General features: G+C 69.4%; 43 protein-coding genes (2 of these 43 running past the window's edge). 24 read left to right on the forward strand and 19 right to left on the reverse strand.

Going from position 1 to position 57671, the window contains the following annotated elements:
- Positions 1-22, forward strand: partial view of a decarboxylating NADP(+)-dependent phosphogluconate dehydrogenase gene (gnd, locus tag AC07PU_RS08730; RefSeq protein ID WP_208507688.1) — the end only. It extends 1403 nt beyond the left edge of the window; the window shows 22 of its 1425 coding nt (coding positions 1404-1425); the start codon falls outside the window, past its left edge; it ends in the stop codon at positions 20-22.
- Positions 23-88: 66 nt separating this feature from the next.
- Here the strand turns inward: gnd and AC07PU_RS08735 are convergent, their stop codons facing one another.
- From AC07PU_RS08735 to AC07PU_RS08755, 5 genes are all read right to left on the reverse strand, one after another.
- Positions 89-2038: a prealbumin-like fold domain-containing protein gene (locus AC07PU_RS08735; protein ID WP_495316759.1), complete on the reverse strand. Its 1950-nt coding sequence runs from the start codon at positions 2036-2038 to the stop codon at positions 89-91.
- Positions 2039-2132: 94 nt separating this feature from the next.
- Positions 2133-4739, reverse strand: a complete 2607-nt coding sequence (locus tag AC07PU_RS08740; protein ID WP_495316761.1) for a prealbumin-like fold domain-containing protein — start codon at positions 4737-4739, stop codon at positions 2133-2135.
- A gap of 49 nt (positions 4740-4788) precedes the next feature.
- Positions 4789-12057: a hypothetical protein gene (locus AC07PU_RS08745; protein WP_495316762.1), complete on the reverse strand. Its 7269-nt coding sequence runs from the start codon at positions 12055-12057 to the stop codon at positions 4789-4791.
- A 181-nt stretch (positions 12058-12238) separates the two neighbouring features.
- A complete protein-coding gene (locus AC07PU_RS08750) occupies positions 12239-15193 on the reverse strand; it encodes a hypothetical protein (protein ID WP_296778367.1) in 2955 nt (984 codons plus the stop codon).
- Between the two features lie 155 nt (positions 15194-15348).
- A complete protein-coding gene (locus AC07PU_RS08755; protein WP_495316764.1) occupies positions 15349-15948 on the reverse strand; it encodes a hypothetical protein in 600 nt (199 codons plus the stop codon).
- 394 nt (positions 15949-16342) lie between these two features.
- Between AC07PU_RS08755 and AC07PU_RS08760 the strand changes: the two genes are divergently transcribed.
- Positions 16343-16906 (forward strand): GNAT family N-acetyltransferase, encoded by a 564-nt coding sequence (locus AC07PU_RS08760; protein WP_495316766.1) that lies wholly within the window; start codon positions 16343-16345, stop codon positions 16904-16906.
- Positions 16907-16913: 7 nt separating this feature from the next.
- On the opposite strand, the gene AC07PU_RS08765 is transcribed toward AC07PU_RS08760, so the two are convergent.
- The gene (locus tag AC07PU_RS08765) at positions 16914-17354 is read right to left on the reverse strand and encodes a DUF2000 domain-containing protein (RefSeq protein ID WP_495316768.1); all 441 of its coding nucleotides are present in this window, start codon (positions 17352-17354) and stop codon (positions 16914-16916) included.
- 275 nt (positions 17355-17629) lie between these two features.
- Here AC07PU_RS08765 and AC07PU_RS08770 point away from each other — a divergent pair, with 275 nt between their 5' ends.
- The 3 genes from AC07PU_RS08770 to AC07PU_RS08780 all read left to right on the forward strand — a co-directional run bounded on the left by AC07PU_RS08770 (position 17630) and on the right by AC07PU_RS08780 (position 23732).
- Complete coding sequence (locus AC07PU_RS08770; protein ID WP_495316770.1) at positions 17630-20833, forward strand: efflux RND transporter permease subunit; 3204 nt, start codon at positions 17630-17632, stop codon at positions 20831-20833.
- A 119-nt stretch (positions 20834-20952) separates the two neighbouring features.
- The gene (locus AC07PU_RS08775) at positions 20953-22236 is read left to right on the forward strand and encodes an efflux RND transporter periplasmic adaptor subunit (protein WP_495316772.1); all 1284 of its coding nucleotides are present in this window, start codon (positions 20953-20955) and stop codon (positions 22234-22236) included.
- A 2-nt stretch (positions 22237-22238) separates the two neighbouring features.
- Positions 22239-23732 (forward strand): efflux transporter outer membrane subunit, encoded by a 1494-nt coding sequence (locus AC07PU_RS08780; protein ID WP_495317257.1) that lies wholly within the window; start codon positions 22239-22241, stop codon positions 23730-23732.
- Here AC07PU_RS08780 and AC07PU_RS08785 read toward each other — a convergent pair.
- Positions 23683-24780: a PA0069 family radical SAM protein gene (locus AC07PU_RS08785; RefSeq protein ID WP_093343187.1), complete on the reverse strand. Its 1098-nt coding sequence runs from the start codon at positions 24778-24780 to the stop codon at positions 23683-23685. The genes AC07PU_RS08780 and AC07PU_RS08785 overlap by 50 nt on opposite strands.
- A gap of 123 nt (positions 24781-24903) precedes the next feature.
- Here AC07PU_RS08785 and AC07PU_RS08790 point away from each other — a divergent pair, with 123 nt between their 5' ends.
- The 6 genes from AC07PU_RS08790 (at position 24904) to AC07PU_RS08815 (ending at position 29070) form a co-directional block, all read left to right on the forward strand.
- On the forward strand, positions 24904-25491 hold the full coding sequence (locus AC07PU_RS08790) for a GbsR/MarR family transcriptional regulator (protein WP_057592450.1): 588 nt from the start codon (positions 24904-24906) through the stop codon (positions 25489-25491).
- Positions 25492-25554: 63 nt separating this feature from the next.
- Entirely contained in the window at positions 25555-25986 is a 432-nt protein-coding gene (locus AC07PU_RS08795; protein ID WP_495316775.1) for a thiol-disulfide oxidoreductase DCC family protein, read from the forward strand.
- Positions 25987-26021: 35 nt separating this feature from the next.
- On the forward strand, positions 26022-26954 hold the full coding sequence (locus AC07PU_RS08800; RefSeq protein WP_495316777.1) for an SAM-dependent methyltransferase: 933 nt from the start codon (positions 26022-26024) through the stop codon (positions 26952-26954).
- A gap of 37 nt (positions 26955-26991) precedes the next feature.
- Positions 26992-28059, forward strand: a complete 1068-nt coding sequence (locus tag AC07PU_RS08805) for an SRPBCC family protein (protein WP_495316779.1) — start codon at positions 26992-26994, stop codon at positions 28057-28059.
- Positions 28056-28694, forward strand: a complete 639-nt coding sequence (locus AC07PU_RS08810) for a DUF4166 domain-containing protein (RefSeq protein ID WP_495316781.1) — start codon at positions 28056-28058, stop codon at positions 28692-28694. Before AC07PU_RS08805 ends, AC07PU_RS08810 begins: the two co-directional genes overlap by 4 nt.
- A gap of 28 nt (positions 28695-28722) precedes the next feature.
- The gene (locus AC07PU_RS08815; RefSeq protein ID WP_093343195.1) at positions 28723-29070 is read left to right on the forward strand and encodes a DOPA 4,5-dioxygenase family protein; all 348 of its coding nucleotides are present in this window, start codon (positions 28723-28725) and stop codon (positions 29068-29070) included.
- Here AC07PU_RS08815 and AC07PU_RS08820 read toward each other — a convergent pair.
- Both AC07PU_RS08820 and AC07PU_RS08825 read right to left on the reverse strand, forming a co-directional pair.
- Positions 29050-30402, reverse strand: coding sequence for a Rieske 2Fe-2S domain-containing protein (locus tag AC07PU_RS08820; protein WP_495316784.1), 1353 nt, complete (start codon positions 30400-30402; stop codon positions 29050-29052). The two genes, AC07PU_RS08815 and AC07PU_RS08820, sit on opposite strands and share 21 nt — an antisense overlap.
- Before the next feature lie 20 nt (positions 30403-30422).
- Positions 30423-31409 carry a tripartite tricarboxylate transporter substrate-binding protein gene (locus AC07PU_RS08825; protein WP_495317259.1) on the reverse strand — a complete coding sequence of 329 codons (987 nt, stop codon included), beginning with the start codon at positions 31407-31409 and terminating at the stop codon, positions 30423-30425.
- A gap of 122 nt (positions 31410-31531) precedes the next feature.
- Between AC07PU_RS08825 and AC07PU_RS08830 the strand changes: the two genes are divergently transcribed.
- Positions 31532-32359: a helix-turn-helix domain-containing protein gene (locus AC07PU_RS08830; RefSeq protein WP_093343200.1), complete on the forward strand. Its 828-nt coding sequence runs from the start codon at positions 31532-31534 to the stop codon at positions 32357-32359.
- A gap of 1 nt (position 32360) precedes the next feature.
- Here the strand turns inward: AC07PU_RS08830 and AC07PU_RS08835 are convergent, their stop codons facing one another.
- Positions 32361-33017 carry a glutathione S-transferase gene (locus tag AC07PU_RS08835; RefSeq protein WP_057592442.1) on the reverse strand — a complete coding sequence of 219 codons (657 nt, stop codon included), beginning with the start codon at positions 33015-33017 and terminating at the stop codon, positions 32361-32363.
- Positions 33018-33148: 131 nt separating this feature from the next.
- Between AC07PU_RS08835 and AC07PU_RS08840 the strand changes: the two genes are divergently transcribed.
- Positions 33149-34369: a polyhydroxyalkanoate depolymerase gene (locus tag AC07PU_RS08840; RefSeq protein WP_431512172.1), complete on the forward strand. Its 1221-nt coding sequence runs from the start codon at positions 33149-33151 to the stop codon at positions 34367-34369.
- A gap of 1 nt (position 34370) precedes the next feature.
- Here AC07PU_RS08840 and AC07PU_RS08845 read toward each other — a convergent pair whose 3' ends face one another.
- From AC07PU_RS08845 to AC07PU_RS08885, 9 genes are all read right to left on the reverse strand, one after another.
- Positions 34371-36077, reverse strand: coding sequence for a Mur ligase (locus tag AC07PU_RS08845; RefSeq protein WP_495316787.1), 1707 nt, complete (start codon positions 36075-36077; stop codon positions 34371-34373).
- Positions 36078-36147: 70 nt separating this feature from the next.
- On the reverse strand, positions 36148-36867 hold the full coding sequence (locus AC07PU_RS08850) for a glycosyltransferase family 2 protein (RefSeq protein ID WP_495316789.1): 720 nt from the start codon (positions 36865-36867) through the stop codon (positions 36148-36150).
- Positions 36868-36870: 3 nt separating this feature from the next.
- A complete protein-coding gene (locus AC07PU_RS08855; RefSeq protein WP_495316791.1) occupies positions 36871-38436 on the reverse strand; it encodes a phosphotransferase in 1566 nt (521 codons plus the stop codon).
- Positions 38433-38804, reverse strand: a complete 372-nt coding sequence (locus AC07PU_RS08860) for an HAD family hydrolase (RefSeq protein ID WP_093343206.1) — start codon at positions 38802-38804, stop codon at positions 38433-38435. The genes AC07PU_RS08855 and AC07PU_RS08860 overlap by 4 nt, the downstream gene beginning before the upstream one ends.
- An 11-nt stretch (positions 38805-38815) precedes the next feature.
- The gene (locus AC07PU_RS08865; protein ID WP_495316793.1) at positions 38816-39976 is read right to left on the reverse strand and encodes a hypothetical protein; all 1161 of its coding nucleotides are present in this window, start codon (positions 39974-39976) and stop codon (positions 38816-38818) included.
- Positions 39943-41736: a hypothetical protein gene (locus AC07PU_RS08870; protein WP_495316794.1), complete on the reverse strand. Its 1794-nt coding sequence runs from the start codon at positions 41734-41736 to the stop codon at positions 39943-39945. Before AC07PU_RS08870 ends, AC07PU_RS08865 begins: the two co-directional genes overlap by 34 nt.
- A 3-nt stretch (positions 41737-41739) precedes the next feature.
- Complete coding sequence (locus AC07PU_RS08875) at positions 41740-42384, reverse strand: aspartyl/asparaginyl beta-hydroxylase domain-containing protein (protein WP_495316796.1); 645 nt, start codon at positions 42382-42384, stop codon at positions 41740-41742.
- Between the two features lie 136 nt (positions 42385-42520).
- Complete coding sequence (locus tag AC07PU_RS08880; RefSeq protein WP_490877089.1) at positions 42521-42880, reverse strand: hypothetical protein; 360 nt, start codon at positions 42878-42880, stop codon at positions 42521-42523.
- An 80-nt stretch (positions 42881-42960) separates the two neighbouring features.
- A complete protein-coding gene (locus AC07PU_RS08885; protein WP_495316798.1) occupies positions 42961-43980 on the reverse strand; it encodes a LysR family transcriptional regulator in 1020 nt (339 codons plus the stop codon).
- Between the two features lie 76 nt (positions 43981-44056).
- Here AC07PU_RS08885 and AC07PU_RS08890 point away from each other — a divergent pair, with 76 nt between their 5' ends.
- The 11 genes from AC07PU_RS08890 to AC07PU_RS08940 all read left to right on the forward strand — a co-directional run.
- Complete coding sequence (locus AC07PU_RS08890; protein WP_495316800.1) at positions 44057-45172, forward strand: adenosine deaminase family protein; 1116 nt, start codon at positions 44057-44059, stop codon at positions 45170-45172.
- Positions 45173-45180: 8 nt separating this feature from the next.
- Positions 45181-46176 (forward strand): Bug family tripartite tricarboxylate transporter substrate binding protein, encoded by a 996-nt coding sequence (locus AC07PU_RS08895; protein ID WP_495316802.1) that lies wholly within the window; start codon positions 45181-45183, stop codon positions 46174-46176.
- Between the two features lie 67 nt (positions 46177-46243).
- A complete protein-coding gene (locus AC07PU_RS08900; RefSeq protein ID WP_495316803.1) occupies positions 46244-47869 on the forward strand; it encodes a phospholipase D family protein in 1626 nt (541 codons plus the stop codon).
- Positions 47870-47913: 44 nt separating this feature from the next.
- A complete protein-coding gene (locus AC07PU_RS08905) occupies positions 47914-48636 on the forward strand; it encodes a helix-turn-helix transcriptional regulator (protein ID WP_495316805.1) in 723 nt (240 codons plus the stop codon).
- A 34-nt stretch (positions 48637-48670) separates the two neighbouring features.
- Positions 48671-49042, forward strand: a complete 372-nt coding sequence (locus AC07PU_RS08910) for a VOC family protein (RefSeq protein WP_490877515.1) — start codon at positions 48671-48673, stop codon at positions 49040-49042.
- 111 nt (positions 49043-49153) lie between these two features.
- On the forward strand, positions 49154-49972 hold the full coding sequence (gene blaOXA, locus AC07PU_RS08915; RefSeq protein WP_495316808.1) for a class D beta-lactamase: 819 nt from the start codon (positions 49154-49156) through the stop codon (positions 49970-49972).
- Entirely contained in the window at positions 49969-51114 is a 1146-nt protein-coding gene (locus AC07PU_RS08920) for an acyltransferase family protein (protein WP_495316810.1), read from the forward strand. Before blaOXA ends, AC07PU_RS08920 begins: the two co-directional genes overlap by 4 nt.
- A 174-nt stretch (positions 51115-51288) precedes the next feature.
- Entirely contained in the window at positions 51289-53568 is a 2280-nt protein-coding gene (locus AC07PU_RS08925; protein ID WP_398496444.1) for an AMP-binding protein, read from the forward strand.
- A 17-nt stretch (positions 53569-53585) separates the two neighbouring features.
- Positions 53586-54563 carry an ABC transporter permease gene (locus AC07PU_RS08930; protein WP_495316812.1) on the forward strand — a complete coding sequence of 326 codons (978 nt, stop codon included), beginning with the start codon at positions 53586-53588 and terminating at the stop codon, positions 54561-54563.
- Between the two features lie 95 nt (positions 54564-54658).
- Positions 54659-55684 (forward strand): sugar ABC transporter substrate-binding protein, encoded by a 1026-nt coding sequence (locus AC07PU_RS08935; protein ID WP_479672017.1) that lies wholly within the window; start codon positions 54659-54661, stop codon positions 55682-55684.
- A 22-nt stretch (positions 55685-55706) separates the two neighbouring features.
- Positions 55707-57671, forward strand: the 5' portion of a protein-coding gene (locus AC07PU_RS08940) for an ABC transporter permease (RefSeq protein ID WP_296798859.1). The gene runs 150 nt beyond the window's last position; only the first 1965 of its 2115 coding nucleotides appear in the window; its start codon is at positions 55707-55709; its stop codon lies beyond the right edge, outside the window.

Consider the following 57671-nt stretch of genomic DNA (forward strand, 5'->3'; position numbering starts at 1 on the left):
GTGGCCGGAAGTCATCGGCTGAAGTCCGCGCCGGCTCGGCGCCGCTCGAGCGCCCGGCCCTTCGGCGCTCGAACGGCACGCGCTCATGTCATGGGTTGACCGTGCAGCTGAACTTGAGGACCGCGCTCTGGTCCTTGGCGAGCGTGCCCAGCAGGATGCCGGCGCCCGTGAGTTGCGCGACCGTGAACGTACCGGGCGGCACGCCATCGCCCGTGATGGTCACGCGGCCGGTGCCGGCGCAGGTCAGGCCGGCGCCGGGCTTGTCCTTGACCAGGGCGCCCGTGACGGGGGTGATCCCCAGGCTCTTCACGGTGATCGTGTATTCCACCGTCTGGCCCGGCTTGACCGACGTCTCCTCCAGGCTCTTGACGATGCTGAGTTCCGCGCCGGCCGTGTTGGTGAAGACGCAGAGGAATTTCGCGCCGGGACGCAACGACACCTCGGTGGCGGGCGGACTCGCCGACGGGGCCGGAATGACGATCGGTTGCCCCCGCGCGAAATTGATCGGCCGGTTCGCGGGATTGCTGCTGTTGGCGGTATCGGTGTCCGTGCAGGTCACGCCCGTCAGCACATAGCCCGGCGCCGGGTCTTCGGTCAGGGTCACGGGATCGCCCAGCTTCGTGACGAAGACGGCCGGCGGTGCCGCGGGCGTCGCCGTGTTGGCGGCCGAGGTCGTGATCGGGGCGGGCTGGGCGTCGAGGTTGTCGGCCGTGAAATTGAAAGGCCCGCCGCCTCCGGGGGCGCCCAGGGTCTTCTTCTGAATCGCCACCGTGGGCAATTTGGAATTGACGTAGGCACAGATGATTTCGCTGTTGCGCAGCTCACTGGCCCGCGGAATCGTGACCGTGCCCGTTGCCATGTCGTACTGGGGACTGAACAAGGTGCCCAGGAGGTTCGCGAGTTGGGTGGGAAAAAGCGAACATTTGATCGACGACAACACCCAGGGCGCCTGGGCGTTTTCGCTGATTTTCAATTCGCCGGGCGTTGGCAAGACGGGTCTCAACACGCGCGCGTGCGTGGCCGTGTCTTTTGTTTTCGTCTCGATGCTGCCGCTTGTCTGCGTGAAATTGGAGTAGTTGAAATCGAATTTCCCGACCCCGCCTCTCGAGGTCTTGACCGGACCCACGATCGGAGGGGTATTCAAGGAAAAGGAGAAAAACACTCGAAGACGCCCGTACCACCGATCCGTCCCAGGTATTGGCGCATAGCTCTTGGCGCCAAATCTAAAGCGTATCGTCGAGATATTCTTGCCAAGAACCCTGACCGATCCGCACGCATCATCCTGGCTGCAATGCGCGTAGGCCCCTCTCCCTCCCACGGTGGCATCGGTGTTGTTTTTGATGAAATTCCCTTCTACAGCGAAATTCCAATTTCCTGAAAGTCTTTGAAGACTTCCTGGAGAAAGCAGCTCCAGAGAGTGGATCTGCAAGGAATGCCATCGAAAATCAGGAGGAGTATCGAGGGGGTAATTGGTCCCACTGATCAATCCCCTCAAGTGAATGATTGGATCGTCGACAGGTCGGTTGAAAGAAATTTCAATCACGGCTACTTCCGGTACTGCCACGACGGATTCCGGAAAAGCGTGCGAGGTCGCCTCTCCCCGAAAAAAGCCGTTGGCCGCGCCAATGCCAGTTCCAGTGGGACTGTTTTGAGACGTAAAGAGGGACTCCGGCCCTTCAAAAGCGAAGTAACCACCCTGGGGGAACGAAAAATTACCCGATACGGTTCGCATCGTCACCGTCAACGGCGTCCTTCCAGTATTGGCATCCTCTCCTTCCAGGATCGCGAAACCGCCGCCCCTCGGATTGTCGTAGTTCAGCATCAAGGGAAGACTCGCCGTTCTTTTGTCGCCGCTGACCGTCGGACTCAAAGTGCCGCCGTACGCATTTTCCATCGCGGATGTATTTTGCTGGGCAAATGCCGCCTGCAATAGAGCGCTCCCCAAAACGGCCACCGCCCCCCGCTTCCAGGAATGGCCGAAGCACTTTCGGATGGAAATCGCCGAAAACCCCTTGCCTGCAAATAATGAAAACGTCATTCGAATCTCGTCGATCAGTCAAAACACGATAGCCAACCGGGCGCGTCGTTGAATTTCGAAACAGTCATTGCTTGTCCCGGCCTCCACCACGGCCTCAATCCACCTTGATCTGGAACATCACCGACCCGCTGCCACCCGGCGCCACGAAGCCGTCGAAGCGCCAGTCGACCGGCCCGGTCTTGCCGGCGGGCTGCGCCTCCGTGCAAGCCACCGCCGGTGCCGGTGCCGCATTGGCCGGCGTGGTCTTCAGGCACCCGGTCAAGGTCGGCGGCGTCTCGCCCACGGTCGCGCTGACGAAGCTGGTATAGGCCGGCGTGGTGTCGTTCACCGCCAGGTTGCGGATCGGCGCATCGCTGTTGTTGGTGTAGGTGATGCGGTACTCGAGCGTTTCGCCCGACTTGGCCCGGTTGTTCACGCCGAACTCCAGCACGCCTTGCGTCACGTTGCGCACCTCCTTCCGGAGTTCCAGCGCCACGCTCGAGAGGGTGGTGATGTCCTGCAAGGTGTAGCGGCCGCTGAGCGCCGGGTTGGCGCCGCGGTAGTCGAAGTCGGCCTGCACCACCACCTTGTTGTTCGCGCCCATCGGCGCGGTCGCGGGAATGAACTGCTTCACGACCACGCACACCTTGCCCTCGAAGATCACTGCCTGGCCCGCGCCCGCCGGCGGGTAGAGCTGCGCCGCGCCCGGTTGCAGGCTGCCGGTGCAGCCCGTGTCGGCGAAGATCTGCGCGCTCCAGCCGCCGATGGCGGGGTTGGCGGTCTCGCTCGCGATGCTGAAGCGCACCTGCCCGGCCGTGCCCGCGGCGAAGGTGTGGCCATAGGTCACGCTGTTGCCGGGCAGCCCGGTCTTGGCCCCGTCGGCCGCGAAGCTGCCGTTGTCGACGTCGCCGAAGTTCAGTTCCTCATGGCCGACGCCGTTCCAGGCGAAGGCGATGCGATCGGGCGTGTCGGTGCGCGTGTAGGTGTAGCGGTCCGCGCCGATGGCCACGGCGGCCCCCGATGGCAGCGCCACACTGCCCACCGAGGCCCCCGTCGACACGCGCGTGCCGGGGCTGTTGACCTGCTCCACGCACATCGCGGCGCCCTTCGGCGTGCCGTCGGGCACGGCGAAGCTGTAGTTGCCCGCGGCGTCGGTGATCGTGCGCGCGTGCACGGTGGCCGCGCAGTCGGTCAGGCGCACGCCGATGCCGCGCTGCGGCACTTCGCCGCCGTTGATCACGCCGTCGTTGGCCGCGCCGCCGCCCACGCCGTTGTCGAGGAACACGCGGCCGCTCACGATGGCGCTGGCGTAGCTGTTGGTGAAGGTACAGGTCCACAGTGCGGCGGCGGCCATGTCCGCGCCGGAAAGGGCCACCGTGCCGGTGCCGGTGACGGAGCGGCCCGCCTCGTTCACGCAGACCGAGCGGGTCGTGACGTCGGGCACCGCGGTTTCGGTGATGCCGACGGCGGTGCCGGGCGTGCCCAGATGGTGCGCGGTCTTCGATGGCACGGGCAGGTTCTGCTCGCTCGTGGTCACGCTGTCGGTGTCGTTCGCGATCACGGTGCCCGTGAGCTTGAAGTCGTAGCTGCCGGTGCCGCCGACCGAGGTCTTGACGATGCGCACGCGCGGCCGGACGGTGTGGGTCACCGTGCACATCTTCTCGCGGCTATCGATGTCCCTGACGTCGGCCGCCGGCGATGTCATGGTGTAGACACCGACGGAAGGATTGGCGAGGTTGCTCGCCGGAAGATTCTCGTAGCCCTCGCACGAGAAGGTCTGGACGTAGTTGTCGAGCGAGGTTCCGGTCCCGGCCCCCGCCTTGAACGTCATCGTCGTGCTGACGTCGATGCCCAACCGGGCCGTCTGCCCCTTGTCACCGACGTCCTTCACGAAAGCAGCCCCCATGGTGCTGAAAGTCTGGACATTGACGCCGGAAAAGCTCAGGTCGAATTTCCCCGCATCGAACGGCGTGCCGACGATGCGATTGTTCAACCCGAATGAGGGCCGGTAGTTGTGGATGGAACACTTGAAGTCCGAATTCGGAAAAACGTACTTCTTGTCCAACGTGAACTTGTTTCCTTCGATCTTCCATCGGATGGCGGTATCGAAGGGATTGGTGTTGCCATCGACCCCCGCATTCGCATCCTTGCACCCGCCACCCGGGAGCGTGGATGCATAGACCGGCCAGCCCGGCTGAACGGTCTTCTCCGTGACCACGATATCCGCTCCAGGGATGATTCGCAGCTTCCCTTGCGACCAGTTCTGCGAGCCCGAACCGTCGAGCCTCGGAGTCACCGGAACCGTGATCGTTTCATCGACGGCGCCGCTCACGCCCGAGAAGGAGAAGCTGAAGCTCGGGAAAGGGGCTTCGGCCGCGCTGCCGATGGACTTGCCGAAGGCAAACGTCGGCCCGCCCCCCAGCGGCGTGCTGACCTGAGCGCTCCAGGTACACACGTTCGGGTTCTGGGGATCCGGCGTTTCGCACAATGCGCCGACCGGTGACGTGACCGTCGCGGTGTTGGTGACGACATCCAGCGCGGCCGCGGCGGCCGTCGCGGACGGCTTCGGAGGTGTCTGCTGCGCGAAAGGCTGGGCCACTGCCGCGAGCAGCAGGAGCCCCACGCCGCATCCGATCGCACGGCGCGGCCAGCGGCTCGTGCCTCCGGCGGAGAATCCGGTGCCCCGGATGGCCGAGGCCGCTTCCCGCGTGATGCCGTTCATGGATTGCATGGCCTGGAAACTCTCTCGCTGATCTGGCGTGCCCATCGGCTCACTGCGGTCCATTCGCGCCTCCGGCTGCCGAGCCCGCGGCCGGTGCGGACGCATCGCCGCCCGTCGCCGGGAAGCCCAGCGTGGTCTCGTCGAACTTGAAGCGCAGCCGGATGTAGGCGCCCTTGCTCGTGTATTCGTTGGCCGTGAGGTCGCGGTCGCGCAGGCCCACGAAGTTGTAGCCGGCCGACAGCCACAGGTTCTTGTAGACCTGGTAGCCGAGCTCGAGGCCGAAGGTCTTCTGCAGCCCGCCGCCCTTGCCGTAGAGCAGGCCGGCCTGCACGCCCCAATCCCAGTCCTTGTCGATGTCCTGCGTGTAGCGCACCTGCAGCAGGTGCGCCCAGTACCTGCTCGCGAGCAGGCTGTCGCTGAGGCGGCTGACCTTGCCCGCGTAGCGCGCCATCACGAAGCGGCCTGGCTCGGGGTTGTAGTTGAGGTGGGCCGAGACGATGTCGGCGCTGGTCTTGCCCGGCAGGCTGGCGCCGTTGTCGGCGCCGAACACGCTGCTGCCCTGCAGCGCGCCGGCCGCGTTGCCCGCGCCCACCACGTTCTCCGAGCGGCGCTCGTAGCGCGCCAGCGCGTTCCAGCGGTCGTCGTCGACCGGCCGGTAGGCCACGCCGATCTGGTGGCGCTGCAGGTGGCGTTCGTTGCCCGCGTTGGTGCCCTGCCCTTCGCTGCTGCTCATGATGCTGCGCGCCAGCAGGCTCCACGAAGGATCGAGCTTGTAGCCGAAGCCCGCGCTGAACAGCCGCGTGTTGGCGTCGTCGCCGCGGCGCATCTCGAACACGCCGCTGGTCTTGAGCCGTTCGGTCATGTACTCGATGCCGCTGGTGATGGCGGTCGACTGGCCGAGCCCCCCGGCGTACCCGGTGCCGTTGTTGCCGCTGTTGGCGTAGCCGCCGAGGTTGCGCGTGTGCTCGATGCCGCCGGTCACGCTGACGCGTTCCGTGAGCTTGACGGTGTTGCGCACGCCGATGGCGGCCTGCACGCCGCGGCCGTCGGCACCGTCGGCGAGGCGGTACTCGTTGTACACCCGCCCGCCCTCCATGTAGTTGCTCTCGATGCCGACGATGCCGGTGTTGTTGTTCCGCGCCCCGTCGAGCCCGTAGGGACCGTAGAGCGAGGAGATCAGTTCGTAGCGCCCGTAGACGCGGGTCTTGTCGGTCACGGCGTAGTTGCCGCCGATGGCCAGCACGCGCTTGTCGCTGTGCTGGATGTCCTGCTCGCCCTCGATGAAGAGCTGCGCGTTCGGCGCCCACGGCAGCTGCGTCGACAGCCGCGCGCGCAGGGTGGTCAGGGTCTGGGTGTCGACGCCGTTGGCGGCCACGGCCGCGCCCAGCACGGTCACGCTGTTGGCACCGATGCTGCTGCCCATCTGGCCGTTGTAGGTGGAGATCTGGCCGTAGTCGAAGCCCGAGTTCGAACCGGGCGCGTCGTCGCTCTGGCCATGGCGCAGCCCCACCTCGACCACCGTGTCCTCGCTGAGCTTCTTCTGCGCGCTCAGGGTCAGGCCCTTGCGTTCGTCCGTCTGCGCGGCGTCCTTGCTGTAGAGCGCTTCGGCGCGCACGGCCAGCGTGGGATCGACGCGGTATTCGGCGCGTGCCGACGCCTCGGTGCGGCCCGACGAGGAACTGGCGCCGGGGTTGTCGAAGCCGGTGCTGGTCCTGGTCGCGAGCGCCACCACGGCGAGCTTCTCGTCCTGGTAGCGCGCCTCGATGCGCGCGCCATGGCCGCTGCCCTTCTCGTCGGACTCGGTCTTGACCACTTCGCCCGCCACCGTCATGTTCTCGCCCAGGCGCGCGATGCCCGTGATCGCCTGCAGCTTGCGCTTGTTCCGCGGGTTCTGGTCGGTGCTGACGACCACGCCGACCTGCACGGTCTCGGAGGCCTTGACCTGGATATCGACGCCGGCCACGGTGAACTTCGGGCCGCCCGAATCGACCTCGTAGGTGACGCGGATCGACTGCGGATTGAGGTTCGCGTCGATCGAGGAAATCGTGCGCGTGAACAGGATGCGGCGCGTGAGCGGCTCGACCGTATAGTCGACGAAGCGCGTGACCGCCGTGCGCTGCAGCACGATGTTCGGCTGGTTGCGGTCGCGCACCACGATCTCGACCTGCTCGCTGTTCTCGACGAACTCGCCGTTGGCACCGTTCAGGTAGTACGGCCCCGAGGTGCCGAGCGCGCGGAACTCCTCGACCTGCTGCGTCTGCGCGGTGCGCGAGGCGTAGGAGGTGGCGCGCACGTTCTCGTCCTCGTAGACGTGCTTGAGGCCCGTGAGCGAACGGTTGCTCTGGCTCAGGTTGCGCACCTCGGTGCTGCTGGCGGTGGTGAAGTCGCCGTACAGCAGGTAGGAGCGGTTCCTGTCGATGCGCACGTAGAGCTTCTGCGTGCTCTGCGCGTCGAAGCCCTTGGCCGAGGAGTCGCCGTAGATCGGATAGAACTCGTCGGGCCGGATGTCGCGGAACAGGCGGTCCTTGCGCTGCTTGTCGGAATCGAAGGCCGCGGTCAGCAGGTACTCGCCCTTGATCGCGCCCTTGAAGAAAAAGGCGGAGCGCCCGCCCGCGCGGCGGCCGTTGTGCTCGTCCTTCAGGCCCGTGAGCTCGGCCTCGAAGGCCGCGCCGGCGGGCATCGCGCCCAGCGGCAGCTTGCCGCGTTTGGTCAAGTCGAGCACGCCCTCGACGATGCCCACGCCGATCATCGGGCGCAGCTCGGGCGTCAGCGCGAGGCGCACTTCCTTGACCAGGCTCGCGGCCGTGACGCGGATGCGCGCGTCGCCCGGTTCGCCCGGCGGGAACAGCTTGAACTCGGCCGAGCCGCCATCCATGAAGACCTGGGTGCCGGGCTCGTCGGGGTTCAGGTCCTCGGCGAGCCAGCGGCCGCGGTCGGTCTCGAGCGTGAGCTGGGTGCGCGCGGTGACCGGCACGCCGGCCGCGTCGGCCAGCCGCACCGTGACGACGATGGGCGTGCGCAGGTCGGCCTGGGCCGAGGCCGGCAGGTCGATCGCGATCGCCGAGAGCTTGTCGGGCGCGACCAGCGTGATCTCCCGCGCCTCGCCGCGCACATTGCCGAAGCCGTCGACGGCCTCGAGCCGCAGCGTGTTGGCACCGGGCTTGAGCGTCACGCCGATGTATTCCCAGGCCGCGAGCTGCTTCGACGGCAGTTGCGATTTCTTGCCCACGCGGCGCTCGTCCACCGCGGCGCCGTTCACGCTCAGGCGGAAGCCCGCGCCATCGCCGCCCTTGACGCGCACGTTGATCGAGGTGCCGGCCACCGTGTCGCGGTCCTTGAGGTCGAGGAAGCCGAGCGCGTTGCTCTCGATCTGCGGCAACAGGGTTTCGAGTTCGACCGGGCTCGGCGCGGCCGGTGCCAGCAGGGGCACGTTGCGCGGCTCCAGCATCGCGCCGCCCAGCCCGATCGGGCGCGTGGGCATGGCGCCCGGGCCGGTGGCCGAACCGCTGGTGGGCGCGGAGGGCTGGCCCGAGGTCGGCAGCCCGCCGATCGGCGCGAACAGGCTGCCGGCGGGGACCTGCGAGGGCGCGGCGCCGAGCGGCGCATTGGCGCCGAGCTGGTTGCCGAGCGTGCCGCCCATGGAGCCGCCGGCGCCGCCGACGAAGGTGCTCGGATTGGACGGCGGCGTGGGCAGCGCGATCAGCGGCACGGAGGTGGTCTGCACCGTGCCCGTGCTGCCGCCGGCCAGCGCCTGGCCCGAGGCCGGCAGGCCGCGCAGGTCGCCCACGGGCACCACGCGGCCCTCGGGATCGAGGCGCAGCCTCACCTGGGCCTCGGCCTCGGTGTCGGGCTTGGCCGCGATCGCCGCGCGCCGCGCCGCCACCTCGTCGAGCACCGCCTGGTCCTCGCAGTTGGCGATGACGAAGTTGGCCTTGTGGAACTCGCCCTTCTTGAGGTCGAGGAAGCGGCTCTCGGGCGCGCCCGCGTTGCGGTTGTCGAGGATCTCGAGGCGCGCGCCCCGCGGCAGCGTGAGCTGGTCGAGGCGCAGCACGTGCGTCACCGGCTTCAGGCCGTAGAGGCTCCACTTGCCCTCGACGTCGGTCACGACATGCGTGCCGTCCTCCAGGTACAGCCGCACGCCGGGCACGCCGATCTCGTCGCCGCCCTGCTGCCTGCCGTCGCGCTTGCAGTCCATGTAGACCTTGCCGAAGGCGAAGGCGTCGTCGGCGAACACGCCGCCGGTGACGCGCAGCGTCCAGCTCGCGAGGTTCGACTGGATCGGGCCCGAGTTGGCGCGCGCGCGGTTGATGGCGTCGCCTTCGGTCGGCGCGCCGACACCGATGCGCACGCGGTAGCGCACCATCGCCGACTGGTCGGGCGCAATCACCAGCGAGGGGTAGTCGAAGATCAGCCCCGGGCCGGCACCGCCGGCGGGGTTGGGCACGATGGCGCCATTGAGCCGCACGCTGTTGGCGACGTAGGCGAAGCCCGGCGGCAGCGTGTCGCTCAAGGTCACGCCGGTGACGGGAAAGCCGGTCTTGTTGGTGACGGTGAGCGCGTAGTCGACGAAGTCGCCGAATTCCGCCTGGCGCTTGCTGCCGTCCTTGCGCAGCACCAGGCCCAGGATGTTGCCGGGGTCGAGCGGAACGTGGTTGTTCGCGGCCTCGCACATCTGCCCGTCGGACTGCATGCCGGTGCGCAGCTTGAAGTAGTGGGTGGTGGGCTCGCCCTCCTGCGGCGCGGCGGTGTTCGGCACCACGGCGCCGCAATTGGCGAAAGTGCCGGCGGTCGCGGGCAGGATCCGCGATGGCGCCACATAGCCGCTGCCCGCCGGCGGCGCGACCGCCAGCTCGTAGGTGCACATGCCGCGGGTCTGCGGCGTCAGCATGTAGAACTGGTAGGCGCCGTCCGCGGCGGTGTTCATCGACACGCTGCCGTTCGGGTTGAAGGTGTAGAGGCCCGAGCTGCCGCCGTAGAGCTCGGCCTCGGTGATCGGCGTGACCGCGGCGTTGCCGCACGACTGGCGCGTGTAGGTCGCCACCGCGCCCGCCACGGGCTGGCGCGTGAGCGCGTTGTAGACCACGCCCTGCGGATCGATGAGCAGCGAGCGGGCCGTGGCCATGGTGGCGGCCAGCACCGAGCGCGGCTTGACGTTGACGGTGTTCTGGTCGAAGGCCGCGGCCCAGGCCTTGTTGCTCAGCGAGACGCGGCTGCCGATCGCGGCCGGCTTCTCGGTGACGCGCACGGTGAAGCTCAGCTGCTCGCTCTCGCCGGGCGCGAGCGCGCGGCTGCCGTCGGTGAGGCTCAGTGCCACCTCGGTGGGGAACTGGTAGGGGTCCGCGCTCTCGTCCTGGGTCCGGTTGCAGGTGGCCCGGCCCGTGAAGCCCGGCGCCGCCACGAGGCGGCCGCCGGCCACCTTCGGCCGGCCCACGAGCTCCCACGACGCGATCTTGCCCTCGGCCTGGTCCATGTCGAAGGTGCAGTCGAGGTTGTCGATCAGCCGCAGGTTGGGCGCGGGCGCCGTGCCCAGGTTGCTGACCTTGAGCACGTAGTCGAGCTCGAACACGCCCGGCGAGACGCGCCGCGCCATCGAGGCCTGCTTGCTCAGCGACAGCGTCGGCAGCTGCGTGGCCACCGGCGTGGGCTGGGTGTTGTTGTTGGGATTGCCGTCGCCGTCGGGGTCGGGGTTGTCGCCGTTCATCGAGTCGTCGACGGCCACGGCCGCGCCGCCGACCGACAACGCGCCCGAAGCCTTCACGCTATTGAGCAAGGTGCCGGTGCGGCCCGTGAAGTTGATGCGCGCCTCGAACTCGACGTTGACCTGCGCGCCCGCCGGCAGCACGGCGCCGTCGACCAGCAGCTTCTGCGCGCTCGCCGTGCCCTTGAAGGCCGGGTTCGCCACCGCCACGATGCCGCCGCCGTTGCCGGTGGCCGCGGGCACGATCGCGACCGAGCCCGGCACGATGGTGTACTGGTTCGGGCCCGGCACGGCCGCGGCCGTGTAGCTGCCGAACTGGGTCTCGCCCGGCCCTTCCATCAGGTCGGTGGCCTGCACGTCGTGGAGCCACGCGGCGCCGTAGTTGCGCAGGTTGACGCGGAAGCGCACGTTGGCGGTGCCGTCGGGCTTGCCGTCGGCGCCCCGGTTGAGCCGCGGCGCCGAGGCGGACTTCGCCACGCCGATGCGGGCCTGGCTGGTGGCGATCACGACCGTGTTCGACGGCGCGGTCGCGGGGCCGGTGCCGTCGTCGTACTGGCCATGGGCCGTGTTGCGGATGTCGTCGCCAGGGTCGGCGTTGACCTTCACGGCGAACTGCATCGCGATCGATCCGTTGCGCACCAGTGGCTCGGGAACGCCGACCGCGACTTCGACCGCCGAGGCGTCCTCGGCCGTGCGATAGCTGAAAGGCGGATCGGCCGGCAGGCGGTAGAGCTTGACGGCCTGCGCGGCCGCGCTCTGCAGCGTGCCCGCGATGTACTGGGTGCCGGCGGGCACCACGTCGCGCACCAGCACCAGCGCCCTCGGCGCACCGTTCACGAGCAGCGGCGTGTTGGTGGGCGCCACCACGTTGCTCGGCTTCGCATCCTGCGCGCCGATATTGGTGCCCGTCACCGTGAAGTCGATGCGCGTCTGGCCGGGCACGACGAAGCCGGGATAGCTCGCCGACTTGGAGAGGGCCAGCGCCGCGGCGTCGCCCACGATCACGGTGTCGCGGTTGCTGGCCTGCAGGCCCTGCAGCGCCGTGGTGGCCGTCAGCCCGAGGCAGGCCGTGCCGCGCGCGGCCATCGGGATCGTGCCCTGCACCAGCAGCGAGGCGGCCTCGCCCGGCTTCAGCGTCAACGCGCCCGGCTTGTCGAGCGCGAGCACCGGGTCGGCGGGATCGGACACGCCGTTGTTGTTGGCGTCGCGCAGCACGCGCAGCGCCGACAGGTCGAGCGTGTCGGCCGCGCAGCCGGCCGCGTTGTTCGCCAGCGCGAGCGTGTAGCTCGAGACCACGTTGCCGGTGTTGCTCAGCAGGTGGCTCAGCGTGACGATGCTGCCGGGCGGGCGCGAGAGCGTCTGGTCCTGCGTGAGCACCAGCGCCTCGACCGGCAGCACGGTGGCGATCACCTCGTTGGAGGAGATCGTCTCGGTCTGCGCCATGCCGCCGGGCACGTAGGTGCCGGTGGCGATGCTGCGGATGACCGTGCCGCCCGGCGCGGCCGCGGCGTTCGCCTGCGCCATGCCGCCGAGCAGAAACACCATGCCCGCGGCGAGCGCGGCGGCGAATCCGCGCCACGATCGCAGGCTGGAGCCTCGGAGCTTGGAAGTCGACAACATGCAGTGAACTCTTGGAAGGTCCGGCCGCTGACCGGAAGAAAAAAATGGAAGAGGGGAAGACGGGCCGGGGCACCTTTCCCTTGCACCCTCGTGCGAGGACGCAAGGGAAAGGCGAACTGCCTTTGCGATGGAGAGGGAACCGGCAGGCCGAAGCCCGCCGGTTCCATCGTTCAGCCGACGCTTACTTGTTGACCTTCACCGAGAAGGTCAGCGTGGCCTTGCCGCCAGGCGCGACCGTGTTGGCCGCGCTGCCGCACGACACCGAGCTCGCGGTCGCCGTGTAGTTCGCTTGCGCGAAGGCCGGCGTCACGCCCGCGGAGGCGCACTGCTCCGAGGGCTGCGCGCCGTCCGGTGCGGCCGTCAGGCTGGTGTAGGCAGGCACCGCGTCGTTGATCGACATGTTGGTCACCGGCGAGGCGCCTTCATTGGTCGCGACGATGCGGTAGACGATGCACTGGCCCGGCTTCACGGCAAGTGCCGCCGACGAGGTCGGCGCCTCGGTGCCATCGCAGTTCTCGTCCTTCGCCTGCAGCTTGATCAGGCGCATCTGGCCCGTGATCACGGTGGTGATGTCGGTCGCCGAGGGCTCGCCGCACTTCGCCTGCTCGGGGAAGGTCACGGTCACGGTGGCCGTGTCGGTGGTACCCGCCGTCGCGCCGCCCGGTGCGAACACCTTGACGAGCAGCTTGTGCGCCTTGCCGCCGCTGAGGTCCACGGTGGGGCCGACCTGGCCGTTGGCACCCACCAGCGTGTCGCCGGTGTCGATCTGGCCGTCGCCGTTGTTGTCCAGGTACAGCGCGGTGGTCCATCCCGCGGTCACGTCCGCGACCGGCAGGACCGCCTTGATGTTGAACTGCGTGCCGCAGCTCTGCGCGCCGGTGATGGTCAGCGTGTGGGCATAGACCACCGAGCCGCCGGGAGCGACCTGGCCTTCGTTGTTCGGCGTCAGCGTGGCACCCCAGGTGTCGGCGCCGATCACCTTCACCGCATCCAGCTTCGTGTCGATCGCCACGGCGCCGGTGGAGGTCGGGCTCGTCGAGCGCACCTGGAAGTAGATCAGCTGGGCTTCGACCGGTGCCTGCGAAGCGGGCGGGGTCACGCAGGCGTCGACCGCCACTTGCGTACCGGCGGCCACGTTGACCGTGGTCATGCCGGTGGCCGCGCAGGTGGCGCCGGCAGCCACGAACTTCACCGTCCAGCCGCTGGGCAGGCTGCCCGGGAAGCTGTTGGTCTGGCTCGCCGCGAGGCTGAAGGCGTTGTCCAGGCTGTCGTTGTTCTTGATGAACAGGTTGAAGACAGCAGGCGTGCCGGCCGGCGTCGTGGTGGTGGTCGTCGGGGTCGGGCTCGGGCCCGTGCCCACGTCGCCGTTGCCGGTGTTGCCGGACGTACCGTTACCGCTGGCGGTATTGGTCATGTCGACCAGCACGCCGATCAGCTTCGACAGGATGTCGCGCGTGGCATCGAACTTGGTGCTGTCCTTGGTCGACGTACCCAGCACGATGGCCTCGAACGATTGGGTCGGAATCGACGCGGGCGCGCCCAGCGTGACCGCCAGGACGATCTTGACGCTCTGGCCGGGCCGGATCGGACCGGTGTCGACGATGCCGTCGCTGTTGTTGTCGATCAGCGGCGCGAAGCCACCGTCGGCGAAGAAGCGGAAGGTCGAACCGGCGGGGAACTTGCTGAGGTCCGCCGTGAGGTTCACGATGTCGTCCGCATTGCCGGTGTTGAACACCGTCTGCGTGAACTTCACCGTCGAACCCGCGACGCCGGAGGCCAGGGTGGTCTGGTCGGCATCCGTCAGCAGCGGCTTGCCAGGCTCGGCGTCCTTCGAAGCGACCGGGCTGGCCGTGGGGTGCGCGGAGCCGAGCACGATGCCGAAGGTGCCATCCACGATGAAGGGCTTGTCGTTCGTCGGCGTGGTCGGGTCGGTCGGCGGATTCGTGGTCGTCTTGTCGTCCGGCACCTTCTCGGGAATGTAGTCCGCCCGGTTGGTCGTGGTCGTGCCACCGACTTCGGCGGTGCTGTTGACCAGCACGACGAAGCTCACGGTCTGCGTCACGTTCGGGGCCAGCGAGGACACCAGGAAGCTCAGCTTCTGGCCGTTCGCGAAGAAGTCGATGCCGTTCGGATCGTCCGCGGAGCCGGCCGCGTCACCCAGGGCCCGGCCCGGTGCGCTGCTCCAGACGGCGGAGCCCGGCACGTAGGTGAAGCCGCTCGGCAACGTGTCGGTCATGTAGAACTTGCCGGCCGCGCCACCCGTGTTGTTGAACTGCAGCGTGTACGTGGTGTACGAGCAGTTCGGGTCGTTCGACGTCGCGCCCGCGATCGTCGCCTGGCAGGAGGCTGCCGAGCGCGGACCGTGGTCCTTCGCCGCGGGCCAGACGCCGCCGTTGGCGACCCAGCTGACGGCCGGGACCCTCAGGCTCTTCGAGGCATTGAATGCCGCGTCGACCGTGAGGACCACGTGGTCGAGGTCGGCCGCCTTCTGGTTCGCCACCTCGTACAGGTCGAGGGTCGCGGGCACTGCGTTGATGGTCGCGGGCCGCGGCGAAGTGAAGTTGGCCGCCGTTGCCGTGCTCGGGATCGAGTACGCCACGACGAACGGGAAGGTGCCATTGCCACCCGCCACCGTCTGCGCGGGCACCGTGCAGACTGCGTTCGGAGCGACCGAGCACAGCGCGGTCGTGCTGTCGGGCAGGCCATCGGCGTCGGCATCGGCGAACACCTCGATCTTCGAGAAGCCGTCCGGCGCCGCCGTGGTGTTGTCGATGGTGATGGTGAACTTGTCGCTGCCGTTGCCGGTGTTGGTCAGCACGTGAGGCGCGTAGACGATCGCGCCCGCGGCGCCGATCTTCTTGTTGATCACGTCGGTGGTCACCGTGGTCCGGCCGTCCAGGTTGAACGAGCCGACCTGCTGCACCGTCGTCTGCACGAGGTTCGAGGTCGCGAGCTGGCTGGCGCCATTCGGATCGAGGTAGGTGGCCGAAGCCTGGTTACCGATGATGGTGTTGGCAGGCGGAGCCGCAGCGAGCGCATCGCTTCCGAAAAGGAAGCTCAGGGTCAGAGCTGCGGCGCCCGCCCAGAGCGTACGCGGCACGGGGCCGGCACGACGGGCTGACAAGGTAGGAATCACGGGGTTTCTCCTCGGTGGTTAAGGGTCTTGAAAAAGCGGACGAACGCACCCCGGCCGGCGATTTCCAGCAGGAAACCGGCAAAAAAGACGGACGGGGCAGAAAGAGGACGGACCGTCAGCGCGGCGCGAGGCCGACGGTCGTCAGCGGCGCCGAATCAGGGCGCGGCGCGCGGAGCCTTGAGCGGCTCGGCCGTGGCTGCGGATGCAGCGGCTGCAACGGGTGCGGCAGGCGGCACCACTTCCTCGACCTTGGCGCGCGCGGTGACCGCGGTCACGCCCTTGGCGGGCAACTGGCCGAGCTCCCAGCGCAAGCTGCGGTACTCGTTGTAGGGAACGGGCTCCGACTTGCCGTTGACCTGGCGCGCCAGCGGCTCGGGGGCGAAGATGCCCTCCTTGGTCGCCGCCTTGACCAGCGTCGCGCCGGGCTTGGCACTCCTGGGCAGGTATTCCAGCCCCTCGGGAATCGGCAGGTTGGCCACCAGGCCGCTGACGGTGCGGCCCGTGTGATTGGTATAGGTCGCCGTGTATTCCAGGATGTCGCCCGGCTTGACCGAGGCGGCCTCGACCAGTTGCTCCTTGCCCTGCGGGCCCTTGACGACCTTGGACTGCTTGAGCACCACGGCCACGCCCTTTTCCTGCGCCGCCTCGGCCGCCGCGGGCGCGGTCTTCACGCCCTGCGCGGACGCCAGGCCTGCGCCGCCCAGCGCCACCACCACGCCGAGCCCCAGGCTCAAATGAACGGTCAAACGGGCCATCGGCCGAATGAACGAATTCCAACGAGATGTACTTTCAGTCGACATGAATTACCTCAACCTTCCACAAGATGAAAATCAACCGACTTCACGCTCTGTCCTCTGCGAAGTGGTCAGCAAGAGATTGGCCGCAATAACACTTCACAAAATAAAAGAGAGTGAACGATTATTTTTCTTGAGGTTACAGCACCTTCGCTAACAAGACTGAGCAGGCCTGATGTGCTGCACAAACTTACGTAAAGAACATCAACTTCTTCACAGGCTGATTTTCGTGATATGACAAATGTGTATTTTTTAAGCGAATGTTCATTCTTTTTTTTTGATGCGGATTCGCCTCGAACCGTCGATCTGTCGCGGGGATTGACCCGCAGCCCTTCGCCATGGCACAACGCCGGCCATGGCAGCACCCGCCGAACCCGGCGCCTACCCGGCGCACCTCGTCGAAGACTGGCGGCTTCGCGATGGCCGCGCGGTGCGCATCCGGCCGATCCATGCCGACGACCTCGCGATACACACGGCCTTCGTCGCGGGCCTGTCGGACCGCACCGGCTACCACCGCCTGCTCTCGCCGCGCAAGCCGCAGCCCGACGAGCTCTGGCGCATGACCCACATCGACTACGCGCGCGAGCTCGCGCTGATCGCCACCACCGAGGTCGATGGCGCCGAGCAGCAGATGGGGGTGGTGCGCTACGTGCGCGGCGACACGCCCGAAACGGCCGAGGTGGCCGAGTTCGCGGTGGTGATCGCCGATGCCTGGCAGCGCCACGGCCTGGCCGAGAAATTGATGCGCGTGCTGATCGCGGCGGCGCGCGACGCGGGCGTGCGCCAGCTGGCCGACATCACGCTCTACGACAACCTCGCGATGATCGCGCTGGCGCGCAGGCTGGGCTTCAAGGTGCAGCGCGATGCGGGCAATCCGAACGTCAGCCGGCTGCGTCTCGCGCTCGACGCCGGCGAGTGAAGCCCACCTACTGCCCGAGCAGCCCCAGCTTCGACACCACCTTGCCCAGCGGCTTGCGCTCGCCGACGAAGCCGACCGCGACGTAGCGCAGCGCCTCGGCCGGCACGCTCGCCACCGCCTCGCGGAAGGCCGCGTAGTTGGTGGTCTGCTGGCCCTGCACCGGGAAGTCGATCACGTCGCACTCGGTGTTGGCGAGCGCCTTCTGCCGTACCGCCACGAGTTCGTCCTGCGAGGCGCCGAGCACCGCGATGCCGATCGGGATCAGGCCCGGATGCGAGCGGCCCGAGGCATCGACCAGCGGCGCGCCGACCAGCCCCGGATGGCGCTGGCCGACGGTCAGCGCGACCACGGCCGCGGCATTGGCGGCCAGGCCCGGCGGCAAGGCGGCGTCGACGACGATGACGCAGCGCTCGGGCAGCGCGGCAGGAGAAGGATCGGTCTGGCTCATGGCGGGTGAAAGAAGAAAAAATTGAGTATCACTTAATCATAAACCAGTCATAAATCATATCTAAACGGCCACCAATTCGACCTACCGGTCCTATTTTTATGAGTACAACTCAATCTCGGATACACGCACCGCCGCCCCATCCGGCACGCTCCATGCGTCGCCCGTCCCACCCCGAAAATCGCACCGAAAAGGGCCAAGTAACTAAGTTAAACAAACTTAAAACTACTTCCTTATGATGCGAAACCTTTTTTCGCCGGAAGCAGAGAGACCCGTCCATGGTTCAGCTCGCGTTGCGTCGTCCGTACACCTTCATCGTCATGGCGATGCTGATCGTGCTGGCCACGCCCTTCGTCCTCTTGCGGATGGCCACCGACATCTTTCCGGAGATCAATATCCCGGTCGTGTCGGTGATCTGGAACTACACCGGCCTGCCGGCCCAGGAGATGGGCCAGCGCATCTCGGGCCAGGTGGAGCGCGGCCTGACCACCACCGTCAGCGACATCGAGCACATCGAATCGCAGTCGCTGGCGGGCGTGTCGATCATCAAGGTGTTCTTCCAGCCCACCGCCAACATCGAGATGGCGATCTCGCAGGTGGTGGCCTCGATGCAGGCCCAGGTGCGGCAGCTGCCGCCGGGCATCACGCCGCCGCTGGTGATCAAGTACTCGGCCTCGAGCGTGCCCGTGATCCAGCTCGCGCTGTCGAGCCCCACGCGCTCTGAGAACTCCCTGTTCGACGCCACCGTGAACCAGCTGCGCCCGCAGCTCATCACGGTGCCGGGCGCGGCGATCCCCTTTCCCTACGGCGGCAAGAACCGGCTGATCTCGGTCGACCTCGACACCCAGGCGCTGCAGGCGCGCGGCCTGTCGCCGTCGGACGTGGTGAACGCGATCAACACGCAGAACCTGATCCTGCCCTCGGGCACCGCCAAGTTCGGCGCCACCGAGTACGGCGTGCGCATGAACGGCTCGCCCGATGCGATCGCGGGCCTCAACGACCTGCCGATCCGCACCGTGAACGGCGCCACCGTCTATGTGCGCGACGTGGCCTATGTGCGCGACGGCTTCTCGCCGCAGACCAACGTGGTGCGCCAGGACGGCGTGCGCGGCGTGCTGCTGTCGGTGCTCAAGAACGGCGGCGCCTCCACGCTGGACATCGTGGCCAATCTGCGCGCGATGCTGCCGGTGGCGGCGCAGACCATGCCGCAGGACATCAAGATCACGCCACTGTTCGACCAGTCGGTGTTCGTGAAGGCGGCCGTCAAGGGCGTGGTGTTCGAAGCCATCCTGGCCGCCGCGCTGACCGCCGCGATGGTGCTGCTGTTCCTCGGCAACTGGCGCAGCACGCTGATCATCGGCCTGACCATCCCGCTGTCGATCCTGGCCTCGATCCTGGTGCTCTACGGCCTCGGCGAAACGCTCAACCTCATGACATTGGGCGGGCTCGCGCTCTCGGTCGGCATATTGGTGGACCAGGCGATCGTGACCATCGAGAACATCGAGCGCCACCTGCACATGGGCACGCCGCTCAAGGAGGCGATCGAGGTCGGCGCCGGCGAGATCGGCAACGCGGCCTTCGTCTCCACGCTGTGCATCTGCATCGTGTTCGTGCCGATGTTCTTCCTCTCGGGCGTGGCGCGTTTCCTGTTCGTGCCGCTGGCCGAGGCCGTGGTGTTCGCGATGCTGGCCTCCTACCTGCTGTCGCGCACGCTGGTGCCCACGCTGGTGATGCTGCTGATGGGCGGCGTGCACGGCCAGCAGGCCGACGAGAACGCGAAGCCGAGCGCGCTGCAGCGCGTGTACCGCGCCTTCGACCGCCGTTTCGAGCGCGTGCGCCGCGCCTACACGCTGCTGCTGTCGGCCCTGCTGTCGCGCCGCGGCGGCTTCATCGCGGTCTTCCTCGGCTTCTGCCTGCTGTCCTGCCTGCTCTATCCAGCGCTGGGCCGCGACTTCTTCCCGACCGTGGACGCCGGCCAGATCCGGCTGCACATGCGCGCGCCCACCGGCACCCGCATCGAGGAGACCGCGCGCCTCACCGACCAGGTGGAGGCCGCGATCCGCGAGCTGGTGCCGCCCGACCAGCTCGAGACCATCCTCGACAACCTCGGCGTGCCGAACAGCGGCATCAACCTGTCGTACAGCAACGCCGGCACCATCGGCACCTTCGACGCCGAGATCCTGATGTCGCTGAAGGACGGCCACCGGCCGACCGAGGAGTTCGTGAGCACGCTGCGCGCCGAGCTGCCCAAGCGCTTCCCGGGCATCGAGTTCTTCTTCCAGCCGGCCGACATCGTCACGCAGATCCTCAACTTCGGCCTGCCGGCGGCCATCGACGTGCAGTTCAGCGGCAACGACATCGCGGGCAACGCGGCGCGCGCGGCCGAGCTCACCAAGGCGATCCGGCAGATCCCGGGCGCGGTCGACGCCCACGTGCACCAGCGCCTCGACGGGCCCTCGGTGGACCTGACGATGGACCGCTCGCGGCTGCAGCAGTACGGCCTGACCGCCTCCAACGTGGGGCAGAACGTGCTGATCGCGCTGTCGGGCAGCTCGCAGACGGCGCCGGCCTACTGGCTCAATCCGCAGAACGGCGTGGTCTACAGCATCGCGGTGCAGACGCCGCAGTACAACGTGGACTCACTCGATTCGCTGCTCAACATCCCGGTGGGCGCGGGCGGCGCGGCCGCGGCCGGCGGCGCGCAGCAGCTGCTGGGCAACCTGGTCGACGCGCGCGCGGCGCGCCAGCCGGCGATCCAGTCGCGCTACAACATCGCGCCGGTGATCGACGTCTACGTCAGCGTGCAGGGCACCGACCTCGCGAGCGTGGCGAGCAAGGTGCAGGCGCTGGTCGACGAGATGCGGCCCAAGCTCTCGCGCGGCAGCCGCGTCGACATCCGCGGCCAGGTGCAGACCATGCAGTCCTCGTTCATCGGCCTGGGCGTGGGCCTGGCGATGGCGATCGTGCTGGTCTACCTGCTGATCGTCGTGACCTTCCAGTCCTGGCTCGACGCCGCGATCATCATCACCGCCCTGCCCGCCGCGCTGGCCGGCATCGCCTGGATGCTGTTCATCACCGGCACCACGCTGAGCGTGCCGGCACTCACGGGCGCGATCATGACCATGGGCGTGGCCACGGCCAACTCGATCCTGATGGTGTCCTTCGCGCGCGAGCGGCTGGCCGCGGGCATTCCGCCGCTGTCGGCCGCGCTCGAGGCCGGCGCCACCCGCATCCGCCCGGTGCTGATGACGGCGCTGGCGATGATCATCGGCATGATCCCGATGGCGCTGGGCCTGGGCGAAGGCGCCGAGCAGAACGCGCCGCTGGGCCGCGCCGTGATCGGCGGCCTGCTGTTCGCGACGGTGTCGACGCTGTTCTTCGTGCCCGCGGTCTATGCGGGCGTGCACAGCTGGCTCGCGCACCGGCGCGCCGCGCACGGCGGCGCCCATCCGCCGGCCGGCGCCACCGCGCAGGAGCACTGAGCGATGCCCGCGCCATCCGACCCTTTCGAGACCCTGTTCGACTTGTTGTACCTGCCGCGCACCCAGCCCTCCCACGGCCGCGCGGCCCGCCACGGAAACGGCCCCGCGCCGTATAGCGCATGACAGAGCAACGCCATTCGGCATTGGCCATCCACCCCATCGCCGGCGACGACGGCGACGGCCCCGAGCTGCTGCGGCGGCGCCAGATCGTGCGGCGCACCCGCTGGCTGGTGCTGATCGTGCTCGTGCTGCTGGCGCTCGGCGCGGCGCGCACGGTGTTCGTGCGCATCGCCAACGCGCGCGAACTGCAGGCCAGCACGGTCGAGCACGCCAAGCAATACGTGCAGACCGCGCTGCCGCGCACGCCCACCGCGGGCCAGAAGCTGGCGCTGCCGGGCACGCTGCAGGGCTACGTGCAGTCGCCGATCTCGGCGCGCGCCAGCGGCTACCTCAAGCGCTGGACCAAGGACATCGGCAGCCGCGTCGAGAAGGGCGAGCTGCTGGCCGAGATCGAGACGCCCGAGATCGACCAGCAGCTGTCGCAGGCCATCGCGGCGCGCAACCAGGCGGCCTCGGGTCTCGAGCTCGCGCAGAGCACGGCCGCGCGCTGGGAGAACCTGCGCAAGAAGGACGTGGTCTCGCAGCAGGACCTCGACGAACGCCGCAGCGCCGTCGCGCAGGCCACCGCCAACGTGGCGGCCGCCGATGCCAACGTGCAGCGGCTCAGGCAGACCGAGGGCTTCAAGCGCGTGGTCGCGCCGTTTGCCGGCGTGATCACGCGGCGCAACGTCGACACCGGCGACCTGATCGATGCCGGCGCCGGTGGCGGCGCCGGCCGCGCGCTGTTCGTGCTGGCGCAGACCGATCCGCTGCGCGTGTACATCAACGTGCCGCAGGCCTATGCCCAGCTCGTGAAGGCCGGCCAGCCGGTGGTGGTGACGCAGGCCGAGCTGCGCGGCCAGAAGTTCAGCGGCCAGGTCGCGCGCACCGCGGGCGCCATCGACACCACCACGCGCATGATGCAGGTCGAGGTCTCGCTGCCCAACCGCGACGGCGCGCTGCTGCCGGGCGCCTACGTGCAGGTCGAGCTGCCGCTGGCCGCGAGCGGCACGCTCACGGTGCCGGCCAACGCGCTGCTGTTCCGTGCCGAGGGCACGCGGCTGGCGATCGTCGACGCACAGGGCCGCGTCGGCCTGCGCGCCGTGACCTTGGGCCGCAACTACGGCGAGAACGTCGAGGTGGTCGACGGGCTCGCGGGCACCGACCGCATGGTGCTCAATCCCTCCGACTCGCTGGCCGATGGCGACGTGGTCGCGGTGGCGCCCGATGCGCCGGCCGATGGCGCCAAGCCCGGCGCGGCACCGGCTGCAGCACCGGCGGCGGCCAAGAAGGAACCCGCGTGAGCATGCGCCGTCCCGCCTTCGCGGCGATCGCGCTCGCCGCCGTGATGCTGGCCGCGGGCTGTGCGGTCGGCCCCGACTACAAGGCGCCCGAGACCCCGCTGCCCGTGAGCTGGAAGCTCGAAGCACCGTGGCGCGAAGGCACGCCCAACGACATCGCCGACAAGGGCCCGTGGTGGAAGCGCTACGGCGACGCGCAGCTCGATGCGCTGCAGGACCGGGCCGTGGCCGGCAGCCCCACGCTCGCCATCGCCGGCGCGCGGCTCGCGCAGGCGCGCGCCACGCTGGCCTCGAGCTCGGCCGCGCAGTACCCGCAGCTCGGCCTGGGCACGCGTGCCTCGCGGCTCAAGATCTCGGCCAACCGGCCGCTGACCAACTACAACACCGCCAATGCGTCGACGGTACAGAACGACTTCGCGCTCTCGCTCAACGCCAGCTACGAGCTCGACCTCGCGGGCCGCGTGCAGCGCAGCGTGGAAGGCGCGAGCGCCTCGGCCGAGCAGTCGGCGGCCGACCTCGCCAACACGCGGCTGCTGCTGTCGGCCGACGTGGCGAGCAGCTATTTCAACCTGCGCTCCACCGACATCGAGCTCGACGTGCTGACGCGCTCGATCGCGCTGCAGCGGCGCGCGCTCGAGCTGGTGACGGCGCGGCACGACCTGGGCGCCGTCTCGGGCCTCGACGTGGCGCAGCAGCAGGCGCTGCTCGAGACCACGCTGACCCAGGTCGACGTGCTCAAGAAGCAGCGCGCGCAGTACGAGCATGCGCTCGCCACCCTGACCGGCACGCCCGCGCCCTCGTTCGCGCTGGCGACCGACCTGCGCGAGATCCGCCCGCCCGCGGTGCCGCTGGGCGTGCCCTCCGACGTGCTCGAGCGCCGGCCCGACGTGGCCTCGGCCGAACGCGCGATGGCCGCGGCCAATGCGCAGATCGGCGTGGCGACCGCGGCCTTCTATCCGAGCATCCTGATCGCGCCCACGGTCGGCGTCGACAGCCGGCTGATCGAGTCGCTGTTCGATGCGCCCAGCCTGTTGTGGTCGGTCGGCGTGTCGGCCACGCAGGTGCTGTTCGACGGCGGCCGCGTGCGCGCGGGCGTGGACTTCGCCAAGGCCGGCTACGACGCCACCGTCGGCAACTACCGCCGCGTCGTGCTGACCGCGATGCAGGAGGTGCAGGACGGCATCGACGGCCTCGCGGCACTCGAGCGCGCGACCGCCCAGGCGCAGTCGGCCGTGGCGGCCGCGCGGCGCGTGCTCGACATGGCCAACAGCCGCTACGAGGGCGGTGCCTCGACCTACCTCGACGTGATCACCGCGCAGCAGTCGCTGCTGACGGTGGAACGCCAGGCCGCGCAGCTGCAGGGGCAGCGCCTGCTGACCTCGGTGTTCCTCGTGAAGGCACTGGGCGGCGACTGGTGCGGCGACGGCAACGCGGACGCCGCGCTCGCCGCTAGAACAGGCTGCCCTGCCCCGGCGCGCCAGGTGGCCGAAAAGCGCTGAGGTCGAGCGCGATGCGCTCGCGGTTGAAGCCGATGCGCGCGGTCGCCTTCTCGAAGCGCTGGCGCAGCAGGTCGGCCCACAGGCCCGTGCCCTTCATGCGCGTGGCGAAGTCGGCGTCGTAGTCCTTGCCGCCGCGCACGTCGTGGATGCGCGCCATGATGCGGTCGGCGCGCTGCGGGTAGTGCAGCGCCAGCCACTGCTTGAACAGCGGCGCCACCTCCCAGGGCAGCCGGATCATGGTGTAGAAGGCGCTGCGCGCGCCCGCCTCCCAGGCCGCCTCGAGCACCTGCTCCATGTCTTCCGTCACGAACGGAATCTGCGGCGCCACGCTCACGCCCACCGGCACGCCAGCCTCGGCCAGCGTGCGGATGGTGCGCAGCCGCCGGTGCGGCGCCGCGGCGCGCGGCTCGAGCTTGCGCGCGAGTTCGCCGTCGAGCGTGGTCACGGTCACGTACACCGCCGCCAGGCCGCGCGCGGCGGCCGGCGCGATCAGGTCGAGGTCGCGTTCGATCGCGCTGGACTTGGTCACCAGCCCGAAGGGGTGGTTGACCTCCGACAGCAGCTCGATCAGCGAGCGCGTGATGCGCAGCTCGCGCTCGATCGGCTGGTAGCAGTCGGTGGCCGTGCCGATCGCGATGTGGCTGGGCCGGTAGCTCTTGCGGCCCAGCTCGCGGCGCAGCACCTCGACCAGGTTGCGCTTGGCGATCAGCTTGGTCTCGAAGTCCAGCCCCGGCGACAGGTTGAGGTAGCTGTGCGTGGGCCGCGCGAAGCAGTAGATGCAGCCGTGCTCGCAGCCACGGTAGGGGTTGATCGAGCGGTCGAAGTAGATGTCGGGCGAGTCGTTCTCGTTCATGGCCGACTTCACGTCCTCGAAGCGCACCTCGGTGGCCAGCGGCTCGAGCTCGTCGGCCTCGGCGGCGTTCTCCTCGAGCGTGCCCCAGCCGTCGTCGAAGGCATCGCGCTCGTCCTTCGAGAAGCGGTGCGCGAGCCGCGTGGCGGCGCCGCGGCCCTTGATGGCCTGGATGGGAATGTAGGCGGCGGGTGGCATGGCGCAACTCCTTCGCGAGTCGGTTTACTGTTTAAACATACAGTATTTCACCATTCGACCAAGCCACCGCGATTTTTCTATTTCTTTCTTGACAGAAATTTCGGAAGTCCTAGACTCCAGCGCATGGAACTCACCGACATCCAACGCAAGTTCGTCCTCCACTGGGGCGAGATGGGCTCCATGTGGGGCGTCAACCGCACCGTCTCGCAGATCCATGCGCTGCTGTTCGTGCACGGCAAGCCGATCCATGCCGAGGAGCTGTCCGACACGCTGGGCGTGGCGCGCTCCAACGTGAGCAACAGCCTGAAGGAACTGCAGGCCTGGAACCTGGTGCGCGTCACCCACATGCTGGGCGACCGGCGCGACTACTTCGAGACCAGCGTCGACGTCTGGGAGCTGTTCCGCACCGTGGTGCGCGAGCGCAAGGAACGCGAGTTCGATCCCACCATCCGCGTGCTGCGCGAGATCGTCGCGAGCCCCGACTTCCAGAAGGAATCGGCCGATGCGCAGGACCGCATCCGCTCCACCATGGACCTGATGGCCAAGCTCGCCACCTGGGCCGACGAGATGCTGCGGCTGTCGCCCGGCACGCTCGACAAGGTGCTGACGCTGGGCGCGAGCGTGCAGAAGTTCGTTCGCGGCGATGCGCCCGCGCCCGCCACCGGCAAGGACGATCCCGACGCCCACCATGCGAGCCTGCCGATGATCTGAGGCCGGCTCTTTTTTTGCCCCTTCATTTCTGTTTTGACAGAAATATCGAGAACAAAGAACATCATGTCCCGTCCCACCGCCATCGCCTACCCGCTGACCGTCTACTACGACGCGACCTGCCGCCTGTGCAGCGCCGAAATGGGCGCGATGAAGACGCGCGACGCGGCCGGGCGGCTCGTTCTGGTCGACTGCTCGCCGCCGGATTTCGAGGCCGGCCCGGCGCCGCGCGAGGCCCTGATGACCGCGATCCACGTGGTCGATGCCGCCGGCCGCGCGCAGGTCGGCGTGCCCGCGATCCGCGCCTGCCGCGAGGCGGTCGGCCTGCCCAACGGCGGCGCCCTGCTCGACCTGCCGCTGGTCGCGCCGCTGGCCGATCGCGCCTATGCCGCGCTGGCGCGCAACCGCCAGCGCCTGCCCGACTGGCTCGTGACCCTGCTCGCCGGCCCGGCCGCGAAGGCCTCGCGCACCTGCGCCGACGGCCAGTGCCGGCTCTGACGTCCGCACCGCCTTCCCCACGAGGAGTTCATCGCATGCCCAGCGTCTTCCAGCCCGATTTCCGCCTGCCGCACACCGCCGAGGCCTCGGCCCCGGTCAGCCGTGCCGACACGCAGGACTATTTCACCGAGGTCGCCACCGACTACGGCGCCTGGAGCCCCAGCTACAACATGCACTTCGGCTACTGGCGCGCGGGCCTGAATCCGCTGCGCCGCGAAGGCATGCTGGTCGAGATGAACCGCGAGGTCGGCCGCGCGCTGCGGCTCGGCGAGCGCCCCACGGCCGACGGCCGCCACTGCGTGCTCGACCTGGGCTGCGGCGCCGGCGCCACCGCGCGCACGCTGGTCGGCGACGACCGTCGCCTCTACGCCGTGACCGTCACCAACGTGCCGGTGCAGAACCGCATCGCCGCGCGCCTCGACGCGCAGGCCGGCGTGGCCGACCGCATGGCGCACCTCGAGGCCGACTACACGCGCACCGGCCTGCCGGCCGCGCAGGCCGATGGCGCCTGGGCGCTCGAGAGCGCCTGCTACGCCGAGGGCACCGCCAAGGCCGACTTCGTGCGCGAGGCCGCGCGCCTGCTCAAGCCCGGCGCGCGGCTGGTGGTGGTCGACGGCTTCCTGCTGCGCCGCGAGCCCGGCCGCCTCGCGCGCTGGCTGCACCGCCTGTGGGCCGACAGCTGGGCCGTGCCGACGCTGGCCGTGCGCGCGGACTTCGTGGCCGCGCTGCGCGAACACGGGTTCGAGGACATCGACGTGCGCTCGCTGCGCTGGCGCGTCGCGCCGAGCGCGCTGCACATCCCCGCGCTCGCCACCCGCTTCACGCTGGCCGAGCTCTGGAAGGCGCGCGGACGCCTGAGCCCGTGGCGCCGCAAGCACATCGTCGCCAGCTACTGCGCGCTCGCGCTGGGCCTGTTCTGGCGCGACTTCGACTACTGCATGGTCAGCGCCACGCGGCGCGCCGACTGAACACACGAACAAGCACACCGAGGAGAAGAGGACTTCCATGCACATCGATCCCGAAGACAGCCGGCTCGCCGAGCTGGCGCCCATCGAACCGGCCGCGAGCGACGAGCCGCCGGCGAGGAAGCCCGTGCAGGGCATGCCCTTCGGCTGGTTCTGGCCGATGGGGATCGGCGCCGCGATGGCGCTGGTGCTGCGCCTGATCTTCAGCGGCGGCCCCGGCCAGCTCTACTCGGCCATGCTGGGCTCCTTCGTCTACCTGACGCCCGCGCTGTGCGGCGCGGTCACGGTCTACATGGCCGAGCGCATCGAGCGGCGCAGCTGGGGCTACTACCTCTGGGCGCCCTGGGTGGCGACCGCGCTGTTCGTCGGCGGCACGCTGGCGGTGTTCATCGAGGGCCTGATCTGCGCCGCCTTCATCGTGCCGCTGTTCGCGGTGATGGGCAGCATCGGCGGACTGGCCATGGGCATCGTGTGCCGCATCACCCACTGGCCGAAGCAGACCCTCTATGGCTTCGCGCTGCTGCCGCTGGTGCTCGGCGCCATCGAGCCGAACCTGCCCAACCCCGACCGGTTCTCGAACACCTCGCGCACGCTCTTCATCGCCGCGCCGGCCGAGCGCGTGTGGCACGAGCTCAACGCCGCGCGCGACATCCGCCCCGCCGAGGTCGACGGCGCCTGGGCCTACCAGGTCGGCGTGCCGATGCCGGTGTCGGGTGTCACGGTCGACACGCCCGAGGGCCGCGTGCGCCAGGTGCGGTGGCAGAAGAACGTGCACTTCGAGGAAGTCATCACCGACTGGCAGCCCAACCGCCGGCTGCAGTGGCGCTTCCGTTTCTCGCCCGACTCCTTTCCCGCCGGCGCGCTCGACGACCACGTGATGATCGGCGGCCAGTACTTCGACCTGCGCGACGCCACCTACACGCTGACGCCGCGCGACGGCGGCACCGAGCTGCGCGTCGAGGTCTCGTGGCGGCTGAGCACCAGCTTCAACTGGTATGCGGACCGCGTCATGCACCTGCTGCTGGACGACGCGTCCGAGAACATCCTGCGCTTCTACAAGGCCCGCAGCGAAGGCACGGCCACGGCAGGCGCCATGATCCGTCCATGAACGAGAACACCCGCCCGGTCTTCCAGCAAGCGCTCGGCCCCGCCTGGGACCGGTTGGGCGACGCGATCCGCCGCCACTACACGATGGCGCCGCATTCGAACGACCACGTCTGCGTGCGCGGCACCATGCACGAGGTCCACCATGCGCCCTGGGCCGCGCTGCTGATGCCCTTCGGCCGGCTGTTCGGCGCCCTCGTGCCCTACACCGGGCGCGAGGTGCCGATCGAGGTCCACTACCGCTGCCGGCCCGACGAGCCGCACCTCTACTGGGACCGCATCTTCCGTTTCGCGGGCCGTGCGCCCTTCCACTTCCGCTCGCACATGGAACACGACGCGGCCGACGGCGCGCTGGTGATCGAGTACGTGCGCTTCGGCATCGGCATGCGCCTCGCGGTGAGCGCCGAGGACGGTGCGCTGGTGTTCCGCGACCGCGGCTACGTCTGGCGCTTGGGCCGCCTGCGCATCCCGCTGCCGCTGGGCCTGCTGATGGGCACGGCCTATGTCGAGGAACGGCCCGACCCGCGCGACCCCGACGCCTTCAGCATGCGCATGCTGCTGCGCCACCGCTGGTTCGGCGACGTGTTCCGCTACAGCGGCAGCTTCCGCCTGCCCGACGACCTTCCCTGCGACAGGTGATCCGCGCCGGCGCCACAATCGCCCCACCATGCCGCGCCGCCCCGAGAACCTCTACCCGCAGTACCACGCCCACGTCTATTTCGGCCCCGCCACCGTGGCCCAGGCCCGCGCGCTGTGCGAGCAGGCGGGCCGCGAGTTGATGGTGGTGGTGGGCCGGGTGCACGAGCGGCCGGTCGGCCCGCATCCGCACTGGAGCTGCCAGCTCGCCTTCGACGCGGCCGAGTTCGATGCGGTCATCGGCTGGCTCGACAGCCACCGCGACGGCCTCGACGTGTTCGTGCACGGCGTGACCGGCAACGACCTCGCCGACCACACCGATCACGCGATGTGGCTGGGCAACGAGAGCGCGCTCGACCTAAGGATGTTCCGGCACTGACCGGGACGGCGCGTCCTCCGCCGCGCCGTCGGCGGGCGCGCCGTGCACCTTGAAGAAGCGCGCGCCCTCCACCTTCTGCCCGATCGCCTGCTCGTAGGCCGCGCGCACCGCCTCGGGCTGCCCGGCCTGGCCGAAGAAATCCTTGAGATAGGGGCCGAGCAAGGGATGCGCCGCGAGCTCCCGGCGCGGCAGGCCCTTGGCCATCTCCTCGCGACAGGCCGAGGGCAGGAACACGTCGCGGTTCTTCCGCGGATCGCGGATCAGCCCCTTGGGCTCGTGCGCCGGGTCGGCCTGCATCGCCTCCAGTTCCTCGAAGAAGCGGCGCCGCATCATCACGATGCCCTTGTCGCTCTGGCCGAGCTTCTCGCGCGTGCGGTCGGTGACGGCGCCCTGCCCCACCCACACGGCGAAATCCTGGTTGGCGACGTGGCTGGTGATCCAGCGGCCCGTGACCGGATCCCGGGTGGGCCCGTACCACGACGGAATGCGTTCCTGCACATAGGGCTCCTGCTCGGTCGGCACGCGGCTCAACACCCACAGCACGCTCAGCGTGTGCTGGTCGTCGATCGGCACGCGCCATTCGAAGTGATGGCCGAGGAAGAAGCCGTTGGGCCACAGCGTGACGCGCCCCGCGGTCCACATCGGGTTGTCCTCGCGCTCGCCGCCGCGCAGCCGCCGGTAGACGAAGCCGTGCTCGAACTCCTCGAACGCGAGCTTCAGGTGCGTGGGCACGTACGGGCCTTCCTCGCCCTGCAGCCGCGTGGTCCAGTTGTTGTGCGTCCACTCGAAGTGCACCGGGTCGATCGAGTTCTCCTGGCACTGGAACCAGTTGCACGGGATCTCGGCGAACACCGCTTGCGCGAAACCGTTGGCGCAATTGAACAGCTCCCAGTCGGGCAGCAGCGGCGCGGGCTGCGGCCCCATGTAGGCCCACAGCAGGCCGGCCTTCTCCTGCACCGGGTAGGCCTTGATCCGCGTGTTGCGGCGCATGCGCGCGCCCGGATCCAGCGTCTCCTCGAAGGGCTGGTGCACGCACTGCCCGCCCGCGTCGTACTGCCAGCCGTGGTAGCTGCAGCGCAGCCCGCACTGCTCGACGTAGCCGTAGGCCATGTCGGCATTGCGGTGCGGGCAGCGCCGGTCGACCAGCCCGTAGCGGCCGCCGAGGTCCTTGTAGAGCACCAGGTCCTCGCCGAGGATGCGCAGCGGCTTGACCGCCTGCGCATCGAATTCGCTCGCACCGGCGACCGGGTGCCAGTAGCGGCGCAGGTAGTCGCCCATCGGCGTGCCGGGGCCCACTTCGGTCAGCAGGCGGTTCTTCTCTTCGCTCAACATCGTCGTCTCCTGGTTCCTGGTCAATCCGCACGGATGCCGAACTCGCGCACGAGCCGGCCGAAGCGCTGGTCGTCCTGCGCGATCTGCCGCGCCAGCACGGCGGGCGCGCCGCCCACCGGTTCGATGCCCAGCGTGGCCATGCGCGCCTGCACCTCGGGCATGCGGAGGATCTCGTTGAAGTGCGCGTTGAGCGCCTGCACGATCGCCTCCGGCAGCGCCCGCGGCCCGAGCAGGCCCATCCAGGCGTTCAGGTCCACGTCGCGCCAGCCGAGCTCGTACAGCGTGGGCACCGTGGGCAGCAGCGCCGCGCGCTGGCGTTGCGCCACCGCGAGCGGTAGCAGCTTGCCGGCCGCGATGTGGCTGGCCACGGCACCGGGCGTGATCCAGCCCACGCTCACATGGCCGCCCAGGGCATCGTTGACCACCGGCGCCACGCCGCGATAGGGCGCATGCACGAGCGCGATGCCGGCGTCGCGGTTGAACAGCTCGCCCGCGATGTGCATCGGCGAGCCCGCGCCCGGCGTGCCGTAGGTCAGCGCGCGCCCGGCCTTCGCGGCGGCCACGAGCTGGGTCGCGCTCTGCAGGCCGGTCGCGGGCGCCGTCACCAGCAGCAGCGGGATGTCGCCGGTCTTCACGATCGGCGTGAAGTCCCTGACCACGTCGTGCGCCACGCCGGGGCCGGCCTTGAGCACGTGCTGCGCGATCGGGAAGGTGCTGGGCGTGAACAGCAGCGTGTAGCCGTCGGCCGGCGCCTTCGCCACCCAGGCGTTGCCGATCATGCCGCTCGCGCCGGGCCGGTTGTCGATCAGCACCGGCTGACCGACGCGCTGCGACAGCTTCTCTGCATAGGTGCGCGCGATGGCGTCGGTGTCGCCGCCGGCCGGGTAGGCCACGACGATGGTGATCGGCCGCGCGGGCCAGGTCTCGGCGGTGGCGGTGGCGGCGAACGCGCTCAGCGCCGAGAACAGCGTCGCGGCCACCATCGTCCGGCGCCGGAGTGGATTCATCATGGGCTTTCCTTTCTTGCCTGTGCGTGGAGCCACGGGATCGGGGCCAGTGCAATGTAGGAAGCCGGGCGCGGGGCCAGAAGATATAGTTTCACTGAGTGAACCACTTCGGAGGCCGCGGCATGTCGGACACCCAGGGCGCGCAGGGCGTGAAATCCATCGACGCGCTGCGCCGCGGGCTCGAGGTGATGCTCGCGATCCAGCGCTCCTCGGCCGCCACGCTGTCGGAACTCAGCCGCCAGACCGGGCTGTCGAAGGCCACGCTGCTGCGCATCCTCAAGACGCTGCAGCAGGCCGGCTGGGTGGAGCGCAACGAACTCGAGAAGCGCTATGTGCCGACCTCGGCCGCCGGCGCCCCGGGCCCGCTCGTCGAGTGGCGCGCGCGGCTGTCGGCGCTGGCGGCGCAACCGCGCGCCACGCTGCAGCGCAAGGTGCCCTGGCCCACCGACCTCGGCGTGCGCGACGGCAGCGCGATGCTGATCCTCGACGCGCACCGCCCGATCAACGGGCTGGCCGTGAACTACCGGGTGCTGGGCTTTCGCCCGCCGATGCTGATGTCATCGCTCGGGCGCTGCTACCTTGCCTTCTGCCCCGAGGACGAACGGCGCCAGCTCCTCGCGGCGCTCGCGCGTTCGCCGCACCAGGTCGACCGCGACGCGCGGCGGCCCGAGAACGTGCGCCGCATGGTGGCGAACGCGCGCGCCCAGGGCTACGTGTCGCGCGACCCCACCGCCACCAGCATGGATTCGCCCGACCGCTTCGGCGCCATCTCGGTGCCGGTGCGGCTCGACGAGCGCGTGGTCGGCTGCATCAGCTGCGCCTGGCTGCCCGCGGTGCGCAGCGAGCGCGAGATGGTGGCGCAGCACCTGGCCGACCTGCAGGCGGCCGCGCAGGGCATCGAGCGCAAGCTGCGGCAGGCCGGCTTCGAGCCGGCGCCGCCCCCGGGCTGAATCAGAACTCCGCGTCGAGCTCGTCGATCTCGTCGGGCTCCTGCTTCGCCGCCGCCACCCATTCCTTCATCGCGGGCAACTCCATCACGCGCTTGCAGTAGGCCGTGCAGGCGCTGTCGAGCGCCACGTCGTAGCTCAGGAAGCGCGTGACCACGGGCGCGTACATCGCGTCGGCGATGCCCGGCTGCTCGCCGAACAGGTAGGGGCCGCCGTAGGCCTTCAGGCATTCGCGCCAGATCGCCACGATGCGGTCGATGTCGGCCTGCGCGCGCGACCACACCTTGAAGTTCTTGAAACGGGCCTTGATGTTCATCGGCAGCGCGCCGCGCATGGCCGCGAAGCCCGAATGCATCTCGCCGCAGATCGCGCGGCAGTGGGCGCGGGCCGCCACGTCGGCGGGCAGCAGGCCGGCCTTGGGCTTGATCTCATTGAGGTACTCGCCGATCGCCAGCGTGTCCCACACCTTCACCGAGCCGTGCTGCAGCGAGGGCACCAGCATCGAGGACGACAGCAGCAGCATCTCGGCCTTCATGGCCGGGTCGTCGGGCGGGATGATCTTCTCGCTGAAGTCCAGGCCCGCCAGCCTGCACATCAGCCAGCCGCGCAGCGACCAGGCGCCGTAGTTCTTGCTGCTGATGGTGAGAACGGGTTTGGCCATCGGGTGTGCTCCTTGGTGCCGGCAAGCGCCGCCGGTGGCCTGCGACGTGCAAGCCCTGTGCCACCCGTTCCATCCCGGTGCGCCCGGCCTTGGCCCGCAACTTGCCTCTGGCACTGCAACGCACCACAACCATGCTCTACCGCGTCTACCAGAATCAGGCCGACCTGCTCTCCCCGCTGCGGCTCGCCTCCCAGTACATGGCGCGCGCGCTCTGGCAGGACGGCAGCGAGCGCACCATGCAGCGGCGGCTGGCGGCGCAGTGCGAGGTGTTCTCGCGCATGCGGCTCACCCACAGCCGGCCGCCCTACGGCATCGCCAGCGTGCCGGTCGACGGCGACGAGGTCGCGGTGCACGAGGAGGTGGCGCTGAGCGCGCCCTTCGGCACCCTGCTGCATTTCAGGAAGGACGGCGACCATCCCACGCACCCGCCCGTGCTGCTGGTTGCACCGTTGTCGGGCCATTTCGCCACCTTGTTGCGCGAAACCGTGCGCACCCTGCTGCGCGACCACGACGTCTACCTGACCGACTGGCACAACGCGCGCGACGTGCCGCTGTGGCAAGGCCGCTTCGGCCTCGACGACTACACGCTGCAGCTCATGGCCTTCCTCGAGGCCGTCGGCCCCGGCGTCCACATGGTCGCGGTGTGCCAGCCCTGCGTGGCCGCGCTGGCCGCCACCGCGCTCATGGCCGAGGACGACAACCCCGCCACCCCGCGCAGCCTCACGCTGATGGCCGGGCCGGTCGACTGCCGCATCAACCCGACCGCGGTGAACCGCCTCGCCACCGACCGCCCGATCGACTGGTTCCGCCGCAACCTCATCAGCCACGTGCCGTGGCCGCATGCGGGCGCGATGCGGCGCGTGTACCCGGGCTTCCTGCAGCTCGCGGCCTTCATGAGCATGAACCCTGAGCGCCACAAGAAGCAGTTCGAGGACATGTACCGCCACCTGGTCGAGGGCGAGCTCGAGAAGGCGCACACCATCGGCAACTTCTACGACGAGTACCTCGCAGTCAACGACCTGCCCGCTGAGTTCTACCTCGAGACCGTGGAGCGCGTGTTCCAGACCTACGACCTGCCGCGCGGCCAGCTCACCGTGGGCGAGCGCACCGTGAACCCGGCCGCGATCCGCCGCACCGCGCTGCTCACGGTCGAGGGCGAGCGCGACGACATCTGCGCGGTGGGCCAGACCGTGGCGGCGCAGGACCTCTGCACCGGCGTGCGGCCCTACCTCAAGGCCCACCACCTGCAGGCCGGCGTGGGGCACTACGGCGTGTTCAGCGGCAGCAAGTGGAACGCGCAGATCTATCCGCGCGTGCGCGAGACCATCCACGCGGCGGCCGAGCTGCACTGAGCTACGGCTGCGGCAGCGCGGCCTCCACCGCCGCCGGCTGCGCCGGCCGCCCTCCCGCCTCCAGGTATTTCCAGTACGCCACGTACCCCGAGAGGTAGTGCTCCACGTCGTCGATGCGCACGCGGAAGCTGTGGTGGCGGATGAAGAAGCTGCCCACGATGCGCTGCGGATTGCGGAAGAACATCGCGAGCTCGGGCCAGAAGTGCCCGCTCAGCAGGTAGCGCGCGCGCTGCTCGAGCGCGCGGTAGAACTTCTCGATGTCGAAGCCCTCGAGCAGGTGCGCATGCGCGGGGTCGGCCTGCAGCCGCGTCACCATCTTCTGCGCCGCCATCATCAGCTCGAGCAGGGTCGGGAAGGTGGTGATACGGTTGAGCACGAACTCGAGGTGGTCGCGCACGTTGTCCAGGCCGAAGCGGAAGTAGCGCTCTTCCGGCCGGTACAGCGTGAGCTCGTTGACGCAGTAGCTGAGCCAGTGGTCGTGCGCCTCCCAGTGGCGCGCCTCGATGAAGTGCGCGAAGGCCTTCTCGACCGCGCGCAGCCAGCGCTCGTCGCGCGTCAGGCCGTAGAGGCGCATCAGTCCGAAGGCGGCCTCGCCGTCGTAGTAGATGATCCGGTTCTCCTCCTTCACGCGCAGGTCCGGATGGTGAAGCACGTGCACGAAGCGGCCGCTGGTCGGGTCCTGCATGTGCAGGATGCCGAGCGCGAGCTGCTCCATCAGCGGCAGGTACTTCCGGTCGCCCGTGAGCTCGGTGTACTTGACCATCGCGAGCAGGCACACGGCATTGCCGCCGAGCTTGATCTCGTCCTCGATGTCGACCAGGAACGCGGCCTGCGCCCCATCGGGCAAGGTGGCGGGCCGGATCAGCTCGCCGGTCAGGTGGCCCAGCGCGCGGTCGATCGCCGCCTTGTGCTCGGGCTTGCGCGTCAGCTCCCAGCCCTCGATCAGCGCATAGGTCGAGCTCGCATGGCGCAGCGCGTTGTAGGTGGGAATGGCGCGGTCGAAGCAGGGAAACCAGCCGTAGTGATAGGCGCCCGAGCTCTTGACCTGGCGCGCGAGGTAGGCGGTGCTGGTCTCGACGATCTGGCGCACGCGCGCCGCGTCCCAGGCCGGCAGCCGGCGGTAGCCACGGCCCACGCCCTCGTGCTCGATGCGGTGCGCCTCCTTGCCGTCGGTGAACACGGCGCGCGTGTCGAACACCCACACCGGCTGCTGCGGATCGGTGGGCCAGCTCAGTTCGCGCCCGTAGCGGTGCTGGCCGAACAGCCGGAGGTTCGCCGCGTTGGGCGTGGCCTCGTCGAACTTGCCGTCGTAGAGCACGGCATGGGCACCGATGTCCTGCTCGAGCATGGCCACCGACAGGTCGGCGTCGAAGGCGATGCCGCTGCGGAAGTAGTTGCGCTTGGTGGTCAGCAAGGCCTGCTGCAGCCCCTTCCAGTGCATCGCCTGCACCGTGTGGACCACGTCCGCGCGCAGCCAGATCGGCGCCGTGCTCTGCTTGCGCAGCCAGGTCTGCAGCAGTTGCGCGCCGCGGCGCCACACCTCGTCGAAGTTCCTGCCGCGCACCGTCACCACGTGCGCGCGCTCCTTGGCGTTGCAGGCCGACAGGAACAGCACGCCCGCGCCTTCCGGCGCCGCGGCCTCCATGCACTCGGCCCACGTCGCGGCCACCGCGGGCTTCGCGCACGCGAGCAGTTCACCCAGACTCATCGAAGATTCCTCACATGGCTTCCATCGGCTGGCGATGCGATGGCTGCGCGCATTGTCCCTCGTCCCGGCGTCATTCCCAGGGCCGCGCGGACGCGGCTTCGTACTCCTGCGGCGTGCCGCAGAAGACGATCTGCTCCTGCCCGACCAGCTGCTCGTAGGCCACGCGCGCGCCACGCGCGATCAGCGCGTTGTAGCAGGGCGCGATGTAGTACTCGCCGCGGATCAGCAACTGATGCTGCTGCTGGTGCGCGAAGGCCTCGTCGAAGACCCGCGCATCGGCGAAGTGGTAGAGGCCGTCGCTGCACAGGCTGGAGATGCGCTCCTTCTCGGTGGTGCGCAGCACCGAGCGATCGGGCCCGGGCTCGACGAAGGACCAGTGCTCGCCCTCGCCCTCGAACACCTCGAGGTAGCCCGCGGCGCCGTCGGCCAGCGCCGACTTGCGGAAACCGGGCCGGATGGTGTCGATGTTGAAGACGTAGAGCGCCTCCTCGCTGCGCAGCGCCCGCAGCCCGCGGTGCACCGAGTCGGCCTGACCCAGCGTGTCGCCATCGAGCTCGACGATGTGGAAGGACTTGACGCCCAGCGCCTTGAGTTCGCGCACCAGGAACTCGACCACGTCGTGGTCGCGCCGCACCACGAACAGGAACAGGTCGTCCTGGAAGTAGCGCTCGAAGGACTTCACCACATGGAAGAACACCGTGCGCCCGTGCAGCGGCAGCCGGTACTTGGGCAATGCGTAGCCGGCCTCGGTGAAGCGGCGGCTCCTGCCCATCATCGGTATCACGAACATCGCTCAGTGCTCCATCTGTTCGTACAGGCGCAGCGCATTGGCCAGCATCGCGCGCTGGCGGCGCGGCGCGTCCTGGTGCAGCGGCAGCATCGACAGGAACAACAGCACCGTGATCGGCGCCACGTGGCGCGCGGTCATGCCGTTGAGCAGCGGCAGCGCCGCGAACAGCTTCTGGATCGCGGCCACGTCCTCGTCGGCATGGATGCGCAGGCGGAAATCCAGCCCCGTCCCGTCGTCGATCTCGAAGGCATCAGCCACGATGTAGTCGTACAGCCCCAGCACCGAATGCGCGAGCTTGGCGAGGTCGTAGCGCAGGTCGCCGACGAGCCGCGGTTCGTCGCGGAAATTGAGACCGCGCGGGTCGATCAGCTTGATGCAGTCCGAGCGGGTGTCGAACAGGATGTTGCTGAAGCACAGGTCGCCGTGCATCACGCCCGGCACCAGCGGCACGCGCGCCGCGGCCTCGAGGCAGCGCTCGAGGATCTCGGCCAGCGAGGGCAGCGCACGTCCGTTGAGCCGCGTGGGCGCCGACAGGCTCATCCCGCTCGCGGTGGCATAGGCATCGAGCCGCGCCCGCGTCTTGTCGCCCAGCATGCCGCGGCTGTCCTGCGCCACCGCCTGGCGCTCGCGCTCGCCCAGCGGCACCGCCGTCTGGCAGGCCGCGAGCCAGTCGGCCAGGTGCCTGAACACGCGCGACCAGAAGGCGGTGGAGTTGCGGCCGTGCACGTAGAGCTCGTTGAGCGGCGCCATGCACAGGTACTCGAGCTCGTAGCCATAGCCGCCGTCCCCGTCCTCGACCGCGCCACGGTCGAGCAGTTGCGGGACGTACACGCGCAGCCGCGGCGGCAGCGCCTCGAACCAGCGCGCCTCGGCCTCGAGCTTGCGCGGCTGGCTGCCGGTCTTGCGCACGCGCCGGTCGCCGATGGCGAGGTCGTTGAAGGCGCGCTGCGTGGTGATGCGCGCGCGCGAGCGGTAGAAGGTGTTGACGTGGCCGAAGTCCGACCACAGCGCGGTCTGCACGCGTTGCAGGTAGCAGGCCTCGTCGTAGGCCGAGACCGCGCGCTCGAACGAGCCGCGCGCGGCCACCAGGCATTTGGCGAGCCGGCTGACCGACTGGAACGCGAAGTAGCCGCACCACACGCGCACCGCGGTCTCCGAGCCGTGGTCCACCTGCCAGTCGTAGTCGTCGGCCGACTCGGCCACGCTCAGGCAGTCCCAGCCGGTCGGCAGGTCGCTGATCAGCGTGTCGCCCAGCAGCAGCCGCATGCCGTCGTCGTAGCGGCCGACGGTGTTGATCGAGAACAGCAGCGAGTCGGCCAGCGTGAGCCCGTCGGGCACGCGCAGCACCTGGATCGCATGGGCCTCGAGCGCCTGCGCGTCGCGGTGCGAGACGGCATGGCTCTCGGGCAGCGAGAGATAGATGGGCTCGCCCGGGAAGTGCCTTGCCAGCAGCGCGGCCTGGTGCACGAACAGCCGGTGGTTGGCCACCGGCAGGAAGGCCGGCGGCAGGCGGCCGAACTCCGACTGCAGCTCGGAGTCGACGTAGGCCGCCGAGGTGACGACGATCACTTCTCGTGCTCCAGCAGCCGGTCGATCTCCTCGCGGCTGTACTTGAGGAACTCCGAGGGCCGGATCGCGCGGTCGTCGACGTAGAAGCCCTCCTCGCCGCACCAGGGCTTGCCGACGTGGATCTCGTCGTAGGGCACGTCGTGGCGGGCCAGCCAGTCGATGATGATCGGCAGCGTGTGGGCGTTGATGCGGCCGACGTTGCCGCCGAAGCTGTTGACGTTGCGGCTGGTGTAGATCGAGATCGCGAAGCCCTGCTCGCGGTAGCTGCGCAGCCGCTCGATCATGTCCTCGCGCGGACGGGCATTGGGGTAGTCCTTCTGCTCCGCCACGCACAGCGTGTGGTCCAGGTCGAAGATCAGGCGTTTCAAGTGGGGCTCCTCTAATTCTGGTTCGCGGCGGCCGGATCGATGACCAGGAAGCGCGCGATTTCGTCGTTGTGGCGTACGCCCGAGGCGGCCACCGCGCGCTGCACCACTCGCATGAGCCGCGGGTTGTGCGCCGTGTCGCGCTGGTCGGCGTCGGGCCATTGGTAGGGCGGCAGGCCGCGCTCGCGCGCCACGGCCTCGGTCTCCTCGCCGAAGGCCTGCAGGATGCGCAGCATCAGCGCATGGCCGCGCCAGATCTCGTCGCGCACCACCGGGCTGCCGTCGGCGAAGCGGCGCGCGCGCAGCTCGTCGGGCATGGCCATCGGCGGTTCGCCGGCCTTGGCCAGTTCGGCCAGCCGGTTCCAGAAATGCCGCACGTCGTAGGGATTGGGATTGGCGAACACGCGCGCGCGCAACTCGGCCGGCGTGGCCGGCAGCGGCGTGCTCCACAAGGTGGGGTTGCGCCGGTTCTCGGCCAGCGTCACCCACTCGGCCCACTTCGCCATGCCCTCGAGGTACCAGCTGGCGCGGAACATCGCGTGGCCGTACTGGAACAGATGGAACAGCTCGTGCGGGATCAGGTAGTCCTTCACCCGCTCGTGGTTGCCCGCGAGCGCGGCATTGATGGCGATCGAGAGCGTGCAGCGGTCGGCGCGCGCGCGGCTGCCGGGGTAGCGGATCACGGCCGAGAACGAGAGCCCGCGCTTGTCGGCGACGCCGGGGCTGTAGGCGTCGAAGTTCAGCAGGTCGATGTCGATCGTCTCGGCCTGCCTGAAGCGCGGGCTGCGCAGCGGATCGCGAAAGCCGTTGGCCAGGTAGATGCGGCGCACGGTGTCCAGGTGCAGCGCGGCGTCCTCGACCATGTCGGGCACGCCGTTGCCGTTGAGGTCGACGCCGGTGTAGAGCGCATGCGGCCCCTCGAGCGCATAGAAGACGCGGATGCCGTTGAACTCGTGGCGCTGCGTCAGCGCCAGCCGGTGCGCATTCTTCGAGATGCGGCAGCCCGCGCCTTCGGGTCCCTGCTGCAGGCCCGGTTCGCGGTCGGCCTGGTCCTGCGCGCGCGCCGCGCCCGGCAGCAGGCCCAGGAACAGGGCCCACAGCACCGACAGGGCCAGCACGGCCTGCATGCGACGCACCCGTGTCACCGCGGCGCCGCGCCGGCCAGGGCGTTCCACAGCAGGCGGTCCATCTCGCTGGCCGGGCCCGCGGGCAGGTCGGCCGACAGCATCGCGCGCAGCTCGCCGCGGCCATAGGCGGCGGCGGGCACGGCCTCGACGGCATGGATGTTTTCGAGCGGCCGCCGCCGCACGCCCTGGAACAGCAAGGCATGCGCGAGCGAGCAGTGCGAGCGCAGCCGCTTCGGAAAGCCGAACCAGTTCTCGCGGATCGCCTGGGTCTGCAGCCCCAGCGTGTTGGCGTAGCAGCCCATGGCTTCGGGCGAGCCGACCGCGAACTGGTCGCCGGCATAGAGCGTCTTGGTCACCGCGAGGTGGTTGAAGAACAGCACGCGCTGACGGCGGCAGGCCTCGGCCATGCCGGCCCAGTCGGGCGCGGCCGTGCCGGCGCGGAAGGCGCGGTCGGGCCGGATCCGGATCACCAGGTCGTAGTCGCCGCCGTCCTCCAGCATCAGGCGGTGCGCTTCCTGGATCTTGTAGAACATCTTGAGCTGGTTGTTCGTGTCGTGCTCGAACTCGGGCTGCCGGTGGTTCTCGATCGCCACCACCGCGTCGGCGCCGTACACCGCGCGCAGGTCCGCTTCGCCGAGCGTCGACGACACCTCGAGCCGGGCGAAGAAATTCGGATAGGCCTTCTTCATCGCGGCCAGCCCGTAGCGGAAACCGGCCTGCCGGTAGGCCTCGGCGAAGGGCACGAACTTGAAGATCCGGTCCACGCCGTTGCCCGACATCGGATCGGGAAAGCGCCAGCCCGTGTCCTCCCAGGTATGGACGAAGTACTTCACCTGGTGGCCGTCCAGCCCCAGGTGCTTCCAGGTCTGGAAGGCGGCCGCATAGCCGCGCATCTGGCCCGACACGCAGACGGCGATGCGCAGCGGCGCGCCCGCGGCCGGCGTCGGGGGCTCGGCCCGCGCCGCGCCGGATTCGAAGGCGCGCGCGATCCTCGCGCTGGCGCGCGCCTGCCTCGCCTGCTTGCCTCCCCCGGCCGGCGGCAGGCTGCGCACCTGCGCGAGGATGCGTTCGTACAGCGCCTCGTCGAACAGGCCATAGCCGAGGATCAGCAGCCGGCAGATCGCCGCGTCGCTCAGGCAGCGCAGGCCCTGCGCGTCCTCCAGCAGGTCGTTCGCGAAGGCGCGCAGCAGCGCGCCGTTCGCGGGCAGCACACTCTGGAAGAAGCGGCACAGCGTCTCGTGGTCGCAGCGCTGGAACAGCTCGACCAGCATCTCGCGCCGCAGGTCGTCGCCGTAGCCGCGAAAGCCCTCGACCGCGAGCATCAGCGCGGTGCGGTCGCGCGGGTCGGCGAACTCCCGGTGCTCGAACAGCGGCCGGGCCACGCCGGCCAGGCTGCGGTAGCTCGCGCCCTGGTGCCGCTTGAGGCCCGCGAGAAAGCTCGCGAAGGCGAAGGGAAAGGCCTCGAGGGCCTGGGCCAGCCGGGCCGCATGGCCATCGATCTGGCCCGCGATCATCTGCACCGCGCCCGCGTCCATCTCGCCCTGGGCGGGAAAGTGGCGCGCCCAGGTCTCGCCGCCGCGCAGCTCGAGCGCCGCCGCGACGTTGCCCGAGAGCACCAGCGCCTCGTGGTAGCGCAGCACGATCTCCTTCTCGAACGCATGGCCCTCGCCGAGCGCGCGGCGCAGCCGGTACAGGCTCAGCTCATGCTGATCGGCGCGCGCGAAGGCCGCCAGCGCGGCCTCCATGTCGGCGACCGAGGTCCAGGCCCCGGAGGCGATCGCTTCGAGCGGTGCGTCTTCCCGCCACATCGCTCAGGCCGCCAGCGCGACGGCTTCGGCCTCGCGCACCACCGGCAGCCAGGGGGCGGCCAGCATGCCGATCGGCGGCGGCGTCTCCAAGCTCATCAGCAGGTGGGCGCGGCTCGACGGCTGGTTGCTGCGGTTGACGGCACGGTGGTGCACGTCCACGCGCACCAGCCAGGCCGAACCGTCGGCCGGCAGGTGCACGCTCTCGATGCTGCCGTCGGCGCGCTGCCATTCGAAGAAGCAGTTGGGGTTGGTGACGATCGGCACGTGCAGGCGCCAGGCCTCGCGCACGGCGTCGGTGTGCAGCGGCATCTCGTCGCCTTCGCTCTTGAGCTGCATGATGCGCGCGCGAAAGGGCTTGAGGCCGCGCGCCGACAGTGCGTCCATCACCTCGGCCAGGCAGCCCGAGCAGGCATCGGTGGGCTGCGTGCCGCGGCTGGGCATGGCGGCATTGGGATTGATGCGGCGGATGCCGTCGATCAGCGTGCCATCGCGGCTGGTCACGGCCCAGCCGATGTAGTCGACGCGGTTGTCGCGGTACTGCGTCGACGGCAGCTGGCGCACATGCTGTTCGAAGTGGGCGCGCAGCGCGTCGATGTCGATCTTGAAGTTCGCCAGCCGGGCGAACATGACGTCCTTGGATTGGTTCACGGCTCTCTCTCCTCGGTTCCTCTGGATGAATGGCCATCGCGGACGATGGCGCCGGCCCGCGCGCGTGGGCGATGCGCAATGGCTGCGCAGGCGCTGCACGCCGAAGCGGCAGCGCGGTCCGGGCACGGGGCCGGACCTAGGCGAGGAAAGAGGAAAGGCGCGGCGGCCGCTTGGGCGGCGCGAGGAAGGTCGAGGAGGAGAAGGAGGCGAAGGAGCGCGGCAGCGCGCCGGGCAGCACGATCAGTTCGAGCGCGTAGCCCTCGAACGCGACCTCGATGCCGTGGCCGATGTCCGTGTCGTCGGTGGACACCGAGGCGGACACGGAAGTGCCCGCGCCGCGCGGAAAGTCATCGCTGGAGGCCGAGGCATCCGACCACAGCGTCTGCGCGACGAGGTCGTGATGCAGGCCGGCTTCGACGAGGATCTGCGCGAACACCACCACGGCCTGACAGCACAGAAGGACCGCGAGGACGAGCGCGATGAGCGGGCGAGACATGACCGCGAAATCTTAGCGGCAGATGCCCTGTCTAAGAAACAATTCGTTGACCTTTACGCAGGTATTCGGCGCACCGAAAACTACGGTTTACGGTGGGTCCTCGCACCCTTGGCGACCCGCCGCACCGGCCGTTCGCCGGCCTGCGGCAGGCGCTCGCGCAGGAAGTCGATCAGCGCCTGCGCCGCCACGTTGCGCATCGGCCCGGGCAGGTAGGCCAGCACCACGCGGCGCTCGATGCGCGGCTTCGACAACGCCAGCACCACCAGTTCGGGATCGCGCAGCGAGGCCGTGTACAGGCGCGGCATCAATCCCAGCGCCTGCCCGCCGCGCACCAGCGCATAGAGGGTTTCGGAATAGCTCACGCGCAAGGGCTCGAGCCCCTGCGCGAACTGGGCGCGCGCGGGATTGCCGAGCGCCGGCATGCTGCCGCTCTCGAACAGCACCAGCCGCTCGCGGCCGATGCGCTCCCAGTCCGTTTCGCCGGCCGCGGCCAGCGCATGGTCGCGCCGTACCACCAGCACCAGCGGATCGCGGAACAGGTCCACGCATTCGAGCCCGCCCGGCGGCTCGGTGATGGCGGCCACCGCCATGTCGAGCTGGCCGCTGCGCAGTTCGGCCAGCAGCGCGGTCGAGGGCGCGTCGCGCCACGACAGCTCGACCTCGCCGAGGCGTTCGGCATGCGCCGCCGCCAACTCGCTCGCGGCCGCGGCCACGCGCGCGGCGGCCGAGGGGATCACGCCGATGCGCACGAAGGCCCGGCCACGCCGCACCGTGCTCTCGATGTCGCGCAGCGCCACCTCGACCGTGTGGACCAGGAAGTCGGTGCGCGCCAGCACCTCGGCGCCCAGCGGCGTGAGCTCGACGCGGTGCGTGGAGCGCGTGAGCAGCTGCGCGCCCAGCAGCTTCTCGACCTGCTTGATCGCATTGCTGAGCGCGGGCTGGGTGATGGCCAGCCGCCGCGCGGCACGGCCGAAGTGCGCCTCCTCGACCAGCACCGAGAAGCACTGCAGCTGGCGCAGCGTGAGCGCGCGCAGCGGCAGCGAGGACGCCGCCGGTTCGGGCGCCGGCAAGGGCTTGGGAGCGCGCGGGGAGGTGGCCATGCTTATAGATCCGGCGAATCAAATTATAGAAATTCAAAATTTTCCTTATCGCCTCGCCCTCACTAGACTGGCCCGCATGACCGCCAGCCCCTCCGCCAGCCCGTCTTCCGCCGCCCACGGCTTCGACCTCGAAGCCCTGTTGCGCGCCATTCCCAAGGTCGAGCTGCACTGCCACCTGTTCGGCACCGTGCGCCACGAGACCTTCAAGCAGCTCAACCTGCGTGCCGGCTCGCCGCTGGCGGCCGACGAGATCGAGGGCTTCTACACGCGCGGCGAGAAGCCCGTGGGCGTGCTGCGCGTGCTGCGCGCGCTCGACGCCGAGCTGGTGCGCAACCCCGACGACCTGCACCAGCTCACGCTCGAATACCTGCAGGATGCCGCGCAGCACAACGTGCGCCATGCGGAGTTCTCGTGGAACCCGACCGGCACCGTGCAGGTGTCGGGCATCCCCTATGCGCTCGCGCAGGGCGCGATCGTGCGCGCGATCCGCGATGCGAAGCAACAGTTCGGCATCGACGGCCGGCTGATCGGCGCCATCGACCGCGAGGCCTCGCCCGCGGCCGCGCTCGAGATGGTCGAGTGGATGGCCGCGAACCGCTGCGACGAGGTGATCGGCATCGGCATCGACTACCGCGAGGTCGACCGGCCGCCCGAGCTCTTCACCGAGGCCTACGCGCGCGCGCGGCAGGTCGGCCTGCGCACCACCGCGCATGCCGGCGAGTTCGGCATGCCCTGGACCAACGTGCGCACCGCGCTCGACGTGCTGCGCGTGGACCGCATCGACCATGGCTACACCGTGGTCGACGCACCGGAGTTCGCGCGCGAATGCGCCGAGCGCGGCGTGCTGTTCACCGTGGTGCCGACCAACTCCTACTACCTGCGCACCCTGCCGCCCGAGCGCTGGGCGCTCGACCATCCGATCCGCCGCATGCCGGGCCTGGGCCTGCGCATCCATCCCAATACCGACGACCCGACCCTGCACAAGGTCACGCCCACGCAGGCCTGGCTGATGATGGTGCGCGACTTCGGTTTCGGCCTCGACGACCTGCGCGGCTTCATGCTCAACGGCCTCGACGGCGCCTGGATCGACGAGACGCAGCGCCGCGACTGGCGCGCGCAATGGAGCGACGCCTTCGACCACCTGCGCAGCCGCCTCGGCGATGCGCCGCCCTCTTCCCAAGCCCACGCATGAAGCCCGCCATGAACCACCTCCGCCGTCCCCTGCTCGTGGCCGCGACGCTCTGCGCCGCGCTGCCCGCCCTGCTGCCCACCATGGCCTCGGCCCAGCCGGCCTGGCCCGCGGCCAAGCCGATCACGCTGATCGTTCCCTACACCGCGGGCGGCAGCGTCGACGTCAACGCGCGCCTGGTCGCCACGCGGCTGGCCGAGCGGCTCAAGCAGGCGGTGGTGATCGACAACGTGGCCGGTGCCGGCGGCGCCATCGGCGTGGCCAAGGCCGTGGCCGCCGCGCCCGACGGCTACACGCTGGTGGTCGGCCCCGACAGCGCGATCGCCATCGGCCGGCTGGTCAACCCCTCGGCCTTCCGCTTCGATCCGCTCAAGGACCTGGCGCCGGTTGGCCTGCTCAACACCGCGCCGATGGTGCTGGTGGCGCGCCCCGGCCTGCCCGCGAAGAGCTATGCCGACTTCGTGCAGCTCGCCAAGGCCGCGCCCGGCAAGTACAACTACGCCACCTCGGGCGTGGGCACCGTGCTGCAGCTCGCGATGGAACTGCTCAAGCAGCGCAGCGGCATCTTCGTGACCCACGTGCCCTACCGCGGCGGCGCGCAGATCGCCACCGACGTGATCGGCGACCAGGTCGACCTTGCGATGCTCGTGAGCACCAGCGCCATCCCGCACGTCAACGGCAAGCGGCTGCAGGCCCTGGGCATCACCGGCGCCAAGCGCCTGCCCGCGCTGCCCGGCGTTCCCACCTTCGACGAGATGCCCGGCCTCAAGGGCTTCGACATGGTGAGCTGGGCCGGCATCTTCGCGCCCGCGAAGACGCCACCCGCCATCGTCGCGCGCCTCAACCAGGAACTCGAGGCCGTGCTGCAGGAGGAAGGCGTGCGCACCAAGCTCGCCGAACAGGGCGCGCTGCCGGGCAGCGGCACGCCCGAAGCCTTCGGCCGCTTCGTGCAGGCCGAGTACGCGCGCAACCAGAAGATCGTGCAGACCGCCAACATCAAGGAATGAGCGCGGCGCGGCCGCCATGGCGCATGATCGATCGCCGCACCGTCACCGGCCTTCGGAGATCGACCCCATGCCGACCGCGTCCCCGCTCCCGCGCCTTCGCCTGCTGCTCGCTGCCCTGCTGCTGCCCGCCCTGCTCGGCGCCTGCGCCAGCCTGCCGCCGCCCGTGGCGCAGGCGCCCGTCGCCGCGATCGCCGACTACGCCGCCACGCCCCTGAACGCCATCGCGCAGCAGGCACTGGCACCGGGCGCCCAGTCCGGCTTTCGCCTGCTGCCCTACGGCCCGACCTCCTTCGCCAGCCGCATCGAACTCGCGAAGCTCGCCACCCGCAGCCTCGACGTGCAGTACTACCTGCTGGCCGGCGACAACACCGGCCGCGCGCTGATGCGCGCGCTGCGCGATGCCGCCGCGCGCGGCGTGCGCGTGCGGCTGCTGGTGGACGACCTCTACACCACCGGCGAGGACGAACTGCTGCTCGGGCTGGCCAGCCATCCGAACGTGGAGGTGCGCCTGTTCAATCCCTTCCCGGCCGGCCGCGGCAGCGACCTCACGCGCTTCGCCGCCTCGGCCATGGATTTCGAGCGCATCAACCGGCGCATGCACAACAAGCTGTTCGTGGCCGACAACGCCGCCGCCGTGGCCGGCGGGCGCAACATGGCCGACGAGTACGTGATGAACGCCAGCGCCAGCAACTTCATCGACATGGACGTGTTCGCCGCGGGCCCGGTGGTGCGCGAACTCTCCGACGCCTTCGACCACTACTGGAACAGCGAGGCCGTCTATCCCGTGCAGCGCATCGCGCGCAGCAGCCTGTCGCCGGCGCAGCTGCGGCAGGCCTTCGAGGAGCGCACCGCCACCGCGAAGCCGCCGCAGGCGCCGCGCATCCCGGCCGACGGCATCATCCCCAACGCGACCGAGGGCGAGCCGGCCTCGATCCCGCTCGAGATGGTGCCGATGATGAACCTGCCCTTCGAGCTGGCCGAGCGCAGGCTGAGCCCGCTGCTCATGGCCGACGCGCGCGTGCTGTTCGATCCGCTGACCAAGACCCAGGGCTGGAACGAGCGCGAGAACTCGAACAAGGGCACCGTCACCGAATCCGTGGTGCGCTGGTTCCGGACCGCGCGCCACACCATCAAGATGGTGTCGCCCTACTTCGTGCCCTCCGACGCCGCCGTCGTCAGCCTCGCGGAAGCGCGCGCCGAGGGCCTGCAGGTCGAGCTCGTCACCAACTCGCTGGCCTCCACCGACGAGCCCTGGGTCTATGTCGGCTACTGGCCGCACATCCACCGGCTGCTCGAGGCCGGCGTCGATATCTACGAGCTGAGCCCCTCGCTGAGCGTGCACCGCGGCAAGCTCGGCCTGTTCGGCCACGGCACCGGCGCGCTGCACATGAAGAACGGCATCGTCGACCATCGCCAGGTCTTCCTCGGCTCGATGAACCTCGACCCGCGCTCGGCACGGCTCAACACCGAGCTGGGCCTGATCATCGACAGCCCCGACATGGCGCGCCAGCTCGAGAGCTTTGCCGACACGCGCAGCTTCTACCGGCTGCGGCTCGACGCCAATGGCCGGAACGTCGAGTGGGTGGACCAGGACGACGACACGCGCGTGTTCGACGTGCCGCCCGAGACGACGGCGTGGCAGCGCTTCAAGCTGAGGCTGCTGGGGCCGTTGATTCCGCAGAGCCAGTTGTAGCCGGCGCGCGCCGCATCCGGGCGACGGGCCACTACCATGCCCGCATGTCCCGCTCCGAACGCCTGCTCGCACTGCTCCAGACCCTGCGCCGCCATCGCCGGCCCATCAGCGGCCAGGCCCTGGCCGAACAGCTCGGCGTCAGCCTGCGCACGCTGTACCGCGACATCGCGAGCCTGCAGTCGCAGGGCGCGCTGATCGAAGGTTCGCCCGGCCTCGGCTATGTGCTCAAGCCGGGCTACGTGCTGCCGCCGCTGATGTTCGGCCCCGAGGAGATCGAGGCGCTCGCGCTGGGCCTGCGCTGGGTGGCCGACCGCGGCGACAAGGCCCTGTCCGGCGGCGCGAACGATGCACTCGCGAAGATCGCCGCCGTGCTGCGGCCCGCACTGAAGCGCGAACTCGAGGCCTCCTCGCTGCTCGTGGCCGTGGGAGCGAAGCGCGCGCCGGCCGCGGTCGAACCCGATCTGCTGCGCGCCGCGATCCGTGCCGAGCACAAGCTGCGGATCGGCTACAGCGATCCCGACGGGACCGCATCGCAACGCGTGATCTGGCCCTTCGCGCTCGTGTACTTCGAACAGTCGCGCGTGCTCAGCGCCTGGTGCGAACTGCGCAACGACTTCCGCAACTTCCGCGCCGACCGCATCCTCGCCGCCGAGATGCTCGATGCGCGCTACCCCCAGCGTCGCCAGGCGTTGCTCAAGGCCTGGCAGCAGCGCGTGCGCGAGAGCGGCCGCACGATACTGCCGGAATTTGACATGCCCTCTTCCTAAGCTCGCGTCATCGTTCATTCATCAGGAGATCGGCGTGAAGTTTGCATCCGTGCGTCTAGTCACTCAACAATTCGAAGCCCTCGTTGCGTTCTACGCGCGCCTGTCGGGCACCGAGGCCACACGCCTGGCCGATGGCTTCGCGGAGATCCGGCTGGAGGGCGCGACGCTGGCCATCTCCGAGGAGCATCTCGTGCAGCGCTTCAATGCCGGGGCCGCGACCGCCGCGTCGAACCGCTCGGCGATCCTCGAGTTCGAGGTCGCCGATGTCGAGGGCACGCTGGCGCGCATGGCGGAAGCGGCCGAGGTCGTGATGCGGCCGACCACGATGCCGTGGGGCAACCGGTCGCTGTTGCTTCGCGATCCGGATGGGAGCCTGGTGAATGTGTTTTCGAGGCCGGCGAACTAGCGAGGGCCCGTCGGCGTTACACGCGTTACGGCCGAGACGTCCCTCGCCTGCCAGTCGGAGGACACGAACGCCGGTCTTTTCTACGATGGCGATCCATTCCCCGTCCCTTCCATGAAAAGTCCGCTTCGCCTCCTGCCCATCACCCTGTTCGCCCTGCTCGCCACCCTCGCAGCCACCACCCACGCCCGCACCCTCTGCACCGCCATCGCCGACGCGACCACCGGCCAGTTCATCGTGAAGCAAGGCCGCTGCGACGAACGCGTCACCCCCGCCTCCACCTTCAAGATCGCGATCGCGCTGATGGGCTTCGACGCGGGCTTCCTCAAGAACGAACACGACCCCGTGCTGCCCTTCAAGGAAGGCTATCCGGCCTGGGTCGAAGGCTGGAAGCAGCCGACCGATCCGCAGCGCTGGCTCAAGCTCTCGGTCTTCTGGTTCTCGCAGCGGGTGACCGAATCGCTGGGTGCCGAGCGCTTCGCGCGCTATGCGAAGGACTTCGGCTACGGCAACGCCGACGTGTCGGGCGACCCGGGCAAGCACAACGGACTCGAGCGTTCATGGGTCGCGTCCTCGCTGCGCATCTCGCCGCGCGAGCAGGTCGAGTTCCTGCGCAAGCTGCTGTCGAACCGGCTGCCGGTGTCGCCGCACGCGATCGAGATGACGCGGCGTTCGATGGAGACGACCGAGTTGCCCGAGGGCTGGACGGTGCAAGGCAAGACTGGCGCGGCCTACCCGAAGAAGGCCGACGGCTCGCTCGATGAAGCCCATGGCTACGGCTGGTATGTCGGCTGGGCCACGCGCGGCGAGCGCACCGTGGTGTTCGCGCGGCTGACGCAGGACGACCGGAAGCAGGCGACGACACCGGGCGTCCGCACGCGCGACGCGCTGCTGCCGGCCCTGCCCGCGCTGATCGGTTCCGCCGCGAGATGACGACGGCACCTAGCCTCGGGCCGCGCAGCACGCGCATCGACGTGCTGCGCGGCATCGCGATCCTGCTGGTGCTGTTCCACCACTTCAACATCGCCTACCGGCTCGACGGCACCGTGCTGTCGCCACTCTTCGGCTGGGAAGCGGTGCGCGCGGTGGCGCGCAACGGCAACTACGGCGTCACGATGTTCTTCGTGATCTCGGGCTTCCTGATCACCTCGAACGCGCGGCGCCGCTGGGGCGCGCTGCAGGACGTGAAGGCACGCGCCTTCTACGGCCTGCGCGTGGCGCGCATCGTGCCGTGCCTGCTGCTCCTGCTGGTCGCGGTCAACCTGCTGGCCTGGGCGGGCGTGGCCATCTTCCAGAACCGGGCGCCGGCAGGCGCGACCCCGTTGCCGCTGTGGCTGGTCAACCTCGCCTCGCTGACCTTCTGGATGAACGTGGTGGTCGACAAGTACGGCTGGACCAACTACGCGCTCGGCGTGCTGTGGTCGCTGTCGGTCGAGGAGGTCTTCTATCTCTTCTTCCCGATCCTCTGCGCGCTGCTGCGCCGGGAGCGCCGGCTGATCGCCTTCTGGCTCGCAATCGCGGTGCTGGCACCGGTCTACCGCTTCCATCGCCAGGACGATGAAGGCGGCTACCTCTATGCCTACTTCGCGGCCTTCGACGGCATCGCGATCGGCTGCTGCACGGCGCTGCTCGCGGACTCGGTCGTTCTCTCCACGCGACTCAAGACGCTGCTGTCGTGGGTCGTGGCGATCGCCATGGCGTTCCTCTACCTGCGGTGGCCGATCGCGCAGAGCCATGTGCTCGGCGTGACGGCGATGGCGCTGGGCACGGCCGTGCTGCTCGCGACGATGAGCGATCGATCTACGGACGGCACGGCGCCCGCGCGCGGTCGCTGGCTCGCCACCGCCTTCGGATGGTTCGGCCGGCGCAGCTACGAGCTCTACCTGTTCCACCTGATCGTGCTCGGCCTGCTGCGGACCCTGTTCCCGCCCGCGCTCGCGAGCGGCGGCGACAGGATGTGGCTGCTCGGTGGCTACCTGCTGCTGTCGATGGCGCTGTGCGACGCCATCGCGCGCTGCTACAGCGAGCCGCTGAACCGCTGGCTGCGAGGCCGCTTGTCCACTTCACGCGCCTGAACCCCGCGGGTTTTTTGGTGCGCCGCAGCTAAGGGAAATTCCCCGAACCACCCTTCCCGGTCGCTCCGAATAATCGCGCCAGTCAACCAGGGTACTTTCGAGTAACCCCCGGTTTTCCTGGCGCCACGCGGCCTCCGCGCGGCATCGGTCCCTGGTCGTCGCCGCAGGAGTCGAATGTCTACCGAGCTGGTCGAATCGCCTTGGCAAAGCCGCGGAGAGCGGCAGCAGGATCGCCATGCCAAGAAGGACGCGGTGCTGCTGGCGGCGGCGCGGCTGTTCACGACCAAGGGCTTCCAGGGCACCTCGCTCGACGACATCGCGCGCAGCCTGCGCGTGACCAAGCCCACCGTCTACCACTACGTCGAGAACAAGGAACAGATCCTGTTCGAGTGCGTGCAGCGCGGGCTCGAGGCGCTGCGCGCGGGCATCCTCGAGGCGGCGCGGCGCGGGCTGCCGCCGCGCGAGCGGCTGCGCGTGGCGATGGAGAACTACGCGGGCATCGTGACCAGCGACTTCGGCCTGTGCGTGATCCGCGTCGGCGAGGACCCGCTGGCCGAGCCCAGGCGGCGCGAGCTGCGCGCGCTCAAGGGCGAGATCGACACCGAGTTCCGCGCGCTGATCGAGGCCGGCATGGCCGAAGGCTGGATCGCGCGCGGCGACGCGGCGATGGCCTCGTACACGGTGGTAGGCGCGCTCAGCGGCATCGGCCGCTGGTACCGGCCCGACAGCCATCCGGCGCGCAGCCTGCAGGATGCCGTGCGGCACTGCATCGAGATGCTCATGCACGGCGTGCTCAGCGCCCCGACGGAGCTGCGGCCCTCGCAGAGCTCCGCGTCCTCGTGGTCCCAGTGGGGAGATTCCATGCCCAAGATGCGACGTGAAGTGCACTTCAACGAGCGCGTGGTGCGCTGCTTCGCCGAGCGGCCCGCCAACGTGGCGCAGATGCTCGCCGACGCGGTGCGGCTCTCGCCCGAGGGCGAGGCACTGGTCTGCGACACGCTGCGCCTGAGCTGGCGCGAGCTGCACCATGCCACCACCAAGTGCGCGGGCGGCCTCGCACGGCGCGGCGTGCGGCCGGGCGACCGGGTGGCGCTCTACCTCTCGAACGGGCCCGAATTCGCGATCGCGGTGTTCGCCTGCGCCTGGCTCGGCGCGGTGGCGATGCCGGTGAGCGCGCGGGCACGCACGGCCGAGCTCGAGTTCTCGCTGGCCGACGCCGAGGCGGTGGCCATCGTCTGCTCGCAGGAGCTGCAGGCGCTGGTGCCCTCGCCCGAGGCGCTGCCGCTGCTGCGCCTGCGCTTCGGCACCGGCGCCGCGCAGCCGGGCTTCGAATCCTTCACGGCGCTGATGCAGGCCGAGCCGCTGGCCAGCGCGCACGCGGCCGCCGAGGAAGACCTCGCGGTGCTGCTCTACACCTCGGGCACCACGGGCAAGCCCAAGGGCGCGATGCTCACGCACCTGAACATCGCGCACTCGGTGATGCACTTCGTGCACGCGATGAGCCTGGGCGAATCGGACCGCAGCATCGTCGCGGTGCCGCTGAGCCACGTCACCGGGCTGGTGGCGCAGCTCTACACCATGCTGCATGCGCGCGGCTGCGCGGTGCTGATGACGCAGTTCAAGGCCGCCGAGTTCGCGCGACTGGCGGCGGCCGAGCGCATCACGCACACGATCATGGTGCCGGCCATGTACAACCTGTGCCTGCTGCTGCCGGACCTGCAGGCGCACGACCTCTCGGCCTGGCGCATCGGAGCCTATGGCGGCGCCTCGATGCCCACCGCCACCATCGAGGGCATCGCGGCGCGGCTGCCGGGCCTCACCCTGATGAACGCCTATGGCGCCACCGAGACCTGCTCGCCCGCGACCATCATGCCGCCCGGCATGACGGCCGAGCACCGCGACAGCGTCGGCCTGGCCGTGCCCTGCGGCGAGATCTGCGTGGTCGACGAGAACGGCAACGAGGTGGCACGCGGCGAGGTCGGCGAGATCTGGATCGCGGGCCCGATGGTGGTGCCCGGCTACTGGCGCAACCCGCAGGCCACGGCCAGCGAGTTCCGCGGCGGCTACTGGCGCTCGGGCGACATCGGCAGCATGGACGCCGACGGCTACGTGCGCATCCTCGACCGCAAGAAGGACGTGATCAACCGCGGCGGCTACAAGATCTTCTGCGCCACGGTCGAGAACACGCTGATGGAGCATCCGCAGATCGTCGAGGCCGCGCTGGTGGGCGTGCCCTGCGCGGTGCTCGGCGAGCGCGTGCATGCCTTCGTCTGCGTGAGCGAGCTCGACGAGCGCACCCAGGCCGCGGCCCTGCAGGCCTTCTGCGCCGAGCGGCTGTCGGACTACGCGGTGCCCGAGACCTGGACCATCGGCACCGAGGCGCTGCCGCGCAACCTCAACGGCAAGGTCATGAAGCGCGAGCTGCGCCAGTCGCTGCACGCGGCCCTGAGCTGAAGCGAGGCGCCCCCACCATGACGACGAAGAAATTCAAGGCCACGCAGCAGGGCATCGTGTCGGCGCTGTTCGCGCTGCTGTTCGCGGGCTTCGCGGCGTTCCTGCCGGGCTTCGCGCAGATCGACAACCTGCTCACGCTGGTGCAGAACGTGGCCTTCCTCGGCATCCTGGGGCTGGGCATGGCCGTGGTGGTGATCGGCCGCGGCATCGACATCTCGATGATCGCCGCGCTGGCCGTACCCTCGGGCCTGCTGCTGCAGCTGGTGCAGAACGGCCATCCGCTCGGCTCGGCCTTCCTGATCGCGCTGGGCCTGGCGCTGGCCTTCGGGCTGGTCAACGGCTGGCTGATCGCCTATGCCGAGGTGCCGTCGCTGTTCACCACGCTGGCCTCGGGGCTCTTTCTCGCGGGGCTGGGCCAGGCCTACTTCTTCCAGCTCGAGGTGGTGCAGTGGCCGGCCGCGCTCGACCCCGCGGCCTGGCTGGGCCGCGGCACCCTGGCCGGGGTGCCGACACCGGTCGTGATGTTCGGCGTGGCGGCCGCGGCGATGGCCTTCTTCCTGCGCCGCATGCGCGCGGGCGCCTTCATCTACGCGATCGGCGACAACCCCTTCGCCGCGCGCGCCACCGGCCTGCCGACGCGGCCGATGGTGCTGCTGCAGTACGTGCTGGCGGCGCTGATCGGGCTGTTCGCGGGCGTGGTGATGGCGGCCTCGGTCAGCAGCATGCCGACGCGGATCTTCAACTCCACCATGATCTACGACGTGGTGCTGGTGGTGGTGCTCGGCGGCATCGGCCTGTCGGGCGGCCGCGGCGGCGTGTTCAACGTCGTGATCGGCACGCTGCTGATCGGCACCATGCTCAACGGCATGACGATCATGGACCTCTCCTATTCCGTGCAGAACATCGTCAAGGGCGTGGTGCTGCTGGCCGCGATCCTGATCGACTCCATGCTCAACCCGCGCAACGAAGAGACCGCGCAGCAGGGCGACATCTGATCCCCGGGTCCGCGAGCGGACCCACCTCGTTTTCCGAAGCCGGGCGCCAGGCGATTTTGGCGTCATCCGAGACCACCGAAAAAAGGAGACATGCAATGCACTTCGTTCGCACACTCGCCGCATCCGCCAGGCTCGCGGGCATCGCGCTGGCACTGGTTGCCGTATCGCAGCACGCGGCCGCGCAGGGCAAGGGCCTCGACGAGCCCTTCCGCGACGGCTACAAGAAGGCGCTGGCCGGCAAGACCGTGGGCTACATCCCGGTGGCCATGGGCTTCGACCTCGCGCAGGGCTGGTACAACGGCCTCAAGAAGGAGCTCGAGCCCGCCGGCATGAAGGTGGTGGCGCGCGATCCCAACTGGAACACCAACGCCGGCGCGCAGGCCTTCACCGCGCTGATGGCCGAGAAGCCCGCGGTGATCGTGATCCACAACCCCGACGTGCAGACCTACGCCAAGCTGATCAAGAAGGCCGAGGAGGACGGCATCTACGTGGTGCAGATCAACATGCGCTCGGTGCAGCCCTCGACCGTGTTCGTGGGCGCCGACTGGGTCGACGTGGGCGAGCGCAATGCCGAGGCGGTGGTGCAGGCCTGCAAGGGCAAGTCGAACAAGATCGCCATCGTGCAGGGTGCGCCGACCGCGGCCACCAGCGCCTACACGCTCAAGGGCGTGGAGAACGTGCTGGCGAAGAACCCGCAGATCAAGGTGGTGTCGAACCAGGCCGCCGACTGGGACGCGGCCAAGGCCAAGGGCCTGACGCAGACGGTGCTCAAGCAGAACCCCGACCTGTGCGGCATCGTCGGCTTCTGGGACGGCATGGACATCGGCACCGCGGCCGCCATCAAGGAAGCGGGCCTGACCGGCAAGGTCTACCTCGCCACCTCGGGCGGCGGCGAGCAGAAAGGCGCCTGTGACCAGGTCAAGTCGGGCGCCTTCGACCTCGACGTGAGCTACGACGTGCCGACGCAGGCCGCCAACATGGCCGCCATGATCAAGTGGCTGGTGCAGGGCGGCATGAAGCCCGGCGCGGCCAAGCAGAACATCTACACCACGCTGATCCCGATCACGAAGGAGAACGCGGGTGCCGACGGCACCTGCTGGAAGCTCACCGCCGCCAAGTGACGCCGACGCCGGAGCCGCACCGATGAACGAGACCCTGACGCGCCTGCGCTACCGCTGGTGGCCCGACCACTGGGTCGGCGAGATCCTGTCCAAGCGCTGGACCGAGACCGCGATCCCGGTGCTGCTGCTGGTGGCGGTGCTGCTGGCCTCGGGCCAGCTGATCGGCAACTTCTGGTCGCCGGTGGTGCTGGCCGACACGCTGCGGCAGGCCGGCGAGATCGGCTTCATCGTGCTCGGCCTGGCGCTGGTGATGATCGTGGGCGGCATCGACCTGTCGGTGGGTTCCATCTTCGCGCTCACCAACTTCTGCGCGCTGATGTGCATGCACGTGCTGAAGTGGCCGATGGGCGCGTCGGTGCTGGCCACGCTGGCCGTCGGTGCGCTGCTGGGCGCGGTCAACGGCGTGCTGATCGGCTACCTGCGGCTGCGCGCCTTTCTCACCACGCTCATCACGCTGATCATCTTCCGCTCGTTCTACGAGATCCTGAGCCTGCAGTACTCGACCGCGATCGCGGGCTCGCTGCCCGACTCGCCGGCCTGGGACTTCCTGGGCAACGGCACCTTGCTGGGCCTGCCGACCGTGGCCTGGGCCTATGCGGCGGTGGCGATCGCGGGCCATGTGCTGCTCACGCGCCTGCGCGCGGGCTGGCACATCATGGCCATCGGCGGCTCGCGCCGCTCGGCCTACAACAGCGGCATCGCGGTGCGGCGCACGGTGGCGCTGTGCTACGTGGCCTCGGGCACGCTGTGCGGCGCGGCCGGCTGCTTCTTCGCCTCGCGGCTGGCCACGGCGGGCGCCGACATCGGCGTGGGCATGGAGGTGCTGGTGCTCACGGCCGCGGTGCTCGGCGGCATCAGCCTGGGCGGCGGGCGCGGCTCGGTCGCCAAGGCGCTGGTCGGCACGCTGCTGGTGCTGCTGATCACCAACGGCCTGACCTCGATGTCGGCGCCCGGCGGCGTGATCCGCATGGTGCTGGCCGCGATCCTGGTGCTGGCGGCCGTGATCGACGTGCGCTGGCTCAAGAACCGCCAGCGCATCATCAGCAAGGTCTACGTGAGCCCGACCTACTTCGCGCTGCCGCCGGCACCGGCCAGCAGCGGCGACGGCGCGGGCGTCTACGCGGTCAACAACAAGCTGCGCGACGTCACGCTGATCGGCCTGGGCCGCATCGAGTCGCCCGAGGACGTGATCCTCGACCGCGACGACAACCTCTATGCGGGCTCGCGCCATGGCGACGTGATCCGCTTCCTCGCGCCCGACTACGAGCGCATGGAGGTCTACGCCCACATCGGCGGCCAACCGCTGGGCCTGGCCTTCGACCGCGAGGACAACCTGCACGTGTGCGTGGGCGGCATGGGCCTGTACCGCGTCACGCCCGAGCGCAAGGTCGAGCGCGTGACCGACGAGACCAACCGCAGCTGGACCTCGATCAACGACGACAGCCGGCTGCGGCTGGCCGACGACCTCGACATCGCCGACGACGGCCGCATCTTCTTCAGCGAGGCCACGGTGCGCTACGAGATGCACGAATGGCCGGTCGACGGGCTGGAGGCGCGCGGCAACGGGCGCATCGTCTGCTTCGATCCGCGCGACGGCTCGACGCGCACCGTGCTGCGCGGGCTGCGCTTCCCGAACGGCATCGCGATCGCGAGCGACGGCCAGTCGATCCTGTTCGCCGAGACCTGGGGCTGCTGCATCAAGCGCTACTGGTTCGACGGGCCGAAGGCCGGCCAGGTGCAGATGGTGATCGACAACCTGCCGGGCTATCCCGACAACATCAACCTCGCCTCCGACGGCCACTACTGGCTCGCGCTGGTGGGCATGCGCTGCCCGGCCTACGATCTCGCGATGCGCATGCCGGGCTTTCGCCGCCGCATGGCCACGCGCGTGCCGGTCGACGAATGGCTGTTCCCCAACATCAACACCGGCTGCGTGCTCAAGTTCAGCGAGGCCGGCGAGATCCTCGAGACGCTGTGGGACCTGGGC

Source organism: Variovorax sp. GW821-FHT10D07 (genome assembly GCF_059415325.1).

Excerpts from the sequence above, each read along its gene's own strand:
- AC07PU_RS08890 (WP_495316800.1), top strand. The coding sequence starts at position 44,057 with ATGACCGCCAGCCCCTCCGCCAGCCCGTCTTCCGCCGCCCACGGCTTC.
- AC07PU_RS08825 (WP_495317259.1), bottom strand. The coding sequence starts at position 31,409 with ATGAATCCACTCCGGCGCCGGACGATGGTGGCCGCGACGCTGTTCTCG.
- AC07PU_RS08810 (WP_495316781.1), top strand. The coding sequence starts at position 28,056 with ATGAACGAGAACACCCGCCCGGTCTTCCAGCAAGCGCTCGGCCCCGCC.
- AC07PU_RS08880 (WP_490877089.1), bottom strand. The coding sequence starts at position 42,880 with ATGTCTCGCCCGCTCATCGCGCTCGTCCTCGCGGTCCTTCTGTGCTGT.
- AC07PU_RS08795 (WP_495316775.1), top strand. The coding sequence starts at position 25,555 with ATGTCCCGTCCCACCGCCATCGCCTACCCGCTGACCGTCTACTACGAC.
- AC07PU_RS08805 (WP_495316779.1), top strand. The coding sequence starts at position 26,992 with ATGCACATCGATCCCGAAGACAGCCGGCTCGCCGAGCTGGCGCCCATC.
- AC07PU_RS08735 (WP_495316759.1), bottom strand. The coding sequence starts at position 2,038 with ATGACGTTTTCATTATTTGCAGGCAAGGGGTTTTCGGCGATTTCCATC.
- AC07PU_RS08845 (WP_495316787.1), bottom strand. The coding sequence starts at position 36,077 with ATGAGTCTGGGTGAACTGCTCGCGTGCGCGAAGCCCGCGGTGGCCGCG.
- AC07PU_RS08830 (WP_093343200.1), top strand. The coding sequence starts at position 31,532 with ATGTCGGACACCCAGGGCGCGCAGGGCGTGAAATCCATCGACGCGCTG.
- AC07PU_RS08870 (WP_495316794.1), bottom strand. The coding sequence starts at position 41,736 with ATGTGGCGGGAAGACGCACCGCTCGAAGCGATCGCCTCCGGGGCCTGG.
- blaOXA (WP_495316808.1), top strand. The coding sequence starts at position 49,154 with ATGAAAAGTCCGCTTCGCCTCCTGCCCATCACCCTGTTCGCCCTGCTC.
- AC07PU_RS08885 (WP_495316798.1), bottom strand. The coding sequence starts at position 43,980 with ATGGCCACCTCCCCGCGCGCTCCCAAGCCCTTGCCGGCGCCCGAACCG.
- AC07PU_RS08840 (WP_431512172.1), top strand. The coding sequence starts at position 33,149 with ATGCTCTACCGCGTCTACCAGAATCAGGCCGACCTGCTCTCCCCGCTG.
- AC07PU_RS08905 (WP_495316805.1), top strand. The coding sequence starts at position 47,914 with ATGTCCCGCTCCGAACGCCTGCTCGCACTGCTCCAGACCCTGCGCCGC.
- AC07PU_RS08900 (WP_495316803.1), top strand. The coding sequence starts at position 46,244 with ATGCCGACCGCGTCCCCGCTCCCGCGCCTTCGCCTGCTGCTCGCTGCC.
- AC07PU_RS08925 (WP_398496444.1), top strand. The coding sequence starts at position 51,289 with ATGTCTACCGAGCTGGTCGAATCGCCTTGGCAAAGCCGCGGAGAGCGG.
- AC07PU_RS08920 (WP_495316810.1), top strand. The coding sequence starts at position 49,969 with ATGACGACGGCACCTAGCCTCGGGCCGCGCAGCACGCGCATCGACGTG.
- AC07PU_RS08785 (WP_093343187.1), bottom strand. The coding sequence starts at position 24,780 with ATGCCACCCGCCGCCTACATTCCCATCCAGGCCATCAAGGGCCGCGGC.
- AC07PU_RS08935 (WP_479672017.1), top strand. The coding sequence starts at position 54,659 with ATGCACTTCGTTCGCACACTCGCCGCATCCGCCAGGCTCGCGGGCATC.
- AC07PU_RS08755 (WP_495316764.1), bottom strand. The coding sequence starts at position 15,948 with ATGGCCCGTTTGACCGTTCATTTGAGCCTGGGGCTCGGCGTGGTGGTG.
- AC07PU_RS08820 (WP_495316784.1), bottom strand. The coding sequence starts at position 30,402 with ATGTTGAGCGAAGAGAAGAACCGCCTGCTGACCGAAGTGGGCCCCGGC.
- AC07PU_RS08895 (WP_495316802.1), top strand. The coding sequence starts at position 45,181 with ATGAACCACCTCCGCCGTCCCCTGCTCGTGGCCGCGACGCTCTGCGCC.
- AC07PU_RS08800 (WP_495316777.1), top strand. The coding sequence starts at position 26,022 with ATGCCCAGCGTCTTCCAGCCCGATTTCCGCCTGCCGCACACCGCCGAG.
- AC07PU_RS08930 (WP_495316812.1), top strand. The coding sequence starts at position 53,586 with ATGACGACGAAGAAATTCAAGGCCACGCAGCAGGGCATCGTGTCGGCG.
- AC07PU_RS08770 (WP_495316770.1), top strand. The coding sequence starts at position 17,630 with ATGGTTCAGCTCGCGTTGCGTCGTCCGTACACCTTCATCGTCATGGCG.
- AC07PU_RS08760 (WP_495316766.1), top strand. The coding sequence starts at position 16,343 with ATGGCAGCACCCGCCGAACCCGGCGCCTACCCGGCGCACCTCGTCGAA.
- AC07PU_RS08740 (WP_495316761.1), bottom strand. The coding sequence starts at position 4,739 with ATGAACGGCATCACGCGGGAAGCGGCCTCGGCCATCCGGGGCACCGGA.
- AC07PU_RS08780 (WP_495317257.1), top strand. The coding sequence starts at position 22,239 with ATGCGCCGTCCCGCCTTCGCGGCGATCGCGCTCGCCGCCGTGATGCTG.
- AC07PU_RS08850 (WP_495316789.1), bottom strand. The coding sequence starts at position 36,867 with ATGTTCGTGATACCGATGATGGGCAGGAGCCGCCGCTTCACCGAGGCC.
- AC07PU_RS08765 (WP_495316768.1), bottom strand. The coding sequence starts at position 17,354 with ATGAGCCAGACCGATCCTTCTCCTGCCGCGCTGCCCGAGCGCTGCGTC.
- AC07PU_RS08835 (WP_057592442.1), bottom strand. The coding sequence starts at position 33,017 with ATGGCCAAACCCGTTCTCACCATCAGCAGCAAGAACTACGGCGCCTGG.
- AC07PU_RS08745 (WP_495316762.1), bottom strand. The coding sequence starts at position 12,057 with ATGTTGTCGACTTCCAAGCTCCGAGGCTCCAGCCTGCGATCGTGGCGC.
- AC07PU_RS08815 (WP_093343195.1), top strand. The coding sequence starts at position 28,723 with ATGCCGCGCCGCCCCGAGAACCTCTACCCGCAGTACCACGCCCACGTC.
- AC07PU_RS08775 (WP_495316772.1), top strand. The coding sequence starts at position 20,953 with ATGACAGAGCAACGCCATTCGGCATTGGCCATCCACCCCATCGCCGGC.
- AC07PU_RS08790 (WP_057592450.1), top strand. The coding sequence starts at position 24,904 with ATGGAACTCACCGACATCCAACGCAAGTTCGTCCTCCACTGGGGCGAG.